At 43.9% G+C, this 57671-nt stretch carries 60 protein-coding genes (2 of these 60 cut by a window edge); 25 read left to right on the forward strand and 35 right to left on the reverse strand.

Annotated features, from left to right (window positions below; all coding sequences use genetic code 11):
• From C8N29_RS10710 to C8N29_RS10730, 5 genes are all read left to right on the forward strand, one after another.
• Window positions 1–487, forward strand: the 3' portion of a protein-coding gene (locus tag C8N29_RS10710) for an SRPBCC family protein (RefSeq protein ID WP_146164453.1). The gene continues 230 nt to the left of window position 1, outside the view; only the last 487 of its 717 coding nucleotides appear in the window; its start codon lies off the left edge, out of view; it ends in the stop codon at window positions 485–487.
• Window positions 488–1025: 538 nt separating this feature from the next.
• Window positions 1026–1751, forward strand: coding sequence for an START domain-containing protein (locus C8N29_RS10715; RefSeq protein WP_170106963.1), 726 nt, complete (start codon window positions 1026–1028; stop codon window positions 1749–1751).
• Window positions 1752–2143: 392 nt separating this feature from the next.
• The gene (locus tag C8N29_RS10720) at window positions 2144–2767 is read left to right on the forward strand and encodes an SRPBCC family protein (RefSeq protein WP_107866060.1); all 624 of its coding nucleotides are present in this window, start codon (window positions 2144–2146) and stop codon (window positions 2765–2767) included.
• A 111-nt stretch (window positions 2768–2878) separates the two neighbouring features.
• Window positions 2879–3598, forward strand: coding sequence for an SRPBCC family protein (locus C8N29_RS10725; RefSeq protein ID WP_107866061.1), 720 nt, complete (start codon window positions 2879–2881; stop codon window positions 3596–3598).
• A gap of 315 nt (window positions 3599–3913) precedes the next feature.
• A complete protein-coding gene (locus C8N29_RS10730) occupies window positions 3914–4645 on the forward strand; it encodes an SRPBCC family protein (protein WP_107866062.1) in 732 nt (243 codons plus the stop codon).
• 166 nt (window positions 4646–4811) lie between these two features.
• Here the strand turns inward: C8N29_RS10730 and aroE are convergent, their stop codons facing one another.
• The 5 genes from aroE to C8N29_RS10755 form a co-directional block, all read right to left on the reverse strand.
• The gene (gene aroE, locus C8N29_RS10735; RefSeq protein WP_107866063.1) at window positions 4812–5633 is read right to left on the reverse strand and encodes a shikimate dehydrogenase; all 822 of its coding nucleotides are present in this window, start codon (window positions 5631–5633) and stop codon (window positions 4812–4814) included.
• Window positions 5633–6553 (reverse strand): oxygen-dependent coproporphyrinogen oxidase, encoded by a 921-nt coding sequence (hemF, locus tag C8N29_RS10740; RefSeq protein WP_476726620.1) that lies wholly within the window; start codon window positions 6551–6553, stop codon window positions 5633–5635. Before hemF ends, aroE begins: the two co-directional genes overlap by 1 nt.
• 76 nt (window positions 6554–6629) lie before the next feature.
• Window positions 6630–7196: an L-threonylcarbamoyladenylate synthase type 1 TsaC gene (tsaC, locus tag C8N29_RS10745; protein ID WP_107866065.1), complete on the reverse strand. Its 567-nt coding sequence runs from the start codon at window positions 7194–7196 to the stop codon at window positions 6630–6632.
• A gap of 9 nt (window positions 7197–7205) precedes the next feature.
• The gene (gene dprA / locus C8N29_RS10750; RefSeq protein ID WP_107866066.1) at window positions 7206–8324 is read right to left on the reverse strand and encodes a DNA-processing protein DprA; all 1119 of its coding nucleotides are present in this window, start codon (window positions 8322–8324) and stop codon (window positions 7206–7208) included.
• 79 nt (window positions 8325–8403) lie between these two features.
• Window positions 8404–9501 carry a LysM peptidoglycan-binding domain-containing protein gene (locus C8N29_RS10755; protein WP_107866067.1) on the reverse strand — a complete coding sequence of 366 codons (1098 nt, stop codon included), beginning with the start codon at window positions 9499–9501 and terminating at the stop codon, window positions 8404–8406.
• A gap of 252 nt (window positions 9502–9753) precedes the next feature.
• Between C8N29_RS10755 and def the strand changes: the two genes are divergently transcribed.
• The 5 genes from def to C8N29_RS10780 all read left to right on the forward strand — a co-directional run bounded on the left by def (window position 9754) and on the right by C8N29_RS10780 (window position 17124).
• The gene (gene def / locus C8N29_RS10760; RefSeq protein ID WP_107866068.1) at window positions 9754–10260 is read left to right on the forward strand and encodes a peptide deformylase; all 507 of its coding nucleotides are present in this window, start codon (window positions 9754–9756) and stop codon (window positions 10258–10260) included.
• Between the two features lie 107 nt (window positions 10261–10367).
• A complete protein-coding gene (fmt, locus tag C8N29_RS10765; protein ID WP_239987100.1) occupies window positions 10368–11321 on the forward strand; it encodes a methionyl-tRNA formyltransferase in 954 nt (317 codons plus the stop codon).
• Window positions 11318–12616 carry a 16S rRNA (cytosine(967)-C(5))-methyltransferase RsmB gene (gene rsmB / locus C8N29_RS10770; RefSeq protein ID WP_107866070.1) on the forward strand — a complete coding sequence of 433 codons (1299 nt, stop codon included), beginning with the start codon at window positions 11318–11320 and terminating at the stop codon, window positions 12614–12616. The genes fmt and rsmB overlap by 4 nt, the downstream gene beginning before the upstream one ends.
• A 343-nt stretch (window positions 12617–12959) precedes the next feature.
• The gene (gene ppc / locus C8N29_RS10775; protein ID WP_107866071.1) at window positions 12960–15632 is read left to right on the forward strand and encodes a phosphoenolpyruvate carboxylase; all 2673 of its coding nucleotides are present in this window, start codon (window positions 12960–12962) and stop codon (window positions 15630–15632) included.
• Between the two features lie 7 nt (window positions 15633–15639).
• Complete coding sequence (locus C8N29_RS10780) at window positions 15640–17124, forward strand: hypothetical protein (protein WP_107866072.1); 1485 nt, start codon at window positions 15640–15642, stop codon at window positions 17122–17124.
• 312 nt (window positions 17125–17436) lie between these two features.
• Here the strand turns inward: C8N29_RS10780 and C8N29_RS10785 are convergent, their stop codons facing one another.
• Complete coding sequence (locus C8N29_RS10785) at window positions 17437–19368, reverse strand: LTA synthase family protein (protein ID WP_107866073.1); 1932 nt, start codon at window positions 19366–19368, stop codon at window positions 17437–17439.
• 158 nt (window positions 19369–19526) lie between these two features.
• The gene (locus C8N29_RS10790; RefSeq protein ID WP_107866074.1) at window positions 19527–19937 is read right to left on the reverse strand and encodes a YchJ family protein; all 411 of its coding nucleotides are present in this window, start codon (window positions 19935–19937) and stop codon (window positions 19527–19529) included.
• A 157-nt stretch (window positions 19938–20094) separates the two neighbouring features.
• Between C8N29_RS10790 and C8N29_RS10795 the strand changes: the two genes are divergently transcribed.
• The 3 genes from C8N29_RS10795 to C8N29_RS10805 all read left to right on the forward strand — a co-directional run bounded on the left by C8N29_RS10795 (window position 20095) and on the right by C8N29_RS10805 (window position 23824).
• Complete coding sequence (locus tag C8N29_RS10795; protein WP_107866075.1) at window positions 20095–20640, forward strand: heme NO-binding domain-containing protein; 546 nt, start codon at window positions 20095–20097, stop codon at window positions 20638–20640.
• Window positions 20641–20643: 3 nt separating this feature from the next.
• Window positions 20644–22659, forward strand: coding sequence for a bifunctional diguanylate cyclase/phosphodiesterase (locus C8N29_RS10800; RefSeq protein ID WP_107866076.1), 2016 nt, complete (start codon window positions 20644–20646; stop codon window positions 22657–22659).
• 586 nt (window positions 22660–23245) lie between these two features.
• On the forward strand, window positions 23246–23824 hold the full coding sequence (locus tag C8N29_RS10805; RefSeq protein ID WP_107866077.1) for a hypothetical protein: 579 nt from the start codon (window positions 23246–23248) through the stop codon (window positions 23822–23824).
• A 25-nt stretch (window positions 23825–23849) separates the two neighbouring features.
• Here the strand turns inward: C8N29_RS10805 and C8N29_RS10810 are convergent, their stop codons facing one another.
• On the reverse strand, window positions 23850–24221 hold the full coding sequence (locus C8N29_RS10810) for a hypothetical protein (protein ID WP_107866078.1): 372 nt from the start codon (window positions 24219–24221) through the stop codon (window positions 23850–23852).
• A gap of 4 nt (window positions 24222–24225) precedes the next feature.
• A complete protein-coding gene (locus C8N29_RS10815) occupies window positions 24226–24693 on the reverse strand; it encodes an Lrp/AsnC family transcriptional regulator (protein WP_204509330.1) in 468 nt (155 codons plus the stop codon).
• A 415-nt stretch (window positions 24694–25108) separates the two neighbouring features.
• Here C8N29_RS10815 and leuA point away from each other — a divergent pair, with 415 nt between their 5' ends.
• Window positions 25109–26833 carry a 2-isopropylmalate synthase gene (leuA, locus tag C8N29_RS10820; protein WP_204509333.1) on the forward strand — a complete coding sequence of 575 codons (1725 nt, stop codon included), beginning with the start codon at window positions 25109–25111 and terminating at the stop codon, window positions 26831–26833.
• Between the two features lie 51 nt (window positions 26834–26884).
• Here the strand turns inward: leuA and C8N29_RS10825 are convergent, their stop codons facing one another.
• Together C8N29_RS10825 and C8N29_RS10830 are read right to left on the reverse strand one after the other, a co-directional pair.
• The gene (locus tag C8N29_RS10825; RefSeq protein ID WP_107866081.1) at window positions 26885–27706 is read right to left on the reverse strand and encodes a metal-dependent hydrolase; all 822 of its coding nucleotides are present in this window, start codon (window positions 27704–27706) and stop codon (window positions 26885–26887) included.
• Window positions 27707–27715: 9 nt separating this feature from the next.
• Window positions 27716–28156: a PaaI family thioesterase gene (locus C8N29_RS10830; protein WP_107866123.1), complete on the reverse strand. Its 441-nt coding sequence runs from the start codon at window positions 28154–28156 to the stop codon at window positions 27716–27718.
• Between the two features lie 237 nt (window positions 28157–28393).
• Between C8N29_RS10830 and C8N29_RS10835 the strand changes: the two genes are divergently transcribed.
• Entirely contained in the window at window positions 28394–28888 is a 495-nt protein-coding gene (locus tag C8N29_RS10835; RefSeq protein ID WP_107866082.1) for a winged helix-turn-helix transcriptional regulator, read from the forward strand.
• A 5-nt stretch (window positions 28889–28893) separates the two neighbouring features.
• On the opposite strand, the gene C8N29_RS10840 is transcribed toward C8N29_RS10835, so the two are convergent.
• The 3 genes from C8N29_RS10840 to icmF form a co-directional block, all read right to left on the reverse strand.
• Entirely contained in the window at window positions 28894–29574 is a 681-nt protein-coding gene (locus C8N29_RS10840) for a glutathione S-transferase family protein (RefSeq protein ID WP_107866083.1), read from the reverse strand.
• Between the two features lie 39 nt (window positions 29575–29613).
• Window positions 29614–30090, reverse strand: coding sequence for a hotdog fold domain-containing protein (locus C8N29_RS10845; RefSeq protein WP_107866084.1), 477 nt, complete (start codon window positions 30088–30090; stop codon window positions 29614–29616).
• A gap of 117 nt (window positions 30091–30207) precedes the next feature.
• A complete protein-coding gene (gene icmF / locus C8N29_RS10850) occupies window positions 30208–33483 on the reverse strand; it encodes a fused isobutyryl-CoA mutase/GTPase IcmF (protein WP_107866085.1) in 3276 nt (1091 codons plus the stop codon).
• Between the two features lie 153 nt (window positions 33484–33636).
• Between icmF and C8N29_RS10855 the strand changes: the two genes are divergently transcribed.
• The 4 genes from C8N29_RS10855 to nfi all read left to right on the forward strand — a co-directional run bounded on the left by C8N29_RS10855 (window position 33637) and on the right by nfi (window position 36417).
• Window positions 33637–34641: an AraC family transcriptional regulator gene (locus tag C8N29_RS10855; protein WP_107866086.1), complete on the forward strand. Its 1005-nt coding sequence runs from the start codon at window positions 33637–33639 to the stop codon at window positions 34639–34641.
• An 82-nt stretch (window positions 34642–34723) separates the two neighbouring features.
• Window positions 34724–35446: an SDR family NAD(P)-dependent oxidoreductase gene (locus tag C8N29_RS10860; protein ID WP_107866087.1), complete on the forward strand. Its 723-nt coding sequence runs from the start codon at window positions 34724–34726 to the stop codon at window positions 35444–35446.
• Window positions 35447–35449: 3 nt separating this feature from the next.
• A complete protein-coding gene (locus tag C8N29_RS10865) occupies window positions 35450–35590 on the forward strand; it encodes a DUF2256 domain-containing protein (RefSeq protein WP_107866088.1) in 141 nt (46 codons plus the stop codon).
• Between the two features lie 146 nt (window positions 35591–35736).
• Complete coding sequence (gene nfi, locus C8N29_RS10870; protein WP_107866089.1) at window positions 35737–36417, forward strand: deoxyribonuclease V; 681 nt, start codon at window positions 35737–35739, stop codon at window positions 36415–36417.
• Here nfi and C8N29_RS10875 read toward each other — a convergent pair.
• Window positions 36407–36868: a hypothetical protein gene (locus C8N29_RS10875; RefSeq protein ID WP_107866090.1), complete on the reverse strand. Its 462-nt coding sequence runs from the start codon at window positions 36866–36868 to the stop codon at window positions 36407–36409. The genes nfi and C8N29_RS10875 overlap by 11 nt on opposite strands.
• Window positions 36816–37283: a hypothetical protein gene (locus tag C8N29_RS10880; protein ID WP_107866091.1), complete on the reverse strand. Its 468-nt coding sequence runs from the start codon at window positions 37281–37283 to the stop codon at window positions 36816–36818. The genes C8N29_RS10875 and C8N29_RS10880 overlap by 53 nt, the downstream gene beginning before the upstream one ends.
• 229 nt (window positions 37284–37512) lie before the next feature.
• On the opposite strand from C8N29_RS10880, the gene gshA reads away from it, so the two are divergent.
• The 3 genes from gshA to C8N29_RS10895 all read left to right on the forward strand — a co-directional run bounded on the left by gshA (window position 37513) and on the right by C8N29_RS10895 (window position 40798).
• The gene (gene gshA, locus C8N29_RS10885; RefSeq protein ID WP_170106965.1) at window positions 37513–39072 is read left to right on the forward strand and encodes a glutamate--cysteine ligase; all 1560 of its coding nucleotides are present in this window, start codon (window positions 37513–37515) and stop codon (window positions 39070–39072) included.
• 484 nt (window positions 39073–39556) lie between these two features.
• The gene (locus C8N29_RS10890; RefSeq protein WP_107866093.1) at window positions 39557–40048 is read left to right on the forward strand and encodes a disulfide bond formation protein B; all 492 of its coding nucleotides are present in this window, start codon (window positions 39557–39559) and stop codon (window positions 40046–40048) included.
• Between the two features lie 141 nt (window positions 40049–40189).
• The gene (locus tag C8N29_RS10895; protein WP_170106966.1) at window positions 40190–40798 is read left to right on the forward strand and encodes an outer membrane beta-barrel protein; all 609 of its coding nucleotides are present in this window, start codon (window positions 40190–40192) and stop codon (window positions 40796–40798) included.
• Window positions 40799–40803: 5 nt separating this feature from the next.
• Here C8N29_RS10895 and C8N29_RS10900 read toward each other — a convergent pair whose 3' ends face one another.
• The 11 genes from C8N29_RS10900 to C8N29_RS10945 all read right to left on the reverse strand — a co-directional run bounded on the left by C8N29_RS10900 (window position 40804) and on the right by C8N29_RS10945 (window position 49313).
• Window positions 40804–41124 (reverse strand): hypothetical protein, encoded by a 321-nt coding sequence (locus C8N29_RS10900; protein ID WP_107866095.1) that lies wholly within the window; start codon window positions 41122–41124, stop codon window positions 40804–40806.
• Complete coding sequence (locus C8N29_RS10905; protein ID WP_107866096.1) at window positions 41121–41768, reverse strand: SRPBCC family protein; 648 nt, start codon at window positions 41766–41768, stop codon at window positions 41121–41123. The genes C8N29_RS10900 and C8N29_RS10905 overlap by 4 nt, the downstream gene beginning before the upstream one ends.
• 1 nt (window position 41769) lies before the next feature.
• Window positions 41770–42093, reverse strand: a complete 324-nt coding sequence (locus tag C8N29_RS10910) for a hypothetical protein (protein ID WP_107866097.1) — start codon at window positions 42091–42093, stop codon at window positions 41770–41772.
• A 54-nt stretch (window positions 42094–42147) separates the two neighbouring features.
• Window positions 42148–42585, reverse strand: coding sequence for a hypothetical protein (locus tag C8N29_RS10915; RefSeq protein WP_146164454.1), 438 nt, complete (start codon window positions 42583–42585; stop codon window positions 42148–42150).
• A gap of 75 nt (window positions 42586–42660) precedes the next feature.
• Window positions 42661–42900 (reverse strand): hypothetical protein, encoded by a 240-nt coding sequence (locus tag C8N29_RS16675; protein ID WP_146164455.1) that lies wholly within the window; start codon window positions 42898–42900, stop codon window positions 42661–42663.
• Between the two features lie 113 nt (window positions 42901–43013).
• Window positions 43014–43421, reverse strand: coding sequence for a hypothetical protein (locus tag C8N29_RS10920; protein WP_146164456.1), 408 nt, complete (start codon window positions 43419–43421; stop codon window positions 43014–43016).
• An 89-nt stretch (window positions 43422–43510) separates the two neighbouring features.
• Window positions 43511–44407: a ParB/RepB/Spo0J family partition protein gene (locus C8N29_RS10925; RefSeq protein WP_107866100.1), complete on the reverse strand. Its 897-nt coding sequence runs from the start codon at window positions 44405–44407 to the stop codon at window positions 43511–43513.
• Window positions 44404–45183: a ParA family protein gene (locus C8N29_RS10930; RefSeq protein ID WP_107866101.1), complete on the reverse strand. Its 780-nt coding sequence runs from the start codon at window positions 45181–45183 to the stop codon at window positions 44404–44406. The genes C8N29_RS10925 and C8N29_RS10930 overlap by 4 nt, the downstream gene beginning before the upstream one ends.
• Before the next feature lie 113 nt (window positions 45184–45296).
• Entirely contained in the window at window positions 45297–45920 is a 624-nt protein-coding gene (rsmG, locus tag C8N29_RS10935) for a 16S rRNA (guanine(527)-N(7))-methyltransferase RsmG (protein ID WP_107866102.1), read from the reverse strand.
• Window positions 45921–45993: 73 nt separating this feature from the next.
• Entirely contained in the window at window positions 45994–47880 is a 1887-nt protein-coding gene (gene mnmG / locus C8N29_RS10940; RefSeq protein ID WP_107866103.1) for a tRNA uridine-5-carboxymethylaminomethyl(34) synthesis enzyme MnmG, read from the reverse strand.
• Window positions 47881–48200: 320 nt separating this feature from the next.
• On the reverse strand, window positions 48201–49313 hold the full coding sequence (locus C8N29_RS10945; RefSeq protein ID WP_107866104.1) for a putative solute-binding protein: 1113 nt from the start codon (window positions 49311–49313) through the stop codon (window positions 48201–48203).
• A 251-nt stretch (window positions 49314–49564) separates the two neighbouring features.
• Here C8N29_RS10945 and C8N29_RS10950 point away from each other — a divergent pair, with 251 nt between their 5' ends.
• Window positions 49565–49807, forward strand: a complete 243-nt coding sequence (locus C8N29_RS10950) for a DUF2798 domain-containing protein (RefSeq protein ID WP_239987095.1) — start codon at window positions 49565–49567, stop codon at window positions 49805–49807.
• A 230-nt stretch (window positions 49808–50037) separates the two neighbouring features.
• Window positions 50038–50931: an alpha/beta fold hydrolase gene (locus tag C8N29_RS10955; RefSeq protein WP_107866106.1), complete on the forward strand. Its 894-nt coding sequence runs from the start codon at window positions 50038–50040 to the stop codon at window positions 50929–50931.
• 124 nt (window positions 50932–51055) lie between these two features.
• On the opposite strand, the gene C8N29_RS10960 is transcribed toward C8N29_RS10955, so the two are convergent.
• Window positions 51056–52096, reverse strand: a complete 1041-nt coding sequence (locus C8N29_RS10960; RefSeq protein WP_107866107.1) for an RNA methyltransferase — start codon at window positions 52094–52096, stop codon at window positions 51056–51058.
• A 150-nt stretch (window positions 52097–52246) separates the two neighbouring features.
• Here C8N29_RS10960 and C8N29_RS10965 point away from each other — a divergent pair, with 150 nt between their 5' ends.
• Window positions 52247–53032, forward strand: coding sequence for a CHAP domain-containing protein (locus C8N29_RS10965; RefSeq protein WP_107866108.1), 786 nt, complete (start codon window positions 52247–52249; stop codon window positions 53030–53032).
• Between the two features lie 46 nt (window positions 53033–53078).
• Here the strand turns inward: C8N29_RS10965 and C8N29_RS10970 are convergent, their stop codons facing one another.
• The 7 genes from C8N29_RS10970 to urtB form a co-directional block, all read right to left on the reverse strand.
• Window positions 53079–53528: an organic hydroperoxide resistance protein gene (locus C8N29_RS10970; RefSeq protein WP_107866109.1), complete on the reverse strand. Its 450-nt coding sequence runs from the start codon at window positions 53526–53528 to the stop codon at window positions 53079–53081.
• Between the two features lie 111 nt (window positions 53529–53639).
• Window positions 53640–54080, reverse strand: coding sequence for a MarR family winged helix-turn-helix transcriptional regulator (locus C8N29_RS10975; protein WP_107866110.1), 441 nt, complete (start codon window positions 54078–54080; stop codon window positions 53640–53642).
• Window positions 54081–54163: 83 nt separating this feature from the next.
• Entirely contained in the window at window positions 54164–54439 is a 276-nt protein-coding gene (locus C8N29_RS10980) for an ATP-binding protein (protein WP_107866111.1), read from the reverse strand.
• A gap of 55 nt (window positions 54440–54494) precedes the next feature.
• On the reverse strand, window positions 54495–55190 hold the full coding sequence (urtE, locus tag C8N29_RS10985; RefSeq protein ID WP_107866112.1) for an urea ABC transporter ATP-binding subunit UrtE: 696 nt from the start codon (window positions 55188–55190) through the stop codon (window positions 54495–54497).
• A gap of 51 nt (window positions 55191–55241) precedes the next feature.
• A complete protein-coding gene (gene urtD, locus C8N29_RS10990; protein ID WP_107866124.1) occupies window positions 55242–56021 on the reverse strand; it encodes an urea ABC transporter ATP-binding protein UrtD in 780 nt (259 codons plus the stop codon).
• A gap of 50 nt (window positions 56022–56071) precedes the next feature.
• The gene (gene urtC, locus C8N29_RS10995; protein WP_107866113.1) at window positions 56072–57208 is read right to left on the reverse strand and encodes an urea ABC transporter permease subunit UrtC; all 1137 of its coding nucleotides are present in this window, start codon (window positions 57206–57208) and stop codon (window positions 56072–56074) included.
• Between the two features lies 1 nt (window position 57209).
• A protein-coding gene (gene urtB / locus C8N29_RS11000; RefSeq protein ID WP_204509332.1) for an urea ABC transporter permease subunit UrtB crosses the window boundary here: on the reverse strand, window positions 57210–57671 show its 3' portion. It continues 1194 nt past the right edge of the window; the window shows 462 of its 1656 coding nt (coding positions 1195–1656); its start codon lies beyond the right edge, outside the window; it ends in the stop codon at window positions 57210–57212.

The raw sequence follows: 57671 nt of genomic DNA on the forward strand, positions 1-57671 counted from the left end.
GATTGCACGGGTTCTATTAGATTTTGAAAGTTATAAAAAATGGTGGTGGGAAGTCCGCGATGTACGTTTAATACGTAAAGACTCACCAACCGAGTATTTTGTCTACATGGTACATCGTGCGCCGTATGGCTTACCTGACCGCGATGTCATTCTACATGTCGTCATTGAGCCTCAGAGCAAAACCCAAAAATTTATCAGCCTAAAAGTACGCGCTAATACCGAGCTTCTGCCCTTAAAACCACCTCTCATTCGTATGGAAGCCGAAGACATGGTGGTCAAATTTACCCCCCTGCCAGAAAATCGCTTACTCATTGAAGCACAAGGCTATGTTGACCCAGGTGGACGTGTACCTGCATGGGCGAATAACTTTATCCAACGTAGCGCCCCCTATAGCATTTTATTGGGCTTACAACGCATGGCGCAACTTGACGAATATCGCGAAAGTCATACCGCTCTTCCCTTCCCTATTGACAGTACCCCTGAGTAACCGCTTAGTTTCTCAGGTGGCTAAATTGCTTTTTTACAATTTAGACCTAATCTTGTTATAGAGAGGGGATTATCTGTTTAAGACCGTATCCCGTTGTTGTGTAGAAAATCCCCCAATACGAGATGTTAGATTACTAACTTGGGTGCAATGTTTTAGCAATGCATCATGACCACAGAAGGATAGGGTCTGTTGACGTTTTGATTGTGGTTGCGAAAGAAGCTATTTTTGAGAGGATACGCGGCGTAAATCGCGTGATTGGGTGATTCCCAATAAGCGATGAACAACAAAGCAGCCTCAAAAAATCGTTCTTTCCCTTTGGGTTGCGTTAAAAATTGACTCATTCTGCGTTACAAAACTTGCCCATAGAATCACTATTGGCTACGTCTTGTGCCTTGTCTGAGACAATTTTTATCAGCAACGCGGTTCACACGTAAAACGTCAACAAACCCTAATCTCGACGTTAATAATAATAACCGTTGTAGTCTTTATGCTTTCTATACCACCCATAAAAGACTATCTTCAAAGAGCGGAGTGTTGTATGCGTATCCCGAAAAAACTGCTTGTCTTACCCCTATCATTATTAATCTTTCATGCACCTGCGCAAGCAGCTAAAGACGATGATTTAGATGAACTACAAACCAAACTCAGTAACCAATGGACATTGGTTAAAAATGACCAACGTCATGGCTTAAAAACCTATGCTAAACAAGAAGATGGTAAACGCTTTCGCTCATTCAAAGTAGAAGCAGTCATGGACGGCTCGATGGAAACCTTCCTACGAATGATTACTGATTTTGATAACTACAAAAAATGGTCATGGCAAGCTCTAGACTCTAAGCTCCTCAAAAAAGTTTCCCCCACAGAGTATTATTTTTATGTCACCCATGACGCGCCCTACGGTGTGCCCGACCGTGATGTAGCCTTGCGTATGGTGTTAGAGCCTCAAGCGCCCAACAAACCGTATATGACAGTCAAAATCAACGCAGTTCCAGACTATATTCCAGAACGTCCGCCATACGTCAGAATGCAGGCCGAAGATATGACCTGTCGAGTCACCCCACTACCTAATGGTAAACTCTTGGTCATCAATGAAGGCTATGTTGACCCAGGTGGCAATATGGCGTCATGGGCGATTAACTTTGTCCAACGAAACGGCCCTTATACCACCCTTTTAGGGATGCGTCGTATGCTGCAACAAGAGGAATTAGTCAACGCCAAAACCCCCTTACCGTTTGCAGTTTTTAATGTAGATAATTTGCCTTAGCCTATTTGACAAGGTCAGCGATGTTGCCAAGTGTGATAGCACTATCGACTTGGTAAATCGCTTCCTAAAAACCTAGTAATTAGCTCAACAATCGGCTATGTTAACTCTGTACGCGCGAGTTAAGCACTAAGCAAACATACATCCATCATAACTATCGCTTTCGCTCAGCACATACATACTCGCCCGTTGGGTTAGCGTATGGCACACAATAGCCATTTAACTCATCACAAACGTGTAGCTAAGCTCCTTCATTACTGTTTGGTATTAGGACAATGCCTCTATTTTCATCTTATTTCGCAAAGCTCAAAATTTATCTTATTTGTTTAGCTAGCCTGATAACATACCAAACAGTCTATGCTAAAGAATACAATAGCTTAGATGAATTTCGGCCTATGCTGAGTAATGAATGGCAATTGGTTAAACATGACCGTCAGCGCCATATCAAAACCTATACTAAACGAGAAGACGATAAAGCGATTCGCTCATTTAAGGTCGAAGGCCTACTTAAAACCAAACTCTCCACACTGACACGGGTTTTAATGGATTTTGAGAATTACAGCGATTGGTATTGGGAGGTGATTGAATCTAAACTCATCAAACAAGTATCGCCCACAGAATATTATTTGTATTTGGTGCATCGTGCACCGTATGGTATTCCTAACCGTGATGTGATTTTGCATGCCATCGTCAGCCCACAAACGGATACTCAAAACTATATACTGCTCACGGTGAAAGCCGCACCCGAGATGCTGCCCATCCAGCCCAAATTAGTGCGTATGCCTGCCGAGAACATGACGATTAAATTCACCCCCTTAAGCCAAGAAGTAGTACAAATTGAGGCAGAAGGCTATATAGACCCTGGTGGACAAGTGCCTGCATGGGATGCCAATTTAATTCAACGTAACGCACCATACAGCGTCACCTTAGGCTTACAACGGATGACCTTACAAGACCGTTACCTACACAATCATCGGGAATTACCGTTTAGAGTGTATGACAACCATAATTTACCTTGACATCAGCACAACTCGCTACACAATAGCATCAACCACCGTTTTGACCACAACACAGCACAAACCGTTATGATAATAATTTACAGGCCGTGTTTTTAGACTAGGACAAGAAGAATGGTAAAAAAACTACTCTACGCAGCATTAACCAGTTGTCTGCTGCTGACTGCCACCCCCAGTATAGCCGAAGATGACTTAGAGGATTTTCGTAGTCAACTCACTAATCAATGGCAACTGGTCAAAAACGACCGTATGCGTAATATTAAAGCCTACGCGCGATTAGAAGACGGTAAACGTTATCGCTCTTTTAAGGTGGAGGCTGTTTTAGATACTACTGTTGAATCCTTAGCGCGTGTCTTACTCGATTTTGATAATTATACGCGCTGGTTTTGGAAAACCCGCGAGTCTAAACTCATCAGACAAAACTCATCTACTGAGTATTTTGTCTACATGGTACATGATGCGCCTTATGGCCTGCCCGACCGCGATACCGTCATCAAAGGGACAATCGAACCACAAAGCAAAAACAAACCGTACTTAACCTTAAAAGTGACTGCTGTGCCCGATATGCTGCCTGCCAAACCCCCCTTAGTAAGGATGGTTGCCGAGGAAATGTCGATTAAATTTACACCTCTCCCCGATAACCAAGTCGAAATGATTACCGAGGGATATTTTGACCCTGGTGGAGTCGTACCGGCATGGGCAGCAAACTTTGTCCAACGTAATGCCCCATATGCGGTATTATTAGCTTTACAGCGTATGACGCAAAAAGACGAATACTTACACAGCAAACAGCCCTTGCCATTCCCCATTTATAACTATAATGAATTACCATAGTCGGCCATTTATGTGATGAATTGCACAAATGACGCTTTACTTTATTGATAAAGCCATTTATTTTTTGGCCGTTTTAGTTTCTGATAGTGGGTCTGTTTAACCAACAGACCTTGAACGTCCACAGGCTTATCTTACATCGCTGATGAAAATACCATAACGTCTAGCGTAGAGACAGATAACCGCCTTGTGGCTATAAACAACATGTCTATTACAGGCCATCACAATAAGCCAGACATTAGTAATCTATTGAGACAACACACACGGTCTTAATAACATCATAATAACTGTAATAGCATTAATTAACAGGAAGCCCTTATGTCATTCGTCCTTTCCCGCTTTAGCGCATTATTATGCGCTTTTTGGTTGGTGCTCAGCAGTACCAGCGTTTATGCTGACAAAAACGAGCTCGATGATTTACGTTCACAAGTGGGACGTGATTGGGTACTCGTGAAAAATGACCGTCTACGTAATATTAAAACCTATGTACGCTTAGAAGATGGTAAACAATATCGTTCGTTTAAGGTGGAAGCCATTCTAGATTGTACCGTGGACGCCTTAGCGCATGTGTTATTAGATTTTGATAATTATACCAAATGGTATTGGAAAACCCGTGAATCCCGTCTATTAGAACAAAAATCAGCGACCGAATACATTGTTTACATGGTGCACGAAGCCCCGTATGGCATCCCCGACCGTGATGTGGTGATTAAAGGCGTGATTGAACCACAAACCAAAACTAAACGTGCCTTAACCTTAAAAGTGAGTGCTTTTCCAGAATACTTACCACCTAAACCGCCCTTAGTGCGTATGCCTGCCGAAGACATGAGTGTTAAGTTTTCGCCATTACCCAATAATCGTATTCAGTTAGAAGCTGAAGGCTATTTTGATGCAGGTGGTACTGTGCCTGCATGGGCAGCTAATTTTGTGCAACGCAGCGCGCCCTATTCTGTCGTCTTGGGTTTACAACGTATGGTGTCTTTAGATGAATACCGTAAGTCTAAAAAAGCATTGGCTTTCCCAATTTACGATTACGATGACTACAAATAATCGATATAGCTTAAGTTTGATACTCCGTGGATAGCCGTCACACCACTATCCTGAGTCATCGAAAGGGCGCAATTATTGCGCCCTCGTTTTTAGCTGGTCACGCTGCACACTTATTAAGATTCGTTGACATTTTAGGTCTGAGCCGTCATCAAAACATCAACAGCTTCTATAACTCTGTACGTATTTCGGCTAACAGTTTGGCTGTTGGCACACGTATGCCACGCCAAATAAAAAAGCTCTCTGCCGCCTGTTCTATCAACATACCCAAGCCATCTTGTATTTGCGCCCCCTCCGCTTTTGCCCACGCTAAAAAGGGTAAGTCTTTTTTACCATACGCCATATCATACGCACAGGCATTAGCCGCTAATATACCGCGTGCCAAGGGTAAGGATTCACCTGATAACGACGCGGATGAGCCATTAATGATAATATCCACGCTGTCTGCTTGTAACTCAGAAAATGCCAGTGCTTGTATATGACCGTATGGCTTAAACAGCTCAGCCAATGCCTGTGCCTTAGCGGGTGTCCGATTACAAATACTTAAACTGGCAGGCTGTGCCGCTAATAATACGCCCAACACACCACGCACTGCGCCACCAGCCCCCACGACTAAAATACGCTTATTGGCTAACTGCCAGCCCAAGTTCTGAGTGATGTCACGGACTAAACCTGTACCATCGGTATTATCACCATATAAACGACCGTCTTTTCCTTTCATTAAGGTATTGACTGCCCCTGCTTGCTGTGCACGCAAGGATAACACCTCACTTAAGGCATAGGCCTGTTCCTTAAAGGGCAAGGTCACATTTAAGCCTTTAGCCTCTGGCTGCGCAAAAAACTGCGCTACGGTCAGGCTAAAGTTATCTAATGGCGACAAAATAGCCTCATAACTTAAATCTTGCAGTGTACTGGCCGCAAAAGCGCGATGAATACGGGGGGAGCGACTATGGCCTATAGGATTGCCAATCACGGCATAACGGTCTGTCATTAAGCCACCCAATCACGTGCGGGTAAAAAATCTTGATAAAAACGGGCCTCTACAGAATCAGGCGCTGGTTGATAATCATATTGCCACGCCACCAAATTAGGTAAAGACATTAAAATAGACTCCGTACGACCACCCGTTTGTAAGCCAAAAATCGTGCCGCGGTCATAAACTAAATTAAACTCAACATAACGACCACGACGATAAAGTTGAAATTGACGCTCTCGCTCACCATAAGGCATTTCTTTACGTTTGGCTAAAATAGGACGATAGGCCTTGATATAGCCCATACCCACCGCGCGTATAAAGGCAAAACAGGCGTCAAAGCCCCATTCGTTGAGGTCATCAAAAAATAGACCACCGATGCCGCGTGCTTCTTGACGATGTTTAAGATAAAAATAGTCGTCACACCATTTTTTATAGCGTGGATATACCTCCTCGCCAAATGGCTGGCACACATCTTTTGCCATTTGATGCCATGTTTGGCAATCTTCGACAAACCCATAATACGGGGTCAAATCAAAACCACCCCCTACCCACCAAACGGGGGCTTCGCCCTCTTTTTCAGCGACAAAAATACGCACGTTAGCATGTGAGGTCGGGGCATAGGGATTACGCGGATGAATGACTAAAGATACGCCCATCGCTTGAAAAGAGCGTCCTGCTAATTCGGGACGGTGTGCAGTTGCCGAAGGTGGTAATTTTCCACCATAAACATGGGAAAAATTAACCCCGCCTTTCTCAATCACTGCGCCATTCTCCAACACGCGAGAACGCCCACCGCCACCTTCTGCACGCTGCCATGTATCCTCTCTAAACGCCGCAGAGCCATCCTCTTCTGCTAATTGTTGGCAAATATGGTCTTGCAACGACAATAAAAAGTCTTTAACGGCAGCTAAGTCAAGCTCTGATGCAGACATAATCAAGCCTCTTGAGATAATGATGTAAAAATTAGGAACTATTGAGCTAAGGTGCGCCTCAATAGTCAAAGATACGAGTTTAGGATGGTCGTAAAATAGCACCTGTACGCGCATCACGAATTTGACTAGGCTTCGTCAAACCACCTAATGCGGCTGGAAAGATATAGTCTACCCCATTACCAAATACACTTACAATTTGTAGGGGATTTTTTGCTGTTTTTTTACCCGCCAAGTTAGCACTCGTCGAAATAATCACCCCACCAAAGGCATGACATAAGGCTTGTACGGGGGGATGTGCACTGACACGAATCGCCACACTTAAATGTTCGCCGCGAATCCAAATAGGAAAACTAGGGTCAACAGGGACAACCCATGTTTTTGCGGCTGGCCATGAGTTGATAACCGTTTGCCGTTCTTCGGCTGTCAATAAGGTTAAATAGGGTTCTGCTTGGGCGATGGAGCCTGCAATTAAAATCAGTCCTTTGGTCATGGGGCGTTGTTTAAGTGCCAATAAGCGTTCCACCGCTTGCTGATTATAGGGGTCACAACCTAAGCCCCAGACGGCTTCGGTAGGATAGGCTAATACCCCACCTTGTTTTAAGACTGAAACTGCACTACGTAAATGAATCGGTGAAAGATATGCCATGACTTACCTTTATTTTAGCTGCTCATAACCACCCGCTACGGTAGCAATTCTGCCTGCTAATTCCAACTCCATTAACAAATTCGCTAAGGTTGCTGCATGCCAATTCCCCTGTTCCATCAAGGCATCAAAAGACTGTACTTGCCAACCCAACGTAGCCAACACTTGCTGGGCTTCTGTGCTGATAACATCCTCTGACAATTGCGGCTCTTGACTTGCAGACGTGGGATGAAACTGTGCTAAACAGCCACCAATTTCCTCTAAAATATGAATAGGCTCTTCAACTAAGGTAGCTCCCTGCCGAATCAAAGCATGACAGCCTCTGGCTTGGACATTAAACACCGAACTGGGAATTGCCCATACCTCACGATTTTGTTCGGCTGCCAACTGTGCCGTAATTAAAGAGCCACTTTCCAACGCCGCCTCTACCACTAAAACGCCCATACTCAAGCCACTGATAATCCGATTACGACGTGGAAAATGGTAGTTTAATGGGGCGGTAAAGGGTAAAAACTCCGAGATAAGCACCCCTTCCTGTGCCACAATATTTGCTGCCAAGCGTTTATGCTGTCGAGGATAGATATGGGCTAAGCCAGTGCCTAATACCGCCACCGTCATGCCTTGAGCTTCTAAAGCGGCTTGATGTGCAATACCATCTATGCCCAGTGCTAAACCACTGGTAATTGCCAAACCCTGACTCGCCAAGACCTGAGCAAATTGCGCGGCTAGTTGTTGCCCTGCTTGTGTCGGACGACGTGTCCCCACCATCGCAATTTGTGGCCAAGACAACGCAGACAAATTACCCTGACAAAATAATAAGGGCGGAGCATTGGCGATTTCTTTGAGTAACGGCGGATAGAGGGCATCGTCTGTCAGTAACAGAGAGATGTGTTGCTGCTGGCAATAGTCGGCACTACGGCAAATATCAAGATAGACATCGCCTGTTTGCCTTTGCCATGCCGATAAAAGGGCAAGTATCTTGTCTGAACACCCCAACGGCTGCCACTCTGCCGTACCCGCGCGTAAAGCATGCTCAGGAGAGCCGAATTGCTTAATCAGTTTTGTCCATAGCGAACACGATTGCTGAACAATATGCCATAAAGCCAGTGCATGGTATGGTGCATCTAACATGTATCATCCTTAATACAAAAGGGCTGTCATGGTAGACAGCCCTATAAACGCGAGTACTTATGTGTTCACTGATGAGGGATTAATCACCACTGACAGGGGGACGAATTTCATCACCCACGGTCACAGGGACGGCAGCTTTTAAGACAATCGCATAACTGACTTTGTCAAAGGTTCTAAATACCATCGCTAAGCCTGCACGCTCAGAAGGTAAACGAATCAATTCGTCTTTTACGCGGTCGCGTATCACTTCCCCACGTTGATAAATTGCAAAAGTATGACCTTGAGTCACGCCATCACGCTCACCGCGGTTTAATACAATCACACTGTTTAATCCGCCATTCACTAAAGAAGACAAAATCCGAATAATACGTCCTGATTTGACGTTTACAGGATTACTGGGATAAAAAATAGGGGTGATTTGACGCTCATCATTAACAAACACACGGTCTTCAATACGTACTTCTTGGGTACTGCGTGTCAGCTGTAAATTAAAGACATCGCCGTTTTGCGCGGTGATATTGCCCGAGGCAATGTCTTCGGCTTCGTAACCTAAAGGTTCTTTGGTGTCAGGGTCATCATAGCGTAAGCCTTTACGATACACCCCCACACTTTGGCCTAACTCTAAGGCTTTACCCCGTACATAGACGGTGTCACCTTGGCCGCTAATTACCCGTTTATTTGCGCCAGACAAGACATAAGGCGCTTTTTTGAAATCATCTGCCTCTAATACACGGTTATCACTTAAATAAGCACGAATCGCTTGTAAGGGAATAGCAGGAATGGCAACACTGAGTTCTTCGGAACGAATTTGCGGCGATAGTTTTAAGGAGCCGTCGCCTGTTGCTGTTGCACGGTTATTGAAATTAGCAATCACTTCATCACAACCACCGCCTGTATCTACCGCAACGACCGCACGTTGTTCAATGCGACACAACACCAGTTTATCGCCTGGAAAGATAAGGTGTGGGTTACGGATTTGCTGATTGGCTTGCCAAATTTCTGGCCAACGCCAAGGGTCTTGTAAATAACGGTTGGCAATATCCCATAAGGTATCGCCTTTTTTGACCGTATAACGCTCAGGCGCTGTCTGTTTGACGTCGACAGGCTTTGTATCCGCCTGTGTAGAAACACTAAACACTGCACCAGCTAATGCTGCTATTAATACCAATTTTTTCATTATCAATTCCCTTCTTGGCGGGACTTATGGTCGCAAGTTAACAAGGCCGCTATAATAGACAAAGAATCACGGCGTTCAACGTATACGGCCAACGTTGGTTAAGATTGGAGTATACTTACTCTCAAGCAAAAAACACGTTGAACCCCTTTTTATGTAAGCCTGAAGATATCTTTGGCTCAATAAACGCACTTTTACAACAAGCTCAAGAGCTTAGCAAGCATTGTTGTAATTTAACAGCAGGTAATTCGCATTATGGCAAAACTTCCAATTTTGCACTTTCCTGACCCTCGTTTAAGAACGAAGGCCAAACCTGTGTCGGTTGTGGATGATAACATCCGCCAACTGGCTAATGATATGCTAGAAACGATGTATGATGCACCTGGAATTGGTTTGGCAGCATCACAAGTGAATCACCATATTCGTTTAGTGGTGATTGATATTAGCGAAGATAAAAGCCAACCCTTAATATTTATCAACCCCGAAATTACCCCTCTCACCGACGAAAAAGCACCTTATGAGGAGGGCTGTCTGTCTGTGCCGAGTGTTTACGACACCATAGACCGCCCCAAACGCATTTTAGTCAAGGCTTTAGATGTCAATGGTCAACCCTTTCAGCTTGAGGCTGACGGTTTACTCGCCGTTTGTCTACAGCACGAGCTTGACCATTTGGAGGGTAAACTGTTTGTCGATTATTTGTCGCCATTAAAACGACAACGTATCAAAACCAAATTACAGAAAATGCAAAAACAACAGGCGTGATTCGGTAGCACCGCACCCTGAGTTTTTTGTTATTATTGAACACAACTGATTGATGGGTTGAGACAACCCATCCTACATGTCTGAGGTTTATTTTCTTGGCCAGTCCCCTGCGTATCCTCTTTGCTGGTACACCTGTCTTTGCGGCAGAATCTTTACGTGCAATCTTACATACTCAACATGAAGTCGTTGGCGTTTATACCCAACCAGACCGCCCTGTGGGTCGTGGCCGAGAACTCAAACCCAGCCCTGTGAAAGAACTAGCCCTCGCTCGTCAGCTTCCTATTTTTCAGCCAGCTTCTTTACGTGATAGCCAAGCTCAAGCCGAATTAGCGGAATTAGATGCCGATATTATGGTGGTCGCCGCTTATGGTTTAATTTTACCTAAAGCCGTCCTTAATACCCCTCGTTTGGGTTGTATTAACGTTCATGGTTCTTTGTTACCGCGTTGGCGTGGTGCTGCGCCCATTCAACGCGCAATTTTGACAGGTGACAAAGAAACTGGCATCACCATTATGCAAATGGATGAAGGTTTGGACACAGGTGCAATGCTTTATAAAATGGCTTGTCCTATTTCTGAGCATGATACCTCTGCCAGTTTACATGACCGCTTAGCTCTGCTGGGTGGTGATGCTTTATTGACGGTACTAGAGGCGATTGAACACGATGAACCCTTTGCACCCGAAGCCCAAGATAATCAATTAGCCACGTATGCCGCAAAACTGACAAAAGAAGAAGGCTTAATTAATTGGTCTTTATCTGCGCTACAAATTAGTCGCGCGATTCGTGCGTTTAATCCGTGGCCTGTTTGTTATACCACGGCTCAAGGCCAAACCATTCGACTTTGGCAAGGCCACCGTGTTCATGGTCAGCAAACTACTGCCCCTGCGGGTATGATTATTAAAGCCGATAAACAAGGTTTGTGGGTGGCCGCTGGCGATGGTGAGGTCATTGCGATTGACACCTTACAGTTGCCTAATGGTAAAGCCTTGGCGTTTAATGACGTCCTCAATTCACGTAAAGAGTTGTTCCAAGTGGGGACGAGCTTAGGCCGACCCGCATGAAGCCGTTGAATATACGTGCTTTAGCCGCACAAGCGATAATGCCTGTGATTGCACAAGGTATGTCGCTTAATCAATCATTACCTGCCATTCAACAACGCTGTGCAGAACGAGACCGCCCACTGCTACAAAGCTTGGTATATGGGACAGTGCGTGAATGGTTTTATTTACAAGCTCTCATTAAACGTTTAGTGCCTAAACCGATTAAAGAAGACGCTGCTTTAGTGGTATTAAGTCTGGGCTTATACCAATTATTACGCACACGTGTCCCCACGCATGCCGCGATTGGCGAAACAGTAGAAGCCTGCAAACAATTAGGTTTTAACGCACAAGCTGGCTTTGTTAATGCGGTATTACGCCGCTTTAGCCAAGAACACGAAAATCTGTGTACACAAGTGACACATGAACAACACGCTCACCCTCATTGGTTGGTAAAACAACTCCGCAAAGACTGGCCCAAAGCGGTTGAGCAAATTTTAGCGGCCAACAATCACCCTGCTGCTCTGACTTTACGCGTGAATCAGCGCAAAATCAGCCGTGAAGCGTATTTAGCCTTATTAGCAGAACAACAAATTGCCGCCGAAGTTTGTCAGTTTTCGCCTGTCGGTGTACGTCTTAGCGAATTACACGATGTCACCCGTTTGCCTTTATATGCCGAAGGTGGATTTTCGGTGCAAGATGAATCCGCTCAACTCGCCGCCTTATTATTAAATCCTGCACCCCATTCAGTAGTGTTGGATGCCTGTGCTGCGCCTGCGGGCAAAACCGCACACTTGTTAGAACAAGCGGATTATCAATTACTGATGGCGATTGATAGCGAAGCACAACGTGTACAGCGTATGCACGAAAATCTTAGCCGTTTACAACTCAATTTTCCTTATGTACAGGTATTAAAGGCTGATGCTAGCCGCCCAGATACATGGGCAAATCATCAACAATTCGATGCGATTTTATTAGATGCCCCTTGTACGGCAACAGGCGTTATTCGTCGTCACCCCGATATTAAATTATTACGTAAAGCCACCGACGTAGAACAAACCGTTGACTTACAACGGCAAATTTTACGGGCTTTGTGGCCAACCCTCAAAGTCGGTGGCCGCTTGTTATATGCGACTTGCTCGGTATTAAAAGCAGAAAACGAATATCAAATTAAAGCCTTTTTACAAGACACACCTAATGCTAAAGAAATTCCACTCAAAGGCTATTGGGGGGATGCACGCACCCACGGTCGGCAAATTTTGCCCAAAATTAAGGGCGGTGATGGCTTTTATTATGCCTTGTTAGAAAAAACGGCTTAACTATGTTTTTACTGATTGAAATTGGCTTTATCGTTTTAGTCTTTGGCGGACTTGCCTTGTTGGTATGGTACAAAAGCCGCGATACCGAGTAAGATTAGCTGATAGATTGCCTGTGAACGGTTTACAGGCTTCAAACGAAGCCGTCGGCAAGCAGTATGCGCCCTTGTTTCCCCTAAGCCTCAGCCTCAGGATTCGTTTTGAGGCGAACTTGTTGCTCTTTGCGTGTTTGGAGTAAGCAAAATAAAACCCCATCAGCGACACAGAGTCCGCACTAAAATGACGACAGACAGCCTCAAAAAATCTGTTAATATCGGGTAGATTCCACCGCATTGGAGAGCATGTGATGAACTCGACCGATATCCATGCACCACTACGTCACGATATTCGTCTCATGGGCAAATTATTAGGCGATACCTTACGCCAACAGGTTGGCCAAGCACTTTATGACAAAGTAGAAGCCATTCGTTCGCTTGCCAAACAAGCACGTGACGGGGATATACAAGCAACCCAAACGCTCAACACCGTATTAGCTTCCCTCAATGATGAAGAACTGTTACCCGTCGCCCGTGCGTTTACACATTTTTTGAACTTAGCCAATATCGCCGAACAATACCATAGTGTACGACTGGCACGCACAGGCCAAGACCTTGCCGAAACCACACTTGGCTCACTCAATGAGTTATTTCCACGCCTCAAACAGCAACAAATTAGCCCTGAGCAACTTTGGCACGCTATACAATCTCTAGACATTGAACTGGTATTAACAGCACACCCCACTGAAGTCAGCCGCCGTACTCTGATTCAAAAATATGACCATATCAGTGCCTGTTTAGAGCAACTAGATTCCGTCCATTTGACGACCTATGAGCGCGAACGTATCTTAGATAGGCTAAAAAACCATATTGTTGGCGCATGGCGTACCGATGAAATTCGTCAGCAACGCCCCACACCCATTGATGAGGCCAAATGGGGATTTACGGCTATTGAACAAACCCTTTGGCATGCTATTCCTCAATTTCTACGTCAACTTGATAAGTCGGTATTTCAATATACAGGTCGACACATTCCCCTCACTCATGCACCGATTCGTTTTGCCTCATGGATGGGGGGTGATAGGGACGGTAATCCCAACGTCACGCACAGCGTGACGGAAGAAGTTTTATTATTAGCACGTTGGCAAGCGGCTGATTTGTATTGGCAAGACCTTGATAACTTACGTGCCGACCTGTCGATGGCAGACTGCGATGAGGTATTACGTCAAAGTGTAGGACCAGATTGTCGAGAACCTTACCGAGAAGTGCTACGTCATGTACGTGACCGCGTTGCACAAACACGGGAGGCGATTAGCGCGCGTCTGCGGGGAGAGCGTATTGATGATGCCGATTGTTATTTAACGTCAGAGACTCTCCTCACACCATTGCAAGACTGTCACCGTTCCTTAGTGGCTTGTAATATGGCCAACATTGCAAATGCAGAACTCAGCGATATCATTCGACGTATTGCCTGTTTTGGCACAGCACTGGTCAAGTTAGATATTCGCCAAGAGTCTGGCCGCCATACCGCTGTTTTAGAAGCCATTACCCAATATTTACAACTGGGTCATTACCAAACATGGACAGAGAACGAAAAACAGGCTTTTTTACTCAAAGAACTCACTAATCCACGCCCATTACTGGCCAAACAAATCGCTCTCAACGACTACCCTGCCCTCGCTGCTGAGGATGTCCAAGAAGTGCTCAATACCTTTAATATGCTGGCGCGTCAGCCTGCCGATGCCTTGGGTGCGTATATTATTTCTATGGCCAAGCAACCCAGTGATATTTTGGCGGTGATGTTATTGCAAAAAGAAGCAGGTATATGCCACCCCTTGCGGGTGGTTCCGCTGTTTGAAACCCTTGCCGACCTTGATAATGCTGCACCTTGTTTAGAGCAACTCCTCAACATCGAGTGGTACAAGACACACATCGCAGGCCAACAGGAAATTATGATTGGCTACTCTGACTCTGCCAAAGATGCAGGCTTTCTCAGTGCGAGTTGGGCGCAGTATAGAGCACAAGAACAACTGACCGCCGTCGCGCAGCGTCATGGGATTCAACTGACGCTATTTCATGGTCGCGGCGGCTCTATTAGTCGTGGCGGAGCACCGACACATCAAGCCTTATTGTCCCAACCACCACAATCTATTCAAGGCAAAATTCGGGTCACTGAACAAGGCGAAATGATTCGCTTTAAGTTTGGTATGCTCGGTATTGCTTTGCGCCATTTAGAGTTATATACCGCCGCCACCTTAGAAGCAACGCTGTTACCTCCACCTGCGGCCAAACCCGAATGGCGGCAACTGATGGACAACATGACGCAAATTTCTTTTGCGGTGTACAAAGAAACGGTGCGTGATACCCCCGACTTTATTCGTTATTTACGCACGGTAACCCCCGAATTAGAGTTACAAATGTTACCCTTAGGCTCACGCCCTGCACGTCGGCATAGTGCAGGCGGGATTGAATCTTTACGCGCTATTCCTTGGGTATTTGCATGGACACAAGTACGCTTGATGCTGCCTGCATGGTTGGGGACAGGACGTGCCTTAGCCAGTGTGATGCAAACAGGTAATACCCAAACACTACAGGAGATGCGTCAGGACTGGCCGTATTTTCAGACCGTACTTGCCATGCTAGAAATGGTGTTAGCCAAGGCGGATGCCGCCATTACACAACATTACGAACAACAATTAACACATGACCCGACATTGCATCAGTTAGGTGGATTATTACGCGCCCGCTTAGCCAAGACTGTCCATATCTTATTAACGCTCACCACAGAGACCGAATTACTGAGCCAATCACCCTTACTCAAACGCTCACTCACGGTACGTACGCCCTATATTTTACCTTTACATATGTTACAAGCAGAACTCATGAGGCGTCGACGTAGTACGGGTCAAGCAATCACCCCTTATGACCATGCATTAATGATTAGTATTGCAGGTATCGCTGCTGGTTTAAGAAACACGGGTTAAGTCAGGCATGACCAAACTATTACTGACTATTTTAGGGATTCTTGGCGATAAACTCCGTCTGTTAATCGTGATTACACTGATTTTGTGCTTAGGCTCTTGGCTACAAAAAGAGTGGCATGCCCTTGAGCAAGCACAACAAGACCATCAACGGCAACAACAACTCCAAGCTGTACTTAATCAACGCCATACGCAATTAGTTGCCGCACAGGCGCTCGCTCAACAAACCAGCCAAACCTTACAAGCCGAATTAAGCAAACGACAGCTCAATGTGAATGGGCTAAACCAACAACTGCAACAACTAAAACAGCACAGAGAAACACTGTGGGAAGAGCATTGGTTAGCACGTCATAACCCTATCTCACGTACTAGTTTAGAATTACGGCGCTTAGACTTAAAGATTGCCGCATTGCAACAACAAATGCAGCTCGCACAGCAGGCCGTGTTACAATGGCAACAACACATACAGCAAGCCCCTGCGACACAAGCCCTCACTCAATTAGGCCACGAACTCCAGCAATCCAATCAGTTATTAGCGGCCGTCAAAAAAGACTTAGCGGACAGCGAGCATATCCTGAGCACCAGTCTGGTTAAACGAACAGGTGATAGTATCAGCGCGGTACTTCCCAGTGCGTTGATGATTCTTGCCGCTGTGATTTTGCTACCGATTTTGTTCAAGCTGATACAATACTTTGTATTAGCACCGATTGTCTCTCGTTTAGCCCCTATTCGTTTGTTGGCTGCCAGCCCAAATCATGCCTTTATTGATGAGCAATTACATCGTCATACGGTTGGACATATTTCTCAGCCCTCATTAACGATACAGTTAGCTCCGCGTGATGAATTACTGATTCACCCCGACTATTTACAAAGTTTTAGTAAATATGCTCACAAGAGCACACAGTGGCTGCTAAATCCACAGATTCCCCTCACCAGTTGGGCGGCAGGTTTAGTCACGCTAGTCAAATTACAAAGTGATAAAAACGAACACATTCAATTAGCGTCTATGTCTAATCCCTTAGAAGAATTAGCCGTATTAAGTTTGCCCGCAGGCAGTCAAGTGGTGTGTAAACCGCGCGCCTTAGCAGGCGTGATTAAACAGCGCGAACACGCCGTTTATGTGTCCCGTCATTGGCGTTTATTTAGCTTACATGCTTGGTTGACGTTACAATTACGCTATTTAGTCTTTCATGGTGAGTGCCAATTAATTGTCAAAGGCCATCATGGCATTATTGTCGAACACGCAGGCGAAGCCAGATTGGTACAGCAGCAAGCAACTTTAGGTTTTAGCCCTGATATTGCCTACAGTAATTATCGCTGTGAAACCTTTATTTCTTATTATCTTGGCAAAGACAGTTTATTTAACGACCAGTTTAGTGGTGAAGCGGGTCTGTTTTTTTATGAACAAGCCCCGCACGACTCAACAGCCGCAGGTGTTGTTAAACGGACAATGGGCGGTATTTGGGATGCGATTTTGAAGGTATTTGGCATTTAACTCGGACTGAGGCATTCAAATACAATACCTCAGTCCCTAAGCATTAGGGTCTGTTGACGTTTTGATTGTGGTTGCGAAAAAGACTATTTTTTAGAGGATACGAGGCGTGAATCGTGTAGTTTGGTTATTCCAAATCAGCGACGAACAACAAAGTAGCCTCAAAAAATAGCTCTTTCCCTGTGGGTTGCGTTAAAAATTGACTCATTCTGCGTGACAAAACTGGCCAATAGAACGACTATTAACTGCGTTTTGTGCCTTGCCTGAGGCAATTTTTATCAGCAACGCGGCTCACACGCAAAACGTCAACAGCCCCTAGGGTTGTGGCAAGGCTTTTAACAGCCCATGTTCTAAGGCATAAGCCGCACCTTGATAATAAGAAATTGCCTGATTACTCACGTCTGGGTTGGCACTCGCAGGCAGAATTTCATCCTTATTTAAGGGGTCACGATGAATTTCTACTTGCTGTTGTGGCGATAAAATCACCAACTGATTGTCTTGATATAAACCCATCCGTTGATACGTCGCTATCAATGCCCGTTGCGCCATATTCTCTGGTACACGCAACATATCTCTACCCAAAAATCGACTGGTATAGTCCATATTCAACAAGCCCAAAATCGTGGGCGGTACATCCATTTGACTGACGATATGGTCTACGATTTGCGGTTTAACATGTTTAGGGGCATAAATAATCAGAGGGATATGATATCGCTCGACAGGCACAGCCGTTTTACCCGCACTGCCTGCACAATGGTCGGCACTGATGACAAATACGGTATTGTCAAACCACGGTTTTTTGCGTGCTTCTTTAATAAAATTAGCAATCGCCCAATCGGTATATTTGACGGCACTACTCCACTTCTTTTGCGGCGCATCAATACGCCCCTCTGGAAAAGTATAAGGTCGATGATTACTGGTGGTCATAATGATAGAGAAGAACGGTTTATTGGCAGCAAAACTTTTATCGGCTTCACGCATCGCACGTAAGTATAAATACTCATCCGCCACCCCCCAAACATTGGCAAAGCCCTGTTCATCTTCGGTAAAATCTGTTCGGTCAACCACGTGATAACCATTGCCTGCAAAAAAGGCATTCATATTGTCAAAATAGCCATAACCACCATAAATAAACTTACTGTCATAACCCTTAGCATTAAGCACGGACGCCAAAGAAAATAAGCCACCATTATTTGGTCGACGGACAACCGCACTGCCTGGTGTGGGTGGAATGCCTAAAGTTAATGCCTCTAAGCCCCGTACGGTACGATTGCCCGTGGCATAATACTGCTTAAAAAACAAACTTTCTTGACTCAATTGGTCTAAATGTGGGGTGATGTTCTCTGTGCCGCCTAACGAGCGCAAATACTCGCCACTCAGACTTTCGACCGAAATCAGCAACACATTTAATTTACGTTCAGGCTCAGGTACATCTACCCGTCGGGTCACATCAAACAACGCATTTGGATTAACCAAGGTTTCGTGCGCTAAGACCACATTTTGTTTTAATAATGTGGAAGCGAGTTCTGGCTTGATGTGCTGATAAAACGTCTCATAGTCCAGTTCATTGTGTCTAAAAGCATAAAAAAACTGAAAAGCACCATTACGCGCTAATTCTTCCACATACATATTGGTTGAAAGTGCAGGCACACTATCGCCACGAAGCCCACCTGCGACAGCAACAATCAATCCCGTCACCACAGCGGTTAAGACACGTAGTTTTAAGGTGAGCGGATGATTAATACTGCGTTGAATCTGTTGTCTAGCCAACCACACTAAACCTGCTGCTACTAGGGCAATCGTCGACAAGATGGGGACAACAGGATAGGACTCCGAGATATTGCCTGTCACTTCACGGCGATAGACCAAATAGTCAACAGCAATAAAATTAAAACGGACATTAAACTCATCCCAAAATAACCATTCGGCAACCAGTACAAAACCTAAGGCAAACAGATACGACCACGCCACTGCCAACGTGGCTTTGTGTCCCCAAGCACTTTGGCGCCAGCGTTCGGGAATTAACAAACCTACCAGACTAAAAAAACCATAAACATAGGCTGCAACGACACTGTCAAATAATAAACCACGCAAAAACAAACCTGCATATTCCGAAAAATCAACAGGTATTTGGTCAATACTGCGCGCAAACAACACACAACGTAGGAGAGTAAACGCCACGATGGTTATCACGGCTAATAGGGCAGGTAAACTTAAGCGCCACAGTGTGCGATTTAATTGCAGCATAACAAAACAAACTCCCTGAGAAAGCCAGCATACCCAACAGATATACTGATAAAAATGACACTTTCAGTGGTGACGCAAACGAGCACTAGGCATAACACTGCCTTAGCATCACCCCAAATGGCGGACTCACATTAACCCGATAGACTAATCGCTAAATCTTAAGACTGACTTAACTGCTCACCTTGGGTATAGCACCACCGTCCTGCTACTTTGACAAAAGTGGAACGCTCATGCAGGACATACGTTTGGCGCGCATGGCGATAATGCGCCTTAAATTCCACCATACCCACGTTATCTTCCGTCTGCCCTGCTTGTATTTGTACAATTTCTAAGCCTAACCATTGTGTGTCTTTGAAGGATTTTTTTAAGGCCTTGAGTTCATCAGCTTGTCGATACTCTGGATGGTGCGTCTCAAACAAATAAGACGCTTTTTCTAAGACAAAAGCCGTATAACGTGAACGCATGAGTTGCTCGGCGGTAGCAGGCTGTTGTTGGCTTGCCCAAAAACGCTGACAGCACTCCCTATATCGTTGCCCAGATTGACAGGGACACGGAGCGTCTTTATTCATGGGTGGACTCCAAAAAATATCTTGACTAAAAAATCAAACGGCGCGCATTGTAATTGAGTTGTAAATCACATTTCATTGCTTATGTGATTGATTTTTGTTATATACCCAAGATTAACACCGTCATTAGCTGTCCTTACCTCTGACTATGGGTATTTGCATGAAAGGCATCGTCTTTAATTTGCTAGAAGAAGTCGTCAGTCAACATCATGGCGTAGATATGTGGGACACCCTACTCGAAGATGCCAAGCTGACGGGTATCTATACGTCGTTAGGCAGTTATCCCGATGGTGATATGCATGCCTTAGTCATGGCAGCCGCTCAACGCTTAAGCCTAGAACCCAATGCTGTCTTGCGTTGGTTTGGACAACAAGCGATGCCCATTTTGGCACAGCGCTACCCTATTTTTTTTGCTGCGCATACGTCAACACGGCCTTTTTTAATGAGCCTAAATCACATTATTCACCCTGAAGTGAAAAAGATTTATGCAGGCGCAGAAGTCCCTATTTTTGATTTTCAACATGACCCTGATGGTAGTCTATTGATGGGCTACCATTCGGCGCGTCATTTGTGTGCTTTAGCACAAGGCTTTGCCGAAGGAGCTGCCAGTTATTACCACGAAACACTCGTTATTGATGAGCTAAACTGTATGCATCGTGGCGATAGTAAGTGTTTATTTCATATCCAGTTTCAACAACAAGTATAAATAATGACTCTCCATGCGACAGCCTCTCACGACATGAGCCTGAAACGCTTAGAAAAACGCCTAGAACGCGAGCGATTGGCGCGTTTAGAAGCGGAAGCGATTGCTGAGCGCGGTTTGCGTGAACTATATGAAAAACAACAACAATTACAACTACTCGAAGCCATTGCTGTTGCTGCTAATCAGGCCAATAAACTGAATGATATTTTGCAGCTCGCACTCAGCAAAATCTGTCAATTTAGTGCATGGCAACTCGGGCATGCCTACATTATTGACCCTAAACAACCGCATCGACTCAAACCGTCGATGATTTGGCATTGTAGTGGTCGTGAATCGGTATTTGAAGCCTTTCAAGAGTTGACACACCGTACGTATTTTGAGCAAGGCATTGGTTTACCAGGCCGTGTTTTTGCCAGTGGTCAAGCCACATGGATTGTTAATATTGCCGATGACAGTAATTTTGTCCGTCAGGCGTGCGGGATTGCAACAGGTATCAAAACCGCATGTGCCTTTCCTATTCTCACGGGTCATCGTGTCACTGCCGTATTGGAGTTTTTTAGCCTACTCGAGTCACCACCTCAAGTGACATTATTACAAATGATGGCTCAAATCGGCATCCATCTAGGGCGGGTGGTCGAACGTCAACTCGCCGAAGAGCGTTTATTGTATGATGCATTTCACGACCCATTAACGGGCTTGCCTAATCGTGCACTCTTTTTAGACCGTCTAAAACGCGCCGCTGCTCACAAGCGCCGCTATCCTAACTATCAATTTGCTGTTTTATTTATCGACCTCGACCGTTTTAAGGTGGTCAACGATAGTCTCGGCCATTTTGTCGGTGACAGCCTGATTCATCAAATAGCCAAACGACTACTCACCACCCTACGCAACGAAGATATGTTGTCGGTAAATAGCCAAGATATTTATCATCTAAAAGATACACTGGCGCGTTTAGGCGGGGATGAATTTACCCTGCTTTTAGATGATTTACGCGGTAGTAGTGATGCAATGCGTGTTGCTGAGCGTATACAACACGTACTTAATGAGCCCTTTATTTTGGAAAACCAAACGATTTATATTGCCGCCAGTATTGGTATTGCCTTAGCGCATGCCGATATTGATGCCGATGATTTAATTCGTAATGCCGATTTAGCCATGTATAGAGCCAAGAGTTTAGGGGGTAAACGCTCTGAGTTTTTTGACCAAAGCATGCATACCTTAGCCATCAATCGTTTACTGATTGAAAATGATTTACGCTTAGGTATCTTACAACAACAATTTATTTTGCATTATCAACCGATTGTCTGTTTAGCTTCAGGTCAACTGGTGGGTGTTGAAGCCCTCATTCGTTGGCAAAAAGCAGAAAAATTAGTATTTCCTAATGATTTTATTCCCATCGCTGAAGAAAGTGGCCTCATTATCAGTCTGGATTTATGGGTGATGGCAGAAGCCTGTCGTACCGTCAAACGTTGGCTGGCTACACATCCCGTCAGCACAATGACGGTCAGTATCAACCTGTCTGCCCGCTTATTTGCCTTAGAAAATTTAGCCTCACACATACAACACATTTTAGCAGAGACAGGCATTAACCCGCAGTTAGTCCGTTTAGAAATTACCGAAAGCATGACGATGCAAGATACAGAGAGGGCAATTCACGTTTTGAAAGCACTCAAAACTATGGGCTTGAATCTGAGTATTGACGATTTTGGGACGGGCTACTCGTCGTTAAGCTATTTACATCGTTTTCCTGCCGATACTCTCAAAATTGACCGCTCTTTTGTATTAGGCCTTAATGAAAGCCACGAAAGTCAACAAATCGTCGCTTCTATTATTAGTTTAGCGCGTAATTTGAACATGAAAGTCATTGCCGAAGGCACCGAAACACTTGCACATGTACAGCAATTACAACAATTACAGTGCGATTTTGCACAAGGCTATTATTTTTCTAAACCCGTCCCCGCACAAGCAATTGAGCATTTACTCTCCTCTCAACACACATATCATTTAATTAGCCCTGTGTAGGCTCGGCACTCACTGTAGGCATAATGTAGTAGACAACTCACACAATATTTTCTCATCAGTCAACTGATGCTATGCTTCTCATATCCCCAATGAGGGATATAGATTGCTAATTCACTTTTTACTCTTTTCCTAACACCAAAATAAAGACACAAAGATATCGTCATACCAGCAAGCCAAGTCATTTGCTGTAACTCAGCGTGTAAAAGCTAATTTTTGGCACTAGCGCAAATAAAAATCTCTGTTTTGTTAGACAGTATTTAATCTTTTAGTATACAAGTGTTCTTAAAATTAGGTATTCTTAAGTAAATTCCTTATTTACTAAGTGATAGGAAAAATCTGCTGTTATGTTAGGGCAGACAATATCTGATAATAACGCCTGTAACTAACACATAAAAACAAAGAAAAATCGTCGTGTTTATATCTCATCGTATGCGGAATGCTGCGTTATCAATATGTAGCAAATGATTGATAAAACAACGATTTTTATAGATATGTACTAGAAAGGAGACTCTATCGACTCGATATATCTTAGCTCTGTTGTCGTGAGCTATCATTTTTATTATCTTAACAATCCACAGGTAATTTCATGCAGTATCGTGAGCATATTATTTATACAGGTGAAAAGTTTTACGTACCCGAAAATATTCAACGGATTGATATTGATTACCCCAAATCGACACATGGTTGGCAAGTACGTTATGCGGGTAAAACTAAATTCTTTAGTGACCACAACAGCGAACGCATTGGTGCAGAACAAGCGCTACAGCAAGCGATTGTACACCTGACTAAAATGATTGATAAATACCGTGCACCTACCTCACTACGTCGACAGACTAGCCCCCGTAAAAAAACCGATTTACCCTTGGGGATTTCTGGCCCGTTAATGCGTGTCAATAAAGGACGAAATACCGTCGAATACAATTACAGTATTAGCATTCCGCGTTTTGGCTTAAAGCCAACCACCAAACGCGTGTATATTGGCACAGACAAAACCTTTAGTCCCGCCAAATGTCGAGCAGCACTCAAAAGAGCCAAAGAAATTCGTAAAGAAGCCGAAAAAGCCTATATTTTAGCGGCCACCGAAGCTCGCCGTGCAGATAACGAATTGTTACTCGAAATGAGTCATTGGACAGAAGCCGATATTGCCTCTCACCAAAGCCACTGAGCACACAAACAAGGATGTTTGAGCCTTAGATACAACATGAGAGAATCTGTGTCTCTTCCGCCTTATGTACTTGTATGACTAATTGGTCTAAATCCTCTAATGTTTGCTTTACGGTTTGATGGATTAATTCAGCATCTTGATGAGCGAGTTTTACCCTAATATTAGATAGGGAACTATTTGCACACGCCAACTCCATACGCACAGCACTTAACCATTGTTGCAGCGTCGCAAGTGCAACCCACTTTTCTGTTTGGCCAATATCGGCCAATTTTCCCATCATTAAACGATAGGTTGACTCCGACAACACATCTAAACCATTAGCCAAAATAATAAATTGAAAGTCTCGGTCTAATATCACGTCATGTTGTTGGTAAGAGAGATAAATTAATGAGGACATTTATTTATAAGCTCACAGGCAAGGCGGTTCTATCCATGACTTTACGCAACACAAAACTACTATGCACACCTGTTACACCTGTAATTCTGGTAATACGATTGAGCAATAGCTCTTGAAAACCATCCATATCTTTGACCACTACTTTGAGTTGATAATCAGCAGATTGCCCAGTAATTAACAAACACTCTAATACTTCGGGAATATCAACAATGCTTTCTTCAAAATATTTAAAACGTTCGGGCGTGTGTTGATCCATCGAAATATGAATCAACGCCATTAAGCTTAATCCCAATTTTTTGGCATCAACTAACGCACGATAGGCGGTAATAAAACCTAAGTCTTCTAAAGTTTTGACGCGTCGCAAACACGGTGAAGGCGTTAAGCCAATTTTATCGGCAAGGTCTTGATTGCTGATGCGGCTATCTTGTTGCAATAGCTCTAAAATTTGGCGGTCATAGCGGTCGAGTTGCATAAGCCAACCTTTGATAATAATGCCAGTCAGTTAAGTTAAAATCGTCCCTTTAAAATAACCCCTCGACTTCGCTCAGGGTACATTTTTCGTTGGCTGAGCGGTGGACACTGAACGCAGCCGAAGTGAGTCGAAACCAAAAAAATGCTTAACTGACTGGTATTTAACCTTTAATGATGGGTTTCCTTCGTCAACCCATCCTACCAACAAAAAATATATTTACGCAATAATATTTCAATAAAATATTATTTTTAGCTATATTCCTCATTAAAAGCTGCAAATTAAGCCTTATTTCGCAATCCTCTGCTCTTGAGTTTTATTTATCATACAAGCAATGAAAAATTAATTACCCTCACTCTAGCTCTCTCCCAAAGGGAGAGAGAACTAAACAAACAGTTTGAGGCTTAAACGAGATGCCATCATGTTAAAAAATCCTGCGACTAAATACCGTGCTTTTCCTGCCATTAATTTGCCCAATCGCCAATGGCCAAGCCAAACCATCACTCATGCCCCCATTTGGATGAGCACTGATTTGCGTGATGGTAATCAATCATTGTTTGAGCCAATGAATGGCGAACGCAAAATGCAAATGTTTAAGATGTTGTGTGCGATTGGTTTTAAAGAGATTGAAGTGGCGTTTCCTTCTGCCTCACAAACCGATTTTGATTTTGTGCGTACCTTGATTGAAGATGGTCATATTCCTGATGACGTGACAATTATTGTCTTAACTCAAGCGCGTGAACATTTGATTCGTCGTACTGTTGAATCGTTGCGTGGGGCTAAAAAAGCCATTGTCCATGTTTACAATGCCACCTCTCAACCGTTCCGCGATGTGGTCTTTAACATGAGTAAAGATGAAGTGGTGACGATGGCTGTAAATGCCGTGGCTTTAATCAAAGAGTTAACCGCTGCACAACCAGACACACAATGGCAATTGGAATACAGCCCAGAAACCTTTACCGCCACCGAGTTAGATTTTGCTAAACAAGTGTGTGATGCCGTCACGGAAACATGGGGGGCAACGCCAGACAACAAAGTGATTTTAAACTTGCCTGCGACTGTAGAAGTGGCAACACCTAATGTTTATGCCGACCAAATTGAGTGGATGCACCGTTATTTAGCCCGTCGTGATAGCGTGATTATCAGTGTCCATCCACATAATGATCGTGGCACAGCCGTTGCTGCCACCGAATTGGCGTTGATGGCAGGTGCAGAACGTGTTGAAGGCTGTTTGTTTGGTCATGGTGAACGTACAGGTAATGTTGACTTAGTAACCTTGGCATTAAATTTATATAGCCAAGGCATTAGTCCCAATTTAGATTTTTCGGATGTTAATTCGGTAGCACGTACTGTCGAATACTGCACGCAATTGCCTGTGCATCCACGTCATCCATATGTCGGTGATTTGGTCTTTACCGCGTTTTCGGGTTCACACCAAGATGCGATTAAAAAAGGTTTTTCCGCGCAGCAAGCTGATAGTTATTGGAATATGCCTTACTTGCCGATTGATCCTGCCGATGTTGGCCGTAGTTATGATTCGGTGATTCGGGTGAATAGCCAATCGGGCAAAGGTGGCGTGTCCTACTTGTTAGAAAACAGCTATGGCATTGTCATGCCACGTCGTTTGCAAGTGGAATTTTCGGGTGTGGTACAACAGCATACCGATCAACATGGTTGTGAAGTGAATGCCAACGATATTTGGCAATTGTTTGACCAAACTTATTTAAATCAACAAGCCAGTATTGCGTATCAAGAACATCATTTGTTTGAGCATGACAAGCAACAAGGCATTCGTTTGGTGTTAACGATTGATGGCACAACCCAAATTTTGACAGGTCATGGTAATGGCCCAATTGATGCCAGCGTCAATGCCTTGCAACATGCAGGCATTCATATTCAAGTGCGTAGTTATGAAGAGCGTTCAATTAATATCCCCTCACCCCAACCCTCTCCCACTGGCAGAGGGAGTAATGAAGGCTCTCATGCTCAAGCCAGTGCCTTTATTGAGGTGAGCCAACATGGCTTAACCACCAGTCAGTATGGTGTTGGTATTGATAGCAATATTATTACTGCATCGGTCAAAGCGTTAATTAGCGGAGCAAACCGTGTGATGGGGCAAAATTTGGCTAGTAAAGTGGGTTGATTTTCTTGGTTCACGTCATTCAATCTTAATTGGATGACGTGAGTCTAAACGCTACACCAACCCCAACTTCCCTTTCCATTCAGCCAACAACGCTTGATGATTACGTTGATTGGGGTGAAAGTTTGGCTTATAAAAAGCCAAATACTCAGGTAATAAACGCGCAACCATCAAGGCTAAAGCTGCACCATCTTGTAATAATAATAGCCATTGTTTAACTGACTTTAGACTTTGTTGACGGTCTTGCCATAATAACTGACTGGTCATGGTGCTTAAACCCAAGACAAAACCCATCGACACGGTACGCATACTACGTCGCCGTTGTGCCAAACTGCCCTGCTTGTCTACCCCAAAGACATGTTGATAAACATCAAACGCCACACTTTTATGCTCTAATTCCTCAACCGCATGCCATAACCACAAGTGCTGTAAATTGTTATCTAAGCCTTGCCATAACTGCGGATGTTTTAATAAATACGCGGCTATCAATGCGGTAAAATGCTCATAAGCCACCGTTGCCGCTAACTGCCGACGTAAAGAACGGGTTTTTAATACCGTCATGCCTTCGCTCATTTGGACATTAAATTGATTTAACAGATAATCAGGCGCATCAAGTACCGCATTAAATTGGGCATGGGCTTGAGAGTGCATCGCTTCTTGACCAATAAACGCGGAAATTTGCTTTTGTAAGGTGTCATCACTGACCTGAGCGCGGACATTACGTACACTATGGACAAAAAATTGCTCACCTGCGGGAAAAGTAACCGATAAGGCGGTAAGCAAATGTGCCATTAACGGCGAACGACCTGTCACATAATGACGCGCTTGTGAATTTTGAGCAGTAAATTGGCTACGACGGACAGTGATGCTGGTCATTATCAATCTCTACACTTTGGGTTGAATAATCATACACGTTGCTGTCGCATGGGCATACAAATTACCTTCTTCATCCTTAATATCGCCTTCAGAAATCACCAAAGAACGACTTTTATTAATCACTCTGCCTTCGGCAATTAACGCTTTATGTTTGGGAATGGGGCGGCACATTTTGACACTCAACTCAATCGTGCCATAGCCTTCACCTGCACCAAGCGCAGTATGGGTTGCACAACCTGTCACCGAATCCAACACCGTTGCGGCAAAACCACCATGTACGCCCCCCATCGGATTAAGATGAGTTTCATTAGCTGTAGCAATAAAAACCACACGATTTAATTCAATGCTGCTCATTTGCATGGGAATCGTTTTGGTGATGCTAGGTGCAGGAAAATGGCCAGCCGCAAACGCCTGCATAATTTCTAAACCTGTCATGGTGCTAATGTTCATCATCATTTACCTCAAATCAAGTTCCAAAAAAGAACTTATAGATTCTAAAAAAAGCCCAATGGGGCTTGTGCTAATTAAAATAGGTTCTAAAATAGAACTTGTCAATATCGCCTGATAAAATAAACTTCTAGCTTAAGAGCTTATATCATTAGTATTTATTTACTCACATTTACCCCCCTGCCTTCGGCATCTCCCTTAATAAGGGGGGACTGAGGGGGATATGAAAAAGGAATCACTATGAAATGGCAAGCTGTGGGTGAACAACCCTGTTCGATTGCGCGTACCTTAGCCATTATTGGTGATCGTTGGACGCTGTTAATTTTGCGTAATACCTTTTTGGGGATTCGTCGCTTTGATGATTTTCAGGCTAATTTGGGTGTCACTCGCCATGTATTGTCTGAACGCTTAAAACGTTTGGTAGAGCATGAGATTCTCAAAAAAGTCGCTTACCACGACCGTCAAGAACGCTTTGAATATCGTCTCACCGACAAAGGCCGAGACTTATACCCCATTATGTTGTCTTTAGCAGCATGGGGCGACAAATGGCTAGATGAGGGGCAAGGTGCGCCGATTTATTATATTCATCAAGATTGTGGCCAACGTTTTACGCCTGTACTGGTTTGTTCAGAATGTCAGCAAACTGTGCATACACGCAATGTTAAACCACAACTCAATACCGATTTTTGGGCTAGTCAAACGGTGAGTCACCCATTAGCCAATAAACAGGCATAATGCCTTTATACCCTAGACAGCCAGTGCATCAGTTTTTGTCGTTTTGTAATCGCCGCACGCATTGGGACGCTGGTGCGTAACATTTCATTTAATTGTGTGGCCACCGCAATATCGGCAATGGTTCGTTGTTCACCTACCAGCCACGTGGATAGTGTTAACACCGATTCTAAACGGTCTAAATGACGAAAAAATTCGGCCTCAACATCGGTTTTAGCCATGCGACCCAAACCTTGCATATATAATTGTGCACTTAATGCCGTTTTTAATAGGGGTTTAAGCAATTTGCGCTCATAAGCAGGCCGACCCATCGTGCTAATTTGTACAGCATGTGCCAAAGCAACATCGTCATTAACCCGAAAATAGACTTCATACCAATACAAATATTCATCCGACCAATCTTCCCAAATTTCCACTTGGGTTTTAGCCAGTGTTTGTTCGGGGTATAAACGTGGTGCATCAGGAAACAGCTCGTCCAAATAGCGTGCAATGCGTGTACTGTCTTGAATACGCTGTCCGTCAATATCCAACACAGGTAACTTACCCACCTTGCTTAAACGTGGCACTTTAGAACCCAAAACACCGTTGTAATTTACAACCTCATAAGCAATGCCTTTGTGTTGTAAGGCTTTGGCAACTTTTTGGCAAAAGGGTGAAATTTCCCACTGATGCAAGATAGGTTTAGTCATTATTCACTCCTAGTATCTTTGGCTAATCTTACAACTCAACTATATCGTTTGTTGCACATGGTCGCCCAATACCAAATCACCCGTTTTAATGTTCATGGTAATTCGCGCAGTAAAAACTTTTTGCTGTTGGCTATCAAATACATCAACTGGTACAACCACATCGCCTGCACTATTCCAGTTGATTCCTTCACCATTAGCAATCGCACGCAAATCGGTTTTTGCTTTAGCTAAATATTCAACGGTCATGCCTTTGGGAATCCAACGAAAACCTTTGGGCAAAGACGCATCGGTCATTGAGCCTGCGACTAACTCTGCCATATTACACATGGCAATCGCATGAACAGTACCTAAATGATTGGTCACTTCACGACAAAACGGCATAGTAATTTCGGCATAATTTGGCTTTAACGCCACAAATTGAGCATTAATCGTGGCAAAAAAAGGCGCGATTTGGCCAATCATTTGGCTAAACGCAGCATTACCGACACTGTTATACATCATTAACATTTGGCTCATGATTATTCACCTTTTGTAGAATATTTTTCTAGAATATAATTCTAATTATCAAAAAAAGCTAGTCCATACCCAATAAAAAAGGCGCAAATTTGCGCCTTTTTTTAATTTGACTGAAAGCTACATATTCCGTCTATATTGCCCACCCACCGAAAACAAAGCATCGGTAATTTGTCCTAATGAGCAATAACGCACGGTGTTCATCAACTCAGCAAAAATATTGCCACCTTCAATCGCTACTTGTTGCAAACGTGCTAAAGCTTGTGGTGCTTGCTGTGCATAATGTTGTTGAAAATCTGCCAAACGTTGTAATTGCGACTGCTTTTCGCTGTCGGTTGAACGCGCTAACTCCAAACTTTGTGGTGTGGCATCACCTTTAGGATTTCGGAAAGTATTAACACCAATAATCGGGTATTCGCCACTGTGTTTTAAGTGTTCATAGTACATAGATTCTTCTTGAATCTTGCCACGTTGATAACCTGTTTCCATTGCGCCTAACACACCACCACGCTCACTAATCGCTTCAAACTCTTTTAACACCGCCTCTTCGACTAAATCAGTCAACTCGTCAATGATAAAACTACCTTGATTGGGGTTTTCATTTTTCGCCAAGCCCCATTCACGGTTAATAATGAGCTGAATTGCCATTGCCCGACGCACACTTTCTTCGGTAGGTGTGGTAATCGCTTCGTCATAAGCATTAGTGTGTAAACTATTGCAGTTATCATAAATGGCAATCAATGCCTGTAACGTAGTACGAATATCATTAAAATCAATTTCTTGGGCGTGTAAACTACGACCGCTGGTTTGAATATGATATTTGAGTTTTTGACTACGTTCGTTTGCGCCATATTTTTCGCGCATGGTCACTGCCCAAATACGTCGAGCGACACGCCCTAACACAGTATACTCAGGGTCCATACCATTACTAAAAAAGAACGATAAATTCGGCGCAAAATCATCAATACTCATGCCTCGCGCTAAATAAGCCTCAACAAAGGTAAAACCATTTGCCAACGTAAAGGCTAATTGTGAAATGGGGTTCGCGCCTGCTTCGGCAATGTGATAGCCCGAAATAGACACCGAGTAAAAATTACGCACATTATGTTCAACAAAATATTGCTGAATATCACCCATCACTTTTAGGCTAAATTCGGTAGAAAAAATACAGGTATTTTGGCCTTGATCTTCTTTTAAAATATCAGCTTGCACTGTGCCACGGACATTTTCTAGCGTCCATTGTTTAATATTTGCCAATTCTGCATCGTCGGGTTGGCGTTGTTCTTTGGCGACAAATTTTTCAATATTTTGGTCAATCGCGGTGTTTAAAAAGAACGCCAAAATAGTCGGTGCTGGGCCATTAATAGTCATCGACACCGAGGTCATGGGATGGGTTAAATCAAAACCACCATACAAGACTTTCATATCTTCTAAAGTCGCAATCGACACGCCCGAATTACCAATTTTGCCATAAATATCAGGACGCTCAGCAGGGTCATTACCATACAAAGTGACTGAATCAAACGCCGTTGATAACCGTTTGGCAGGCATACCTTCGGAAACTTTTTTGAAGCGTGCATTGGTACGAAAGGCATCACCTTCACCCGCAAACATCCGTGTCGGGTCTTCACCTTCACGTTTAAACGGAAATACCCCTGCGGTAAAAGGGAACTCCCCTGCAATATTTTCGCGTAATTGCCACGCTAAAATATCACCTGCATCATGAAACTTTGGCAAAGCCACTTTGGGAATTTTGTTGCCTGATAAGCTGGTATAGGTCAGTTTGGTACGCAATTCTTTATCACGAATTTTAACCACCAATTCATCTTGGCTATAACGTTGTTTTACTTCCGACCAACGGGCTAATAGTTGTTTAGATTCATGGCTGAGTTGTGCGTCTTTTTGCTCGATGAGTTGCGTTAAGCCCTCACCCCAACCCTCTCCCACAGGAGAGGGAGCATCTTTTAACATCAATTGAGTCGCTTGTAATTGCTGACGTTGGCGCGCCAATTGTGCTTGTTGCTCAACATAATGGTGATAAGTACGCACTGCATCGGCAATTTCGGCTAAATAACGCACTTTTGCAGGTGGCACAATGCTTTGTTGTTGGCTCGAACTACGTACACTCACCACAGGCAATTGACTGTTTTTGGGTGCTACCCAACCTTTAGAGATTAAATCCGCTTTGAGTTGCTGATATAACGCCGTGACCCCATCATCATTAAAACGCGCCGCAATCGTGCCAAAAACGGGCATGGTTTCGGGCATTTGCATAAAGGCTTCACGATTACGTTGTACTTGTTTGCACACATCACGTAAGGCATCTTTTGCGCCTTTGCGGTCAAACTTGTTAATCGCAACAATATCGGCAAAATCGAGCATATCAATTTTTTCGAGCTGTGAGGCCGCACCAAACTCAGGCGTCATGACATATAAGGACAAATCCACATAAGGCACAATCGCCGCATCCCCCTGACCAATGCCCGACGTTTCAACAATAATCAAATCAAAATTGGCCACTTTGCAAGCGGCAATCACATCGGGCAAAGCTTGCGAAATTTCGCCACCTGTACTCCGTGTAGCCAACGAACGCATATAAATATTGGGATGATGAATGGCGTTCATACGGATTCTATCGCCCAATAATGCACCACCTGATTTACGCCGTGATGGGTCAATCGAAATAATGGCAATATTAATGCTATCGTTAAAATCTAAACGAAAACGGCGTAAAATCTCATCGGTTAAACTCGATTTTCCTGCACCACCTGTACCTGTAATGCCCAAAACGGGTGTTTTTTTATCGACCGCAGCCGCTAATAATTCTTTTTTATAAGGTAGAACATCGGCTTCTAAGGCAGAAATAATCCGCGCTAAGGTTCGCTGACGCAACATAACATCAGCCGCTTGCAAATCGGCAAAATCAACAGGATATTGATGGGCTAAATCTTGGTCTGCACCTTGCGCACAAAGGTTAATCATGCCTTGTAAACCAAGGGTTGCACCGTCTTCTGGGGAAAAAATCTTCGTCACGCCATACTCATGTAAGGCGTTAATTTCGGCAGGCACAATCACCCCACCGCCACCACCAAACACTTTAATATGGCCAATGCCACGCTCACGCAGCAAATCAATCATATAACTAAAAAATTCGTTGTGACCACCCTGATACGAGCTAAGAGCAATGCCATGCGCATCTTCTTGCAAAGCACAGGTGACAATCTCATCCACCGAGCGATTATGTCCTAAATGAATCACTTCACAACCTGTTGCTTGCAACATCCGACGCATAATATTAATTGAGGCATCGTGGCCATCAAACAAACTGGCCGCCGTGACAAAACGAACTTTATTGACGGGGGTATAAACCGCAGGTTTAGCAGGTGCAAGGGTCATTTAATGGCCACTCCAATCGTTAACAGCGCATTTTTTAATAATTATTGAGTTTGGCGAATGCTAAAAAAATAGGCAATGCCAAAAAGGTTGAATTAGTTGACAAAAACGGACAAGATAAAATGATTGTTCTATTATTGCCTGTTATCTGTTGTTATGAAAATTCAACATCATACCATTGCCAATCATTATGTTGTGGCTACCCTAGCAGGCGCAGTGGCTCAGGGTTATGTAGCAGATGATTTATTAAGCCAATCGGGGCTTTCACCACAACTTTTGTCACACACAGATATTCGTTTGCCACCAACCCAATATGCAAGATTGGTCAAACACCTTTGGCGATTATTAGACGATGAGTTTTTAGGCTTAACTGCCCATCGTTGCCCTATTGGTAGTTTTGCACTGATGGCTGAGTTATTAATTTATAGCAAAACTTTGGGCGAAGCCTTGCAACAATGTGCGCGTTTTTATCGTTTATTAACCCACGATATGTTAATTGGGCTGGAGGTTAAACAAGGTCAAGCGCAATTATCCTTAACCCTAAATCAACCTAACCATGACCATCAGCACTTCTTATTAGAGTTTTCTTTGGTGATGTCTAGTCGTTTGGCCAGTTGGCTGATTCGTGAACGTATTCCGTTGCAAGCGGCAAGCTTTAGGCATTCACCACCTGCCCATGTTCATGAATACCCGACCTTGTTTCCTTGTACTTTGTTATTTGAGCAAAGCCATGATGCGTTATTGTTTGATGCCAGTTGGCTAGACAGGCCGATTGTGCGCCAACTCTCTGAGCTACAAGCCCTGTTACCCACCTTACCCGCTGCTTTTTTAGTAAAACCTGTGTTTCATGGCAGTTATACCCAACGGGTACGCGAATTAATGCAACATGATTTGGATAATTTTGCCGAGTTAGAGGTGGTAGCGCAACATTTTTGGTTAACAGGCCGAACCTTAAGACGCAAATTAATCAGTGAAGGCAGTAGTTTTCAAGCCATTAAAGATGCCATCCGCCGAGATTTAGCGATTGATTATTTGGCACAGGGCAAGCTGTCTTTGCAAGAAATTTCGCTCAATTTAGGCTTTGCCGAAGCCAGTGCGTTTATTCGTGCTTTTAAACAATGGACAGGTTATACACCTAGAGCCTATCAAGTACGTGGTTGAGATTTGTCCAAGGTCTGTTTGTGTCTTTTTATTGTTTTAGCGTCAATAATCAAAAAATTAATCACAGACTGTATTAGACATCATGACAACAACGCTTATTTATGGTGGCAGCGGCGGCATTGGCCAAGCCATTGCTAAACGCCTACATCAACAAGGCCAACACCTACATTTAGTGGGGCGTGATGCTGAAAAATTGGCAGCCTTTGCCCAAACGATAGGCGCAAGTTATACCTGTGGTGACGTGACAAATCCTGAATTATTTGCCCAAGCAACTGCCGAAGCAGGTGAACAATTGACAGGTTTGGTGTATGCGGTGGGGAGCATTAACCTAAAACCTTTACGCCGACTAACGATTGAAGACTTTCAACAAGATTATGCTATCAACAGTGTTGGCGCAGCCTTAGCGGCACAAGCGGCTTTTCCAACCTTGAAAAAAAATGGCTCAGCCTCCGTAGTGTTTTTTTCGAGTATTGCCAGCCAACAAGGCTTTAGTAGTCATGCGTCAATTAGCATGGCTAAAGCCGCTGTTAATGGTTTAACCTTGGCTTTAGCAGCAGAGTTTGCGCCTCATATTCGGGTCAATGCCATTGCGCCTTCATTAACTGCTACACCGTTAGCCGCTTCATTAACCAACAATCCCACTGTGGCAGAAGCCATTGCCAATTTACACCCCATTCCACGTTTAGGCACAGCAGACGATATCGCAGCGTTGGCGTGTTTTTTATTAAGTCGTGATAGCAGTTGGCTAACAGGGCAAATTTTGCATGTGGATGGTGGTCGCTCTACGCTTAGACCTAAGGGCTAATCTATGCCCAAACGGATTGCGAAAGCCGACTTACCGACCAAAATTTGTGTGGTTTGCCAACGCCCTTTTTCGTGGCGCAAAAAATGGGAAAAATGTTGGTCTGAAGTGCAATATTGCTCGGAACGGTGTCGGCGTAGTAGATGATGAGCTAAATAGTTTTTATCATCTAAAAGTAGCGTGTGGTTGACGACGAAAACCCACGATTAGCTTAAAATGATTGTTGCGGTTTTCGTGCCTCAACACACGCTTTTCAGTTAAGATAATACAGATGATATTAGCGATTATCTGTTATGAAGCCTCAAATTATTACACATTCTTGGAACTTGAGCGAAGAACAAGCTCTCCAACTTCAACATGAACTGGCCACTCAAGTTATAACAGAAGATTGTTTGGGTGAAGTAAAAAATATTGCAGGGGTAGATGTTGCTTATGATAAAACCAGCGATAAAATTATAGCTGCGGTGGTTGTTATTGATGCAAAGACACTTGAGATCATTGAACAATCGACTGCTGAAAATACAGCCCAATTTCCCTATATTCCTAGCCTATTTTCATTTAGAGAATTACCAGCTGTTATTGAAGCTCTAAAAAACCTCCAAATTACGCCAGATTTAATCGTATGTGATGGTCAAGGACTGGCTCATCCAAGACGTTTTGGCTTAGCTTGTCACTTAGGCGTTTTATTTGATATTCCCACTATTGGTTGTGGCAAAACACGTTTAATGGGCGAATATTGTGAACCTGAAAAAAATAGAGGTGCAATGACACCCCTAATTGACAATCATGAAATTATTGGTTGTACCTTAAGAACACAAGATAGCATTAAGCCTGTTTATGTTTCTATTGGAAATCGTGTCTCATTAGCAACAGCCTGTGCATGGATTTTGAAACTCTCCACTAAATACCGTCTACCTGAAACAACAAGAGCCGCAGACCATTTAGTACGCCAAAAACTCACTATCAAGGGTTAATCTCATTATCATTGTACTGAACCAAACAATTCGGTAGCTTTGTCTTTTTTATCAGATGTGCAACATTTGCTAGTTTATTACTAGAATCATCTATTGAGAGCTCTTGCAAATTAGTAGCTTCAATTAACTGCAAAATCCCCTGAGGCGATATTGATGTTTCGTAAAGAGAAATCTTACTCAGATTTGAAAATCCTATTGCCAACCTTAAATACGTTAAAAGCTCGTCATCTATAGCGTCTCCCGATAAATGAAGACGCGATGAAATCTTGAGAGATGAAAATGCCGATTTAGATTGTAAATATAATACTTTTAATTGCTCTTTAAGCTCACAAACTCTATCAAAGTAACTGCCCTCAATACTTATGCAGGTACATACACCTTGTTCTGTAAATTTTACTTTAAAGTAAAAGAAGTTTTTTTTCTTGTAAATGAATTTGCTGATAATTACCATTTAGATACCATAAGAAGTCTTGATATAATGAACTATCATCGACAGTCAATACTCCTAATTCTCCAGAATAATACCAAGACTCGCTATAGTATTTAAATCCTTCTTGATAAAGTGCAATTTCCACACATCTATCACGGTCAAAATCATAAGCAATACCTGAAAACAGTTTTTCTCGAAATAAAAATGGTTCAATTTCGTATTCAGATTCCAGTGCATCTGCATCAATTGCTATTAAAGATTGCTTTTGTGCAAGACACTCAAATACATAATCACCTTTATTAACACCATCGACAAATTGACAAACCCTGTCAACAACATCACCAACCATATAAAATGCGATGCCATTAAAAAGGGTCTCTTGATATAAATATCGGTTATTTTCAAGCTTAAGTGCGCTAGCTATGACCCTTAGCATTAATGTTTCTCCAATGACGCAGCCTATACAAAGTGTACCATCACACAGCAATCATGCTATGTTTCAATATTCCTGTATTTCGCTATACTTCATACAGGCTACCTATGCTGTCATACTCCAAGTCGCCCCAAAATACACTCACCCTTCATCAATCTACAACAAAACATTTGCAAAATTCCCCCTTCACCCCCATAAATGTGCAAATTTGTCTTTAATTTTGAGAAGCCCCATGAACGCACAATTGCAACAACAACTTGCTTGGTTAAGCCCTCAAGCCACCGTGTTAAAAAATATGCGTCGGGGTTTAGAAAAAGAAGCCTTACGCATGAGCAAAGATGGCATGATTAGCCAAACCGAGCATCCGCGTGCTTTAGGCTCAGCATTAACCCATCCACACATCACCACCGATTATTCCGAAGCCTTAATCGAGCTGATTACCCCTGCCACCAAAAGCATTGATGAAACGTTGGACTTTTTAGAAGACCTACATCGCTTTTGTTATCAAAATATGGGCGAAGAACGCTTATGGCTTAACTCTATGCCCTGCATGATTGGTTTAGAAGATAGCCAAATTCCACTGGCATATTATGGCGAATCCAATATTGGCAAACTCAAAACCTTGTATCGTCATGGCTTGGGCGTGCGTTATGGCCGCAAAATGCAAACCATTGCAGGCATTCACTATAACTTGTCATTCCCTAGCGAATTTTGGCAAGCATGGCAACAAGCCAGCCAAAACAACCAAGACCCTCAAGAATTTATTAACGAAAAATATTTTGCCTTAATTCGTAATTTTCAACGCCATAGCTTTTTATTATTGTATTTATTAGGTGCAAGCCCTGCGGTCTGTGCCTGTTTCTTATTAGGCCGTCAGCATGGCTTAGCCAGTTTAAGTGCAGGCACACTCTATCAGCCATATGCCACTTCTTTACGCATGAGCCGTTTGGGTTATCAAAATACCGTACAACGCGACTTACAAGTATCTTATAACCATCTACCTGATTATATTGATAATTTAAGCAATGCCATTCACACGCCCTATCCACCGTTTGCCGATATTGGCGTGAAAAAAGACGGCATTTATCAGCAAATGAATGCTAATGTCTTGCAAATCGAAAATGAATATTATGGTTTAATTCGCCCCAAACAAACCACTCAACGTGGCGAAAAACCTACCCAAGCTCTCAAAGCGCGTGGTATTGAATACATCGAAATGCGCTGTGTTGACCTCAATCCATTTAGCCCAATTGGTATTGATAAGCCAACCGCACACTTTTTAGAAGTGTATGCCTTACATAGCGTATTAAGTGACAGTGAGTTTTTTGCCGAAGACGAATACCACGAATTGTCTATTCGCCAAGAGCAAATGGTTGAGCAAGGCCGTGCGCCAGCCTTACAAGTCACCATCAATGGCCAAGCCGCAGACTTTAAAACACACGCCTTAACTTTATTAAATGAAATGCGTGCTGTTGCCTTAGTGTTGGATGAGTCTCATCAAACTACCCGTTACAGCGAATCTATCGACCAACAAATTGCTAAAATTGAACACCCAGAACTGACTTATGCCGCACAAGTATTGGCAGAAATGGCTAAACACAACAATAGCTTTTTTGCCTTTGGCGCAGCGATTGCCGAACAACATCGTGATTACTTTTTAAGTCAGCCTTTGTCGGCTGAGCGAGTGGCCTTGTTTACCGAGCAAGCGCAAGAATCCTTAGCTGCCCAAAAAGCGATTGAAGACAGCGATACGCTCAGTTTTGATGCATTTTTAGCAGAATATATTAAATAACTTGAGTTCGGGATAAGCCTACGGCTTTTTAGTTGAAATATGACTGTTTATAACGTCAAAGACACTGTTGGGACGTTGTGGTGCAACTGTTTGAGCCATGGATGGCGAGTTTTGCACCACGAAATGGTTTTGCTGACTTTGGCCGAAACCAAAGTCAGTCCCGCGGAAGGCGGCTGTCATAGGAGCTTGAAATAATTTCTATATAAAATTCAAGAAATTAACATTTTTTTATCCCGAACTCAGGTTAAATAACAGTATGCTTACTGTGGCTTACGTTATTTTGAGTTAGAAATAGTTTGTTGGAATGTTTTATGTAGTCCATGAGGTAATGCTAATCAGTTAAGCTTTTTACCGACTTCGACTCCGCTCAGTCAACGCAAAAACGTTCCCTGAGCGGAGTCGAAGGGTAGTTGTACCCATTTTTTCTTAACTGACCAGCATTATCTCAAGAAAGAACTTACTGCCGTTTTTTGAGAGCCATCACATGACGTTACCCTCACCACGACTAACCAATGTAGCTTTGTTTATTTTAAGCGGCATCAGCATCGCCTTTGCCTTGTATTTACAACATTTTCAGCATTTAGAACCTTGTCCACTCTGTATTTTTCAACGCTTTGCGGTGATTGGTATTGGCATAAGCGCCTTAGTTGCGGCTATTCATAATCCTGCCGTGTTAGGTCGGCGTATTTATGCAGGGCTGACCTTAGTTTCTACGGCATGGGGTTTAACGGTGGCAGGCCGTCATGTATGGCTACAACATTTACCTGCGGATGAAGTCCCTGCTTGTGGGCCGGGTTTGGATTATTGGATGGAGACTTTTCCCTTACAAGACGTGATTGCTAAAGTATTTAAGGGGTCGGGCGAATGTGCCAAAGTCGATTGGACGTTACTGGGTTTAAGTCTACCCGAATGGACATTGGCCCTGTTTATTGGGTTAGCAGTTGTCTCGGTATGGCAAATAGTACGTAAAGATTAGCCACCATGGATTCGCAACATGTTTGCTGACTGTAGGTCAGCAGTTCTCTCCGCTAAGTCTCTCACGAGACCTTAACTCCTCTTTTCAAGGTTAAGTTCCTCGTATACCCTATACCCTCTAAAATAAATGATAGGGTTTATCATGATTGCCTTCTACCGCGCACTGAGCGTCAGTGCTTTACTCAGTATGTGCTCGTTCAGTTATGCCGACGAGCCGCGCACGCTAATAGAAGCGGCATTTGGTCAAAGCCAAGCCAAAACCTTCTGTGATGATTTTGACAGTAACCTCTGTGAAGATACAGACCGTGCCTTTCGCGTCGGTGTCAGTCAACTCATTAACACGAATTTGCGCGCTAATTTTAGTTATATAGATTTTGGTCAATTTGAGATTAATGGGGCTAATAGCGTGGCTCAGCTACAAATCTCTGCCAAAGCGTCTGCGGTGGCGGCACAACTTGAAATTAACGCCCCTATCGCTAAGGCTGCGGTTTATATGCGAGGCGGTTTAGCCATTAGCTTTGTTGAGGTGAAGGCTTTTGGCCAAAATTTTCAACAAAATATCAAAGCCTCTTCCTCCGAAAACGATACCAGCCTAGACCCTATTTTGGGGCTTGGCTTTAGACTGCCACTCAACGAACATATTGGGTTGATGGGTGAGTATCAATTACTCATGGATGCGGGGAACGAAGAGACAACGGGTGAAGATGATGTGAGTTTTATGGGTGTGGGCATACAGGTGACCTTACAATAATTTGTTTACTCCTCTGTATCGTCTGGTGCTAGTTTAGCCACAACCACCGCTTTCTCTTGTTGTGTGTCATAACGGGTAATTTTTAGTAATACCCGTTCGGCAAGTTTGGCCTCAATGTCACGCATCACGCGTGCTTTGCGGCCATCGTCTAAACGCACCAAATAGGCTTTTTCGTACACTGTCTCAATCACGGCTGGCGCCTCATAGACACGAATAATTTTACCTTCATCCTTAAAAAATCCGCCTAGCCATAGCACGACTAAGGCCGACAATAACGCGTAAACTTTAGCAGAACGGTTATTAAAGAGGATTTTTGCAACTGTCATGATGGTTTTTTGAGTCCTGTTTGATACTGAGGACGTAATAACATTTGGCGTAACAGCCGCAAAGTTTGTTGGGGTTCATCAGCTAAATTATAGTTAAAAATCAGGGCAGGCATTAAACCTTCTGGCTCACCCCGTCCCGATAACTCAATCAGCGTTCCACCTTTGGCTAAAGGCGTTAAACGCCATGTACTTTGTAAATTTGTCATCCTGACACGTTTGACTTCGATAGGCAGAGACAAGGTGTAATTGGCTAAGGCTTCTACCTCAACACGCACCACGCCTGTTTTTGGTTCACGCATCAATAAGGTATGTAAGATGGCATCACGTTCGACAAAGGGATAAGGGAGTTTATAAACCGAGTATAACCAAAACTGATTCGGCTTTTTTTCTAACACTTTGACAAGTTTCAAGCGCGCTAACCATTGTGGCCATGCCGACACATCCGACAACACCGCAACCACCGTATCTATGGGCTGGGCAACCACCGTTTTAGCATAAAACTCATCATACGGACTGCTCTCTTGACTACGAGTATACACCTGAATTTGACGCTTATTGTCTGTTTTACTGAGTTGCCAGTCTGACGCCCATGCGATATTGCACAGACTGAGCAAACTTAACAAAATCACAAACAAAAATGGCATATTACTCTACTCGTGGCCACTCTCGGGCTAAGGCATGTTGTTCTGCTTCGGCTTGGCTGGCAAACACAGGGTGCATATTTTCAGCTAACCAGTATGCAAACGCATAGTAACGTACAGGGTCATCATCAGCATAATCCATAATACCGTGGCGTTTTGACCAATACACAATACGAAAGTCTGTCAAAGACTGGCCAATTAAAAAGGGAAAATAATTTTCATCTTGGCCTGTCAGTTGCCACATATCTTCATCTTGATATTGTTGGGCATAGGCGACAATTTGTTCGCTTGAAAGCTGCTGATGTTTGTAGTGTATAAACTGAGACATAAATTAAAAGAGGAATCGTGTAAGGGCTTGTTATAAAAGCAGGTTAAGGAGGACTCAGGCACAGAGGCGAATCTTAGCCAATTCAAATCGAGCCAATGTATTTCCTGTCTCAAATGTCCAACCATCGGGCATCGTTGATTTATAACCCAAGTCAACATCTAGAAAGGTTTGTTCTTTTTTAGTGATAATCGCCACGTTCCAATGTGTTTGCAATAACACCGCAATGTCTTGGAGAGTATGGTTTCCTGCCTTGATTAACCGCTTACATTCGCTGATGAGTATGGCGCAAGGAACAACATGCTCAAGATGAGTAGGCGTTTCAGCAGTGACCTTTTCAGATTGACCAACATAGACAAAGGCTTTCTCAGGGTGCAGTACATGCGAAAAGATTCTGGTGTGAAAACCTGTTTTTCTGTCACTGTGGTAGATGAGGTTGTGAAAATGATGAACCAATAATAGGCAAGTTTTATACACTATGTCGGAATGCTGCATGAATTGCGTCATCTCTGTATGCTCAACCTATCCAATTAAGGCCATGAGCTATGTGGCATCACTCATCTGGACTGTCTATTTTCTCATTAACTCAGGATGATATTTCGGATTAAACCAAACTTTGCCATCTTTACCAAACGCCCACACATTAGAGACTTCTTTAATCTGTGGCGGCAATTTTTCGTCACGGTTAGTCGCATGTAAATAGTGTCTAATGGCGGCACGCATACGCTGATGCCATATTTTTTTATCGGATTTTTCACTGTCACACTTACATATTCCACATTTTGGCGTATGACGTCTGGAGCGGCTCATTTTGATAATTTCCCCAATATGTGGGTTGACGCGGGAAACCCAGAAAACCCAAACAACAGGATGATGTTCGTTATGCGAATCCACATTGATTCAACGTGAAAGACGTTGACTATTCAAAACCAAAAATGCGGTTTAGTTATAGACTGCTGTGTAAGCCAACGCTCAAAATCTTGTCTACTAATAAACTCTTCATAGAGTAAATTAAAATTTGGCTCTATTTTGCTATCGCTTAATGCAAGCAGATGGTTAAATGCAGTAGCTCGCATAATCACAGGGAGTTGCCCCATAGTCGGACTATAACCCAAGCATGGCTCTCGACGTAATACAAACCGTCCCGACTGCCCACTCAACCAACGCGCATCTTGACTTTGTATTCGTAAGCCTTGCTTGATAAAGGCATAAGCCAGTTGACGAGCAATAATAAACTCATGTTCAAGCCGCTCCTTTGCCCATAAATAGCTAAGGTCCGCAAAACGATATGACTCTATATGATTATTAATATCCATATTGATATACGCCATTATCACAATCGTCGTTGTGCGTAGCACAGGCTAAGGAAAGAATCCCTCAACGTTCAAATAACATCATGGGTTTCGTTCCTCAACCCATGCTACTGAATATGCGCCAAAATACCATCCAACTCTTCAAATGAGTTATAACGAATCACCAAACGGCCTTGACCTTTTTTGTTGTAATCAATCTGTACGGCCGCTCCCAAAGTATCCGATAAACGCTGTTGCAGTTGTGCAACATTAGCATCTACGCGCTTATCTTCCACAGGTTTATCTTTCGCTGTTAATAAACTCCGCACCAAGGCTTCGGTCTGTCGTACCGATAAGCCTTTATCCACAATAAGACGAGCGGTTTCTGTTTGTTGTAATTCAGGTAAGGACAATAGCGCACGGGCATGCCCCATTTCTAAATCACCGTGTTCTAACAAGGTTTTGACTTCACGGGGTAAGGCTATTAAGCGCAATAAATTACTGACCGTAGCGCGGGCTTTGCCCACTGCTTCGGCAATTTGTTGATGGGTTAACTCAAACTCCTCTACAAAACGGTGCATCGCCGTTGCTTGCTCCATTGGGTTTAAGTCTTCACGTTGGATATTTTCTATCAATGCCATCGCCATCGCGGTATCATCTTGAATATCACGCACCACCGCAGGAATCGTTTCTAAACCTGCCATTTGGGCGGCGCGCCAACGGCGCTCACCTGCGACAATTTCATAACGCTGCTCCGCTAAAGGCCGTACCACAATGGGCTGCATCACGCCTTGTACTTTAATAGAGTCAGCTAATTCTTGTAAGGCTGTGGGATTCATATCCCGACGCGGTTGATAACGGCCACGCTGTAATTGGTCGAGAGGCAGTTGCTGTAGACTGTTAATCACCGCAGGCGCTGTGCTGTCAGCCTCAACGGCAGCAACGTCTTCACGAACTTGACGTACTGCACCCAGTAAGGCATCTAAACCCCGTCCCGTCCCTAAGCCTCGTTTTTTATTACTCATACCGTTTTTCTCTTTTTATCTTTTTTAATCAATTCCGCCGCTAAACTTAAATACGCAAATGCGCCGCGTGAGCCTTTGTCATAATACATCACAGGCACACCATGTGCAGGCGCTTCGGCCAAACGGACATTACGGGGAATCACCGTTTCAAATACTTTATCGCCAAAATGTTTGATTAACTCTTGTGACACATCATTGGCTAAGGTGTTTCGTGGGTCAAACATGGTGCGTAAAATGCCACGAATTTGTAAATGTGGATTTAATTTGACCGTCATACGTTCAATGGTATTGGTTAAATCGGCTAACCCTTCTAAGGCATAGTATTCGCATTGCATGGGAATGACGACACCGTCCGCAGCCACTAAGGCGTTTAAGGTCAGCATACTTAAGGAAGGTGCACAGTCGATTAAAATAAAATCATAGCTTTTTTTAATGTGCTCTAAGGCCTCTTTTAAGCGCAACTCACGACGCTCTAGGTCAAATAAGCTGATTTCTGCACCACTTAAATCCCGATTTGCCCCCAAGACGTCGTATTTGGCTTTGGGTGTTTTGTGAATCGCGACTTTAATGGGGGTATCCCCTAATAACACGTCATACACCGAATAAGATAAAGCATTTTTATCTACACCAGACCCCATCGTGGCATTACCTTGGGGGTCTAAATCGATTAATAACACGCGACGTTTCACTGCCGCTAACGAGGCAGCTAAGTTCACGGAGGTCGTCGTTTTACCCACACCACCTTTTTGATTAGCGATGGCTAAAATTTGTGTCATTTTGTGACTTCCTGAATACAAAAAATTGCAGTCTTCTCTCCCCTAATTTAGAGGGAGAGTTAGAATGGGGGCTTTTACCCACTCCTAGCACGCCATTCATAAGGAATCGGTAATTATGCTCGTCCCAATACCAATAAATGTCGGGCGTCATCTAAAAAAGGCACACGCAAGGGCGTTGATGATAACACGCGCATTGTGACAGGCATGTCATCTATTTCTGCTTGTGGGTATTGTCCTTTCATCGCCAACAATACGCCATCCTCAGCCAATAAATGTTCACACCATTGACAAAAATCTGCCAAACTGGAAAACGCTCGGCTAATGACTTGGGCTTGTGGCGGCAAATTGGCCTGCTCGACACGCGCATGATGTACACGGACATTGTTGAGTGCCAATTCGGCCACCATTTGCCGTAAAAAACGGGTTTTTTTGCTATTACTGTCTAACAAATCGACTTGTAATTGCGGTTGGGCAATCGCCAACACTAAGGCCGGAAAGCCCGCACCTGTGCCCACATCTAATAAAGTGTCATGTTTGAGATGAGGTAATACCGTGAGTGAGTCCAAAAAATGTTTAATGACAATATCTTTAGGCTCACGAATAGCTGTGAGATTAAAAGCGGCATTCCATTTTTGTAAAGCAGCCACATAACACTCAAGCTGGGTCATGGTTTGGGATGCAATAGTCAAGCCGAGTTGGTCAATACCTTGATGCAGTAGTTGTTGAGGCGTAGACATAATAGGATAAAATTTTAGACAGAGATAAGGTCAGGGGCAAAAATCGTTGCCCCTCAATCGTCAGCACGTGCGTTTAGCCCACCAATTTCATATTGGCTAAACCGCTCTTTTTCAAATAAATCATCAACAATGACACCGCCGCAGGCGTCACGCCCGAAATACGGCCAGCCTGTGCCAACGTTGCAGGTTTAATGGCTTTTAATTTGGCGCGTACTTCGTTTGATAAACCTTGTACACGGTCATAATCAAAATCTGGTGGCATCACCATTTCTTCGGATTGGCGTAATCTCGCCACTTCCTCTTGTTGACGATCAATATAACCACTGTATTTAGCACTGATTTCAATTTGCTCACCCACTTCAGGCGCAACGTGTGCCTCTGTTAAGCTGGCCAATTGTTCAAAGCTCACTTGTGGGCGTTTTAACAAGTCTAACAAATTGTTTTCACGCGCTAATTCTTGGCCAGTCATTTCGGTAAAGCGTTGCGCCAATTCGGTTTGTGGATGAATAAAGGTTTCTTTCATGCGTTGGGTTTGTTGGGCAATGGCTTCTTGCTTTTCGCTAAAGACACGCCAACGCACATCATCCACTAAGCCTAGTTTGCGACCAATTTCGGTTAAACGCGCATCGGCATTGTCTTCACGCAACAACAAACGATATTCAGCGCGTGAGGTAAACATGCGGTAGGGTTCTTTTGTACCCAAGGTAATCAAGTCATCAACCAATACCCCTAAATAGGCTTGGTCACGAGTTGGATACCAGCCCTCTTTGTCTTGGGCGCGTAAACCTGCGTTAATACCTGCTAATAAACCTTGTGCACCTGCTTCTTCATACCCTGTCGTGCCGTTAATTTGCCCTGCAAAGAATAAGTTTTTAATCACTTTGGTTTCGAGGGTATGTTGCAAATCTTGTGGATTAAAATAATCGTACTCAATGGCATAGCCTGGTCGAATAATATGGGCGTTTTCTAAACCTTTCATTGAGCGAACTAATTGAATTTGCACATCAAACGGCAAACTGGTGGAAATACCATTCGGATACAATTCGTGCGTAGTTAAACCTTCGGGTTCGATAAAAATTTGGTGTGATAATTTGTCGGCAAAACGATGAATTTTGTCTTCAATAGACGGGCAATAACGTGGGCCTACACCTTCAATCACACCTGTGTACATCGGTGAACGATCTAAACCACTGCGAATAATGTCATGGGTTTTTTCGTTGGTATGGGTAATCCAGCAACTGATTTGTTTGGGGTGCATCTCGGCATTACCCAAATAAGACATGACAGGCGTGGGTGTATCACCTGGTTGTTCGGTCATCACGCTAAAATCCACACTTTTGGCATCAATACGCGGCGGTGTGCCTGTTTTTAGACGGCCAACACGCAAAGGCAATTCACGTAAACGATGCGCTAAAGCAATGGACGGGGGGTCACCTGCACGACCACCACGGTAATTTTCTAAACCAATGTGAATCGTGCCACCCAAAAACGTGCCTGTGGTTAACACCACAGAAGTGGCAGAAAAATGAATACCTGTTTGGCTAATCACACCTTTGACGGTGTCGCCTTCGACAATCAAGTCATCAGCCGCTTGTTGAAAAATATCGAGGTTAGCTTGGTTTTCAAGAATGCTACGCACAGCCGCTTTATAAAGTACACGGTCGGCTTGGGCGCGTGTGGCGCGGACAGCTGGCCCTTTGCTACCATTTAATACCCGAAATTGGATGCCACCTTTGTCGGTGGCTAAGGCCATTGCTCCGCCCATTGCGTCAATTTCTTTGACTAAATGGCTTTTGCCAATACCACCAATGGCTGGGTTACAGCTCATTTGACCTAAAGTTTCGATATTGTGGGTTAATAATAGGGTTTGACAGCCCATACGCGCGGCAGCCAATGCTGCCTCTGTACCCGCATGACCACCACCAATCACAATCACATCATAAACTTTAGGATAACGCATAACACCACACCGCAATAAGAAACCATTAGGCACTATCAGCTTAGGTCTTACACGTTGAACGCGGGTTTGTGCATATCTCGCCCCATATTATTTGGAGAGCACAACCTACGCGAGCATTTGGCAAAATACGTCAGGCTTAAGCTGTAATTTAACCTAATATTATAGCGTGGGCATTGGCGATAGAGTTAGTGTTATTTTTATAGCGGCGGTTGGGGTTTGGCCTGTATGCCACAATCCACGTATCAACAGTTGACTGAAGGCGAGTCTTGGAAGATGCCTCCCATTAATAGGAGGCATGCTTTGAGCGGCAACGACGGGGCTTATTCGTCACTTCGGGTACATTCGGCAGCATTGGGTTCTATTTTACAACGTACCTTTTTGAGCACTTTCATCATTTTGGCATCATACACGCCCTCTTGTGTTAATTGTATGCGTGCTTGACGTAAGGCATCTTGATATTGACGTTCATGCTCAGGTTCTAAAATCATCCAATATTTTTTGGGGATTTGTGTTTCGGCAGTGTTAATGGTCAAAAATAAACGGTCTAGCATTTCATCTAAAAATTGCGAGGTAATGGAACGAAACGCGGCGACCCGATTATCTAAGTCATTCGTTTTCTTTTGTAGTAAATCACGGTTGATAATTAAACTGGCGGTCATTTGCATCACAGGCGTACTGTAAATACCGCCGTTATTGGCCAAACCTGTATGTAACTCATACGGCCAGTAGGCCACCGCAGGTGCGACAATCATGTCTGTTTCGCCTTTATTAAAGGCCGCCGTGTAGTGGCCAATATCGGCTGCCACCGCTTGTGTCCCCATTTTATTCATGGCTTGGCTTAAGGACACGTTCCAGTCTAAGACCGAGGCTTTTTTGTTGGCTAAATCTTTGGGGGTTTCCCATGTACGGTCACGCACATGCAAATATTGTGCACCTACAGGAAAAATACTGACGACTTGATAAGGGCCTGTAATGGTTAACGGCTCTAATTTGGGGTCGAATAAGGTTTTTAATAATAACCGCATATGCTGATAACTGGGAATCGCGCCGATGGCATCAACACTCCCCATAAACAGATTAAATTCACGCGCGCGTAAGGTGGGCATGACGGCTGCTTCGCATTTGCCTTCCTTAAAACTGTCTACCACTTGGCGTTCATTGGCCATGACCTTAAAATCGGCAATCATATTCCAACGGCGTGCAATTAAGGCTAAGTCTTTAGCTCGACTATAAAACTCACCACTTGTCCCCTGCATATCCAAGAAACAAATAGACACCTTTAAGGGCTTCGTAAACGCAGGCGGCAAGCCTTTGGCATTCGGTTTAATTTCTTTGGCTAACGGAATTAAATCGGCAGCTTGCGCAGGTGCTAGGGCCAATACACTGGTGGCGAGGACAAGACTGGATAGGAGTTTTTTGACAGACGGAAACATAAAATCATCCTTTTTTGTGCACCCATCACGGGTGTTTGTTGATAAATGCAAAAAGCAATTATTTTCTTTTAGTCATTAAGTAGTAGCAGGTTGCTTGGTTTATGGCAAGTTATACGCTGTGCGATTCATTCGACCTATCTCAGGTATATACCGACAAAACACCTTCCTCTCTATTGTTTAGACTTGCTATAAACGATAATCATCTGCTATGCGTAGTGCATATTCTCAGACTCTATCCCCCGAGGAGCGTTATGATGATTCGCGCTAAGATTCCCGTTAAATACAGTCGTTATGTTTTTGCCTTTTTGATGTCGTTACTGATGTCGGGCATTATGTCTTTTGTCATCACCACATTTAATATCGGTTTTGTGGATGGCCTGCTGTATCTATGGCTCCATGCATGGGGATTTGCGTTTATGGTCGCTTTTCCCAGCATTTTACTGGTCGTACCTTTGGTACAAAAACTCGTATCTTATCTCGTGGGCAATGAGTAAACTGCTCAGTTCACAAAAAAAACTGTTTATTACCATCAAATAATGTAACCTTGTTTAGTGTCATAGTCAGTATACTTTTGGAGCTGCCAAGAGACTGGCAGCCAGATAGATATCACTATTTTTTACCGCGTAGGGTATCGTGACAACAGTGATATTTGTCATGTATTTTTTATCTATGACCGAGGGTCTATTATTTGAGTCAGCGCCATGACTCACTAAGGAGTTCATTTATGACTGCTGCTATGTCCTATGCCCCAAGTTTTTATGTCCAATCTGACGAGGTACAACTGGCGGTTTATCAACGCGGTAATCCAGCGCAACCGACCGTCATTTTCATTCATGGCTATCCCGACAATCATGAAGTGTGGGATAAAGTCGTTGCTCTTTTAGAAGATGAGTTTCATGTCGTGACGTATGATGTACGCGGCAGTGGCGCATCCAGCCTTCCTAAACGTATTCGGGATTACACCTTAGCGAAATTAAGCCAAGACTTACAAGCGGTGATGAATGCCGTCAGTCCCGACCGACCTGTGCATTTAGTGGCTCATGATTGGGGTTCGATTCAAACGTGGGAGTCGGTGACAGACCCTGCACTACAACACCGTATAGCCTCTTATAGCACCTTATCGGGTCCGTGTTTAGACCATGTAGGCAAGCTGTTAAGACGATACATTAGTCAGCCAAATGCCGAACATTTAAGCTATATCATGAATCAGGCGTTGCATTCTTGGTATATTTTTATGTTCCAAGCACCTTTATTAGCGCCAACCATTTGGCGCGCAGGTTTGGCTAAGCATTGGCACAAGGTGTTGGCTAAGATTGAAAACGTCAAACATGCAGAACCCAATCCCAACCAACTGATTGATGGTGTCAACGGCATTCAGTTATATCGTGCCAATATGTTGCCGCGCGTACTGGCACCTCGTGCACGTTACAGTGCCGTACCCATCAATTTATTGGTTGCTTTGGATGACCATTTTGTACGTCCCCATTTATATAATTATTTAGAGGAATGGGCGCCCAATTTAGAGCGTACCGAGATTCAAGGTGGCCATTGGCAATTATTATTAGACCAACCCGAGGTCTTTGCTGACGCCGTACGCCAGTTTATTAAGCGCTATTAATGCGGTGATTAGACAGGTTGATTGGGGTTGTGAAAGCCCTCTTTTTAGGCTGGTACGGTCAGGCCGTCTTCTATTCTGCATGAAGAGTGACGACGGCCTAAGCGATTCTATGCTTGCATAAGCACTAGACTGAGCGCTGCTGTAAACGGCGCGTATTTACTAAATCTACTGCACGTGCACGCAATTGACCACAGCCGCCATCGACCTCTTGCCCTGCACTATTGCGCACTTTCGTAATCACCCCGCGACTGTGTAAATAACGCACTATGTCTATGATGCGTTGGCCGTCTGGCCGTTGATAATCATCACCTTCTAAGGCATTAAATGGAATCAAATTAAGGACGGCATACTTGCCTTTGAACAACCGTAAAATCGCGTCTAGCTCATCATCCCCATCGTTAACACCTTTGAGTAATGTCCACTGCACCTGAATAGGGTAGTTAACTAAGCGTGCATAAGATTCGCCTAATTCCAGTAGTTCTTCTGGACTAATAATGGGCGCTTTAGGTAATAAATGAACACGCAAATCGGCTTTGGTGGTATGTAAAGATAAGGCTAAGGCAGGCTTCACACGTAAAGTGGGTAAACGCTCAAAAACACGCCTATCGCCAACGGTCGACAAAACAAGGTTTTTATGCCCAATAAAGGCATCTGTTCCTAGTACATCAATCGCCTCTAACACATTATCCAAGTTGTGTGCAGGTTCTCCCATGCCCATAAAGACGACTTTTTTGACAGGTCGACGCCGACGGGCTTGTACAACTTGGGCAACCATTTCTAAACTGCTGACTTGGCGCAATAAACCACTTTTACCTGTCATACAAAAACGACAACCGACTGCACAGCCCACTTGTGTCGAGATACATACACCATCACGCGGCAATAAAACACTTTCGACCATTTGGCCATCAGGCAAGTCCAATAATAAGCGCACCGAACCATCATCGGCAGGATGCTCAGAACGGACGCGCGCAAGTTGGTCTAAATCATGCGTCAGTTGTGGCAGGCCTTGACGTACAGATAAGGGTAAGAAGGCTTCGGTATCACAACGGCGCGCACCCGTATGCAAGGCGCGTCCCTGTAACCACGCGCGTACAATGCGCTCGCGGTGTACGGCTTGTGCACCCAAGTTGCTGAGTCGTTGATTAAGGTCGGAGATATACATCAGCCTATGATAGCAGTAGTTGTCTTAATCTGCTATAAAGCTGTCACCCTTAGCCTGTATGGCTGAGCATTGACCATCAAGGAAGATGTGTCCGCGATGATTGCGCACCTCTTTTTTGAAGGGATATACCTAAAATAGGAGTGTGCATCCATGAATTATCCTAATCGTATTATCAAACTCGGTGAAACCGATGCCGAATTAGTCAAAGCTATCAAAGTACAACTTAATCAAAAATTAGTACTTGCCTCATCACAAGCCCTAGACACACAAAACCCTAACTTTGGTACTAGCACGAAACAAATGGTCAAGCTGTTTCAAAGTCGTTTTACCGACCATGAAGGTAATCCTCTAAAAATTGATGGCGAAATTGGCCTATTGACTTGGAATGCGTTATTTGAGACGGCGGCTGACCGCCAAAAACAGGCGGCAAGCGCCCTGTTAAAGCAAGTGATTGCGATGGCAACGGTAGAAAAGAAAAAGAATGTACGTGAGCACCCAAAAAACTCTAATCGAGGTAAAGAAGTAGACGCTTATTTACAACGTGCAGGTGCAGGCTTGGGTTTATCGTGGTGCTGTGCTTTTGTCTATTGGTGTTTTGATGAAGCAGCCAAAAAACTACAAAAAACCAATCCAATGATTAAAACCGCAGGCTGCTTGGCGCATTGGAATGGTGCGGGTAAAAAAGGGATTGCGCGTATTACCGCCGCACAAGCACAGGCTAATCCACAGTTAATCAAAGTAGGTATGGTTTTTATTATGGATTATGGCAAAGGTTTGGGACATACAGGCATTGTGATTGAGGTCAGTGACGGGTGGATTACGACCATTGAAGGCAATACCGATGCCAGTCTGAGCCGTGAAGGCGGTGGCGTGTATCAGTTAAAACGCAAAATCAATTCTATCAATAAAGGCTTTATTGATTACAGTAGCTTTTAAGATGTGCAAACAGGCGATGATGTGCGTCCTCATCGCCGTTTCTTAATTAAATAGAGAGTAAGGCTTGGTCGGTAATGACATGTAAACGGACATCGATATTTTGACGCGTTGCATTAGAATAAGGACATACCTGATGTGCACGTTCCACTAACAATTGGGCTTGCTCGAGTGGCATATTGGGTACATAAATTGTCAATGCCACCTCTAATCCAAAACCTGTGGCAATGGGGCCAATACCGACCGTACCTGTGACTTGACTATTTGACGGCATGGCCAATTTATCGCGCATAGCGACAAATTTCATCGCTCCTAAAAAGCACGCACTATACCCGCAGGCAAATAACTGCTCAGGATTCACACCATCGCCACCAAAGCCCCCCAATTCTTTAGGCGTGGTTAAACGTAAATCGACCATACCATCTCGCGTCACGGCGCGACCATCACGACCACCTGTTGCCGTAGCAGTGGCTTGATATAACACTTTATCTAAAGACATGACTTCTATCCTCTCTTGACGAACGCTGTACACGGACAGCAAAATAACTAATAAACAATTTAATAGCACACTACTTAATGCAAAAAGGACGGGCATGATTGTCCCCTCCCTCTAATTGGCCGCATGGGCAAATAAGGCCGAACGGACAATTTCTAGCTCTCTGCGTAGACTTTGTAGATGCTCTGGGTCACGCTGGATGGCGGCAATCATGCATGAGGGCACGGCTTGTGCTAACGCATGTAAATCGTTGCCCATTGGCGTTAAATTAATAATGACTTGCCGCTCGTCCTGCGTCGAACGCTGACGGGTAATTAAGCCCATAAACTCCAAACGTTTTAACAAGGGGGTTAAGGTAGCAGAATCTAAAAATAAACGCTCACCAATACCCGAGACGGTTTGCTCATCTTGTTGCCACAGCACCAACATCACCAAATATTGCGGATAAGTCAAACCCAATGGTTTTAGGACTTGGCGATAGGTTTTGTTGAGTGCCAACATCGTTGAGTAGACAGCGAAACAAAGTTGATTTTCTAAAGCCAGCGGATTAGACATGACAACACCTTAATATATAATGCGCTAATATATAGCACACTATATATTATCTTGCAATTTTTTTAGTTATTCTTTGCTTAGACTTATGTTGGCTGCGCCATACGTTGCATACGAATGGCATCAAACGGGCAAACAAGATGACACTTTGCACAACCCGTACACTGTTCAGGGCTATGTAAAACAGCGGTTTTTTTACCCCAACCTTTGGGGTGCGTATTATCTAACCATAGGACATGGGGCGGGCATGCAGCCACGCAACGGCCACAGCCTGTACAACGTGTGGTGTCAACCACAGCTAAGGCGACTGCTTTAGGCTGTAACTCACTGATAGTATGCGTGGGAATACGCGTCACAGACATGGATAAACTCTATATCGTTCACACACTCTGCCTGTTATAACACACCGTACTGCCCTTACACACTTAAATGTGCTTGCACGATATCGTCTGTGAGTTGGCTAATTTCGCCTTCGGCAACCAACCGACCTTTATTGAGGATATGAAAGTCCGTAGCATAGGCACGCGCAAAGGGTAATTTTTGCTCTACCAATAACACGGTAATACCTAACTGATGATTGAGTTTACGAATCACCTCACCAATATCTTTGACGATATTGGGCTGAATGCCTTCGGTCGGTTCGTCTAAAATGAGGAGTTTAGGGTCTAACACTAAGGCACGGCCAATAGCTAACTGTTGTTGTTGTCCACCCGACAAATCACCACCACGTCGTTGACGCATGTCTTTGAGCACAGGAAACATATCGTAAATATGGCTAGGAATGTGTTTGAGCTTATCTTTACGGCCACTCAGTGCGATTTTCAGATTTTCTTCAACCGTCAGTAACGGAAAAATTTCTCGTCCTTGCGGCACATAGCCTATGCCTAAACGCGCACGTTGTTCTGTGGCATATTTATTGAGGTTTTGATTGTCAAACCAAACCTCTCCTGTTTTGTGTGGTAATAGCCCCATCACGCATTTTAAGAATGTGGTTTTGCCAACACCGTTACGCCCCATTAAACAAGCGCAGGAACCTTGACGAATTTTTAAGTCAATATCCCATAAAATATGGCTTTGGCCATAAAACTGATTGAGACCTTCAATGCGTAGCATGATGTTATCCTGATTTTCTAAGACCCATGACGGTGGACGTTAACACTGTCTTTACTCGCCTAAATACACTTCTATCACTTTAGGGTTGGCTTGAATTTCGTCCATAGAGCCTTCGGCTAATACTGAGCCTTGATGCAATACGGTGACGGTACGCGCAATAGAACGGACAAACGCCATGTCATGTTCGACCACAATCACGGAATGTGTACCTGCTAAGGAGACTAAAAGTTCGGCTGTACGTTCGGTTTCTTGACTGGTCATACCTGCAACAGGTTCATCCACCAACAATACGCGCGGGTTTTGCATTAGTAACATGCCAATTTCTAACCATTGTTTTTGCCCGTGTGACAAAATACCTGCCAATCGATGCGGAATCTCTTGTAAACCAATCAAGGCTAAGACTTCCTCAATTTGGTCACGTTGCTCACCTGAGAGCTTGTGCAACAAACTCGCCCAAACACTTTTATTGGACGACATGGCTAACTCTAGATTTTCAAATACCGTTAAGGCTTCAAACACCGTCGGCTTTTGAAACTTACGACCAATGCCAACATTAGCGATTTGCTGTTCGTTAAGTGTCAATAAATCAATACGTTGCCCAAAAAACACCGTGCCTGAATCGGGTCGGGTTTTGCCCGTAATCACATCCATCATGGTCGTTTTGCCTGCGCCATTCGCGCCAATAATGCAACGTAACTCACCGTCATTGATGTACAGCGATAAATTATTGAGCGCCTTAAAACCGTCAAAACTGACAGAGACGTCTTCTAAATACAACACAGGCCCGTGTACGGTATCGACCAATAACGGACTGTCTAAATCCGATGTCATATTGACGGGTACACGTCCTTTGGTGGCGGGTTTTGCCGATGTAGACCAAATCATGGTTTCACCTCTTGCACAGGAGCAGATTCAGAATGCTTAGACATATCTTTGGCAGGTCGAATCATTTGCCATAACCCCACTAAGCCCTTTGGCAAAAATAAGGTGACTAAAACAAACAATGCACCTAAAGCAAACAACCATGCTTCGGGATAGGCCGATGTAAACCACGTTTTGGTAAAGTTGACCGCAAATGCGCCAACGACTGCACCATAAAGCGTGCCACGTCCGCCCACCGCCACCCAAACCACTTGCTCAATGGAATTTAAGGGGGCAAATTCACTGGGATTAATAATGCCTACTTGCGGCACAAACAAAGCACCTGCAATACCTGCCAAGATTGCCGAAAACACAAACAACCATAATTTATAGGATTCGACGGCATAACCACAAAATCGGGTACGACTTTCGGCATCACGGATGGCAGTAATCACCCGCCCAAAACGCGAGCTGATTATCCAGCGACAGGCCAAATAGGCACTGGCTAAGGCCAAAACAGATGCCAAAAACAAGGTAATACGCACCGTATCACTGGCCAACGAATAACCTAAGATATCCTTAAAATCGGTTAAGCCATTATTGCCACCAAAGCCCATCTCATTTCTAAAAAAGGCTAACATGAGGGCAAAAGTTAAGGCCTGAGTAATAATGGATAAATACACCCCCGTGACTCTTGACCTAAACGCTAACCAACCAAAGACAAACGCCAGTAAGGCAGGGACTAACACTACCATCAACATGGCAAAAGCAAAGTTGTCAAAGCCATACCAATACCAAGGTAGTTCTTGCCAGTTAAGGAACACCATAAAATCAGGCAATTCTGGATTACCATATACGCCACGTTCACCAATTTGACGCATTAAGTACATGCCCATGCCATAACCACCCAAGGCAAAAAATGCACCATGCCCTAAGGATAAAATACCGCAGTAGCCCCAAATCAAATCCAGCGATAAGGCCAATAAGGCATAACATAAAAATTTGCCTAATAAGGTCACGGTATAACTAGAGACATGCCATACCGAGTCCGCAGGAACGGCTAAATTTAAGATAGGAATAAAGATGGCGAGTAAAGCTAACACTGCCAGCAATACCATACCGCCTTTGTCGTGGCTAAATAAGCGTTGTGTCAACATATTAAGACTCCACTGCCCGACCTTTTTGCGGGAATAAGCCACGCGGTCTTTTTTGGATAAAGAGGATGATAAACACCAAGACCAACACTTTGGCTAGGACTGCACCGGCATAAGGCTCTAAAAACTTATTGGCAATGCCCAAACCAAATGCCCCGACTAAGGTCCCCCATAAATTACCCACCCCGCCAAACACCACCACTAAAAAGGAGTCAATAATATAGGCCTGCCCCAAATTGGGCCCGACGTTGGTAAGCTGTGATAAGGCTACTCCTGCAATGCCTGCAATACCTGCACCTAAACCAAAGGTTAAGGCATCCATCCAGTCGGCACGTACACCGACTGCACGCGCCATCGCACGATTTTGGGCAACCGCTCGTAGTTTCAAGCCCAATGCGGTACGTTTTAGTACCACCAGCAGGACAAAAAACACGGCTAACGCAAACAATAAAATATACAGACGATT

This window comes from Agitococcus lubricus (assembly GCF_003051055.1).
Classification (GTDB): Bacteria; Pseudomonadota; Gammaproteobacteria; order Pseudomonadales; family Moraxellaceae; genus Agitococcus; species Agitococcus lubricus.

Bases quoted from the DNA above. Each gene is read 5' to 3' on its own strand.
- urtD (WP_107866124.1), bottom strand. From the start codon at position 56,021: ATGACATCGGATTTAGACAGTCCGTTATTGGTCGATACCGTACACGGG.
- C8N29_RS10810 (WP_107866078.1), bottom strand. From the start codon at position 24,221: ATGTCCTCATTAATTTATCTCTCTTACCAACAACATGACGTGATATTA.
- C8N29_RS10875 (WP_107866090.1), bottom strand. From the start codon at position 36,868: ATGGTAATTATCAGCAAATTCATTTACAAGAAAAAAAACTTCTTTTAC.
- C8N29_RS10855 (WP_107866086.1), top strand. From the start codon at position 33,637: ATGAAAATTCAACATCATACCATTGCCAATCATTATGTTGTGGCTACC.
- C8N29_RS10805 (WP_107866077.1), top strand. From the start codon at position 23,246: ATGCAGTATCGTGAGCATATTATTTATACAGGTGAAAAGTTTTACGTA.
- C8N29_RS10830 (WP_107866123.1), bottom strand. From the start codon at position 28,156: ATGAACATTAGCACCATGACAGGTTTAGAAATTATGCAGGCGTTTGCG.
- C8N29_RS10780 (WP_107866072.1), top strand. From the start codon at position 15,640: ATGACCAAACTATTACTGACTATTTTAGGGATTCTTGGCGATAAACTC.
- C8N29_RS10895 (WP_170106966.1), top strand. From the start codon at position 40,190: ATGATTGCCTTCTACCGCGCACTGAGCGTCAGTGCTTTACTCAGTATG.
- C8N29_RS10730 (WP_107866062.1), top strand. From the start codon at position 3,914: ATGTCATTCGTCCTTTCCCGCTTTAGCGCATTATTATGCGCTTTTTGG.
- dprA (WP_107866066.1), bottom strand. From the start codon at position 8,324: ATGTTAGATGCACCATACCATGCACTGGCTTTATGGCATATTGTTCAG.
- C8N29_RS10865 (WP_107866088.1), top strand. From the start codon at position 35,450: ATGCCCAAACGGATTGCGAAAGCCGACTTACCGACCAAAATTTGTGTG.
- gshA (WP_170106965.1), top strand. From the start codon at position 37,513: ATGAACGCACAATTGCAACAACAACTTGCTTGGTTAAGCCCTCAAGCC.
- C8N29_RS10725 (WP_107866061.1), top strand. From the start codon at position 2,879: ATGGTAAAAAAACTACTCTACGCAGCATTAACCAGTTGTCTGCTGCTG.
- urtE (WP_107866112.1), bottom strand. From the start codon at position 55,190: ATGCTACGCATTGAAGGTCTCAATCAGTTTTATGGCCAAAGCCATATT.
- C8N29_RS10880 (WP_107866091.1), bottom strand. From the start codon at position 37,283: ATGCTAAGGGTCATAGCTAGCGCACTTAAGCTTGAAAATAACCGATAT.
- rsmG (WP_107866102.1), bottom strand. From the start codon at position 45,920: ATGTCTACGCCTCAACAACTACTGCATCAAGGTATTGACCAACTCGGC.
- tsaC (WP_107866065.1), bottom strand. From the start codon at position 7,196: ATGGCATATCTTTCACCGATTCATTTACGTAGTGCAGTTTCAGTCTTA.
- C8N29_RS10800 (WP_107866076.1), top strand. From the start codon at position 20,644: ATGACTCTCCATGCGACAGCCTCTCACGACATGAGCCTGAAACGCTTA.
- C8N29_RS10860 (WP_107866087.1), top strand. From the start codon at position 34,724: ATGACAACAACGCTTATTTATGGTGGCAGCGGCGGCATTGGCCAAGCC.
- C8N29_RS10900 (WP_107866095.1), bottom strand. From the start codon at position 41,124: ATGACAGTTGCAAAAATCCTCTTTAATAACCGTTCTGCTAAAGTTTAC.
- C8N29_RS10840 (WP_107866083.1), bottom strand. From the start codon at position 29,574: ATGACTAAACCTATCTTGCATCAGTGGGAAATTTCACCCTTTTGCCAA.
- C8N29_RS10945 (WP_107866104.1), bottom strand. From the start codon at position 49,313: ATGTTTCCGTCTGTCAAAAAACTCCTATCCAGTCTTGTCCTCGCCACC.
- C8N29_RS10835 (WP_107866082.1), top strand. From the start codon at position 28,394: ATGAAATGGCAAGCTGTGGGTGAACAACCCTGTTCGATTGCGCGTACC.
- C8N29_RS10980 (WP_107866111.1), bottom strand. From the start codon at position 54,439: ATGTCTGTGACGCGTATTCCCACGCATACTATCAGTGAGTTACAGCCT.
- C8N29_RS10965 (WP_107866108.1), top strand. From the start codon at position 52,247: ATGAATTATCCTAATCGTATTATCAAACTCGGTGAAACCGATGCCGAA.
- C8N29_RS10920 (WP_146164456.1), bottom strand. From the start codon at position 43,421: ATGGCGTATATCAATATGGATATTAATAATCATATAGAGTCATATCGT.
- C8N29_RS10925 (WP_107866100.1), bottom strand. From the start codon at position 44,407: ATGAGTAATAAAAAACGAGGCTTAGGGACGGGACGGGGTTTAGATGCC.
- C8N29_RS10785 (WP_107866073.1), bottom strand. From the start codon at position 19,368: ATGCTGCAATTAAATCGCACACTGTGGCGCTTAAGTTTACCTGCCCTA.
- C8N29_RS10930 (WP_107866101.1), bottom strand. From the start codon at position 45,183: ATGACACAAATTTTAGCCATCGCTAATCAAAAAGGTGGTGTGGGTAAA.
- urtC (WP_107866113.1), bottom strand. From the start codon at position 57,208: ATGTTGACACAACGCTTATTTAGCCACGACAAAGGCGGTATGGTATTG.
- def (WP_107866068.1), top strand. From the start codon at position 9,754: ATGGCAAAACTTCCAATTTTGCACTTTCCTGACCCTCGTTTAAGAACG.
- C8N29_RS16675 (WP_146164455.1), bottom strand. From the start codon at position 42,900: ATGAGCCGCTCCAGACGTCATACGCCAAAATGTGGAATATGTAAGTGT.
- aroE (WP_107866063.1), bottom strand. From the start codon at position 5,633: ATGACAGACCGTTATGCCGTGATTGGCAATCCTATAGGCCATAGTCGC.
- icmF (WP_107866085.1), bottom strand. From the start codon at position 33,483: ATGACCCTTGCACCTGCTAAACCTGCGGTTTATACCCCCGTCAATAAA.
- C8N29_RS10905 (WP_107866096.1), bottom strand. From the start codon at position 41,768: ATGCCATTTTTGTTTGTGATTTTGTTAAGTTTGCTCAGTCTGTGCAAT.
- C8N29_RS10915 (WP_146164454.1), bottom strand. From the start codon at position 42,585: ATGCAGCATTCCGACATAGTGTATAAAACTTGCCTATTATTGGTTCAT.
- mnmG (WP_107866103.1), bottom strand. From the start codon at position 47,880: ATGCGTTATCCTAAAGTTTATGATGTGATTGTGATTGGTGGTGGTCAT.
- C8N29_RS10815 (WP_204509330.1), bottom strand. From the start codon at position 24,693: ATGCAACTCGACCGCTATGACCGCCAAATTTTAGAGCTATTGCAACAA.
- ppc (WP_107866071.1), top strand. From the start codon at position 12,960: ATGAACTCGACCGATATCCATGCACCACTACGTCACGATATTCGTCTC.
- C8N29_RS10960 (WP_107866107.1), bottom strand. From the start codon at position 52,096: ATGTATATCTCCGACCTTAATCAACGACTCAGCAACTTGGGTGCACAA.
- rsmB (WP_107866070.1), top strand. From the start codon at position 11,318: ATGAAGCCGTTGAATATACGTGCTTTAGCCGCACAAGCGATAATGCCT.
- C8N29_RS10795 (WP_107866075.1), top strand. From the start codon at position 20,095: ATGAAAGGCATCGTCTTTAATTTGCTAGAAGAAGTCGTCAGTCAACAT.
- C8N29_RS10910 (WP_107866097.1), bottom strand. From the start codon at position 42,093: ATGTCTCAGTTTATACACTACAAACATCAGCAGCTTTCAAGCGAACAA.
- C8N29_RS10790 (WP_107866074.1), bottom strand. From the start codon at position 19,937: ATGAATAAAGACGCTCCGTGTCCCTGTCAATCTGGGCAACGATATAGG.
- C8N29_RS10970 (WP_107866109.1), bottom strand. From the start codon at position 53,528: ATGTCTTTAGATAAAGTGTTATATCAAGCCACTGCTACGGCAACAGGT.
- C8N29_RS10950 (WP_239987095.1), top strand. From the start codon at position 49,565: ATGATGATTCGCGCTAAGATTCCCGTTAAATACAGTCGTTATGTTTTT.
- C8N29_RS10955 (WP_107866106.1), top strand. From the start codon at position 50,038: ATGACTGCTGCTATGTCCTATGCCCCAAGTTTTTATGTCCAATCTGAC.
- C8N29_RS10755 (WP_107866067.1), bottom strand. From the start codon at position 9,501: ATGAAAAAATTGGTATTAATAGCAGCATTAGCTGGTGCAGTGTTTAGT.
- C8N29_RS10845 (WP_107866084.1), bottom strand. From the start codon at position 30,090: ATGAGCCAAATGTTAATGATGTATAACAGTGTCGGTAATGCTGCGTTT.
- C8N29_RS10720 (WP_107866060.1), top strand. From the start codon at position 2,144: ATGCTGAGTAATGAATGGCAATTGGTTAAACATGACCGTCAGCGCCAT.
- C8N29_RS10715 (WP_170106963.1), top strand. From the start codon at position 1,026: ATGCGTATCCCGAAAAAACTGCTTGTCTTACCCCTATCATTATTAATC.
- nfi (WP_107866089.1), top strand. From the start codon at position 35,737: ATGAAGCCTCAAATTATTACACATTCTTGGAACTTGAGCGAAGAACAA.
- C8N29_RS10825 (WP_107866081.1), bottom strand. From the start codon at position 27,706: ATGACCAGCATCACTGTCCGTCGTAGCCAATTTACTGCTCAAAATTCA.
- C8N29_RS10890 (WP_107866093.1), top strand. From the start codon at position 39,557: ATGACGTTACCCTCACCACGACTAACCAATGTAGCTTTGTTTATTTTA.
- C8N29_RS10975 (WP_107866110.1), bottom strand. From the start codon at position 54,080: ATGTCTAATCCGCTGGCTTTAGAAAATCAACTTTGTTTCGCTGTCTAC.